Source organism: Pseudarthrobacter sp. YAF2 (genome assembly GCF_052113345.1).
Lineage (GTDB): Bacteria > Actinomycetota > Actinomycetes > Actinomycetales > Micrococcaceae > Arthrobacter.
This window is the reverse complement of sequence record NZ_JBFRDA010000019.1, coordinates 1-57671: the sequence shown is the minus strand read 5'-3', so window position 1 is coordinate 57671 and position 57671 is coordinate 1. Positions and strand designations below refer to the sequence as shown.

The following is a 57671-nucleotide window of genomic DNA, read 5'->3' as shown; positions in this document are numbered from 1 at the left end:
ATCGTGGCCACGTTGGCCCTGGCAGTCTTCCTCGTGGGCTACCGGCTGCTGTTCGTCGGCCTGGCACGCTTTCGTCGCAGCTAAAGGATCTGCCACATCCCGGACGTATCCCGGCCGTGGAACGCATCCGGAAGATGGCCGCCCGTGTAATAGGCTGGCAGCAGAGAAACGGCTGCCGGGCTTTGCTGCGGCGGAACTGATTGAAAGGGCTCAAACGTGGTCACCGCATTTGTTCTGATCAAGACTGACGCCGCACGCATTCCAGAGACGGCCGAGGAAATATCGGCCATTGAAGGCATTAGTGAGGTGTACTCCGTCACCGGGGAATGGGACCTGATCGCCGTGGCAAGGGTGCCCCGGCACGAGGACCTGGCAGACGTCATCGCCGACAAGCTCTCCAAGGTGCCCGCGGTGGTCCACACAACCACCCATATTGCCTTCCGCGCTTACTCGCAGCACGACCTGGACGCCGCCTTCTCGCTCGGCTTCGAACAGTAAGCAGACCTACGCGCGGGACAGCGAGACCCAGCGGTCCAGCACCGCAGCGGCTGCACCCGAATCAATCGAGTCGGCCGCCCGGACGAAAGCCCTCTGCATCCGCGTCAGGAACGGCCCCTCGGCGTCGATGTCAAAGGCGACGAGGCCGGCGGCGGCATTGACCAGGACAGCATCCCGGGCCGGCCCTTGCTTCCCGGCGAGCACATCGCGCACAACACCGGCGTTTACGGTGGCGTCTCCCCCCCGGAGCTGTTCCACCGTGGCCAGGTTGATGCCAAGGTCCTCGGGTGAGAAATGAAGTTCGCTGACAGCGCCGTCGCGGATTTCCCATACGGTCGAGGGGCCCGTCGTGGTCAGCTCATCGAGCCCGTCGTTGCCCCGGAACACCAATCCTCTGCTCCCCCGGCGCGCCAGGACGCCTGCCACCAGCGGCGCCATCCGGGCATTCGCAACGCCGACGGCCGACGCCTGCACGTTGGCGGGATTCGTCAGGGGCCCCAGGAAGTTGAACGCGGTGGGAATGGCCAGCTCACGCCGGGGAACTGCGGTGTGGCGGAATGACGGGTGAAAAACCTGGGCAAAGCAGAAGGTGATGCCAGCTTCCTCGGCGTTGCGCGCCACACGGTCAATAGACAGGTCAAGCCGGACCCCCAGCGCCTCCAGCACGTCCGCAGATCCGGACGACGACGACGCCGCCCGGTTGCCGTGCTTTACCACTTTGGCGCCGGCGCCGGCCGCGACCAAGGCAGCCATCGTCGAGATGTTCACAGTGTTAAGTTGGTCACCACCGGTGCCGACAATGTCGAGCTTTTCCCCGGAGATCGCCACCGGGTTGGCGTGGGCCAGCATTGCCTCTACAAGGCCGGACAGCTCGTCCACCGTCTCGCCCTTGGCGCTGAGTGCCACGAGGAAACCGGCGATCTGGGTCGGCGTCGCTTCGCCGGACATGATGGTGTCCATGGCCCAGGACGTGTTGTCTGCCGTAAGATCGGCGCCCTTGATCAGCGCCGAGATGAGCCGGGGCCAGGTGTTGCCGGACGCTGCAGATGCCTGTGAAGTCACCTGCTGATGCTATCGAGCGATGGTACGCGCTGACCAATGTGAACGTCGGCGGGAACTTTTCGGGGCGAATTCGCGTCTTTGTAGAAAAAGTCCCCCGAAAAGGCGGTTTGCGTTGGGCAGCACGGACTTTTGCAGACATAATGTCTATGTGACATCTGCGACCCATGCCCCCAGTACCCCGGCGCACCCCACGCTGAACCGCCCGAATATGGTTTCCGTTGGAACCGTAGTGTGGCTGTCCAGCGAGTTGATGTTCTTCGCCGGTCTCTTTGCCATGTACTTCACCCTGCGCTCCACGAGCGGTCAGATGTGGGCGGAAGAGACAGCCAAGCTCAACTTCCCCTTTGCGCTCGTAAACACGATCGTCCTCGTGGCCAGTTCCTTCACTTGCCAGATGGGCGTGTTCGCCGCTGAGCGGCTGCAACCCCGCCGTGCCGGTGGAGCCCTGCAGTTCGCCCGCTGGGGAATGAACGAATGGTTCACCCTGACGTTCCTTATGGGCGCGTTCTTCGTTGCCGGCCAGACCACCGAGTACGCGATGCTGGTTTCCGAGCACGTCTCGCTCTCCTCCAACGCCTATGGCTCGGCCTTCTACATGACTACAGGCTTCCACGGCCTGCACGTCATCGGCGGCCTGATTGCCTTCCTGCTCATCATGGGCCGGTCCTTCGCCGCGAAGAAGTTCGGACATTTCGAAGCAACGTCCGCAATCGTCACCTCTTATTACTGGCACTTCGTTGACGTCGTGTGGATCGGCCTCTTCCTGGTCATCTACGTACTCAAGTAGCCAGCTTTGATTCTTTTTCTACAAGAGGCAGAATTTCAGGTAGCGGCTCCCGGAGCCGGCGCAGGATCGAATAAAGGAACCACCACGTGAAGGCACTCTCACAAAAGCGGCGTCACCCACTTGCAGCAATAGCGCTGCTCCTGATGGGGCTCCTCATCACTGGTGGGCTGTACGCAGTGGCAACCACCATGAATGAGGCCAAGGCGAGCACCAGCACGGCAAGCGCAAGCGACGTCGAAGAGGGCGGCAAGCTCTTTGCAGCGAACTGCGCCACCTGCCACGGCATGGGTGCCAGCGGTTCCAAGGACGGCCCCTCACTGGTGGGTGTCGGCGCAGCTGCCGTTGACTTCCAGGTGGGCACCGGACGCATGCCGATGCAGATGAACGGCCCCCAGGCCATGAAGAAGCCCGCTCAGTTCAATGAAGAGCAGACCTCACAGCTTGCAGCCTACGTCGCTTCCCTGGGAGCCGGCCCGGCAATTCCTGCAGACGACCTGACAAATGGTGGCGGCGACGCCGCAGCCGGTGGAGAGCTGTTCCGTACCAACTGCGCCATGTGCCACAACGCCGCCGCTGCCGGTGGCGCCCTGACACGCGGCAAGTTCGCTCCCGCTCTGGCCGATGTAACCGGCAAGCACATCTACGAGGCCATGGTCACGGGCCCGCAGAACATGCCGGTGTTCAACGACGCCAACATCACCCCCGAAGGCAAGAAGGACATCATTACCTTCCTGAAGCAGATCGAGTCCACCGGTTCCCCGGGCGGCGCCGACCTGGGTTCCCTTGGCCCGGTTGCGGAAGGCCTGTTCGTGTGGGTTGCCGGTCTGGGCGTCATCATCGCCTTCACCATCTGGCTGACCTCCAGGACTTCCTGACTTCCTGCAGGACCTACAAAACTTCTGCTGCCCTGTCAGCAGCTTGAAATTAGAAACTAACCCGGCGCTTGCCGGGACGAGAGAAGGATGAGGCGAATTATGGGCAACCATAGTGACGGCAGTCCGAACCACTCGGGCACCGTAGCTACGGCTGGTCAGAATGAGGTGGAGAAGTTCCAGGATCCTGGAATTCCCCCGCATCGTTTGCGCCTGGCTGACACGGACCCGAGAGCCGCAAAGCGGGCAGAACGGCAGGTCGCCTTACTGTTTGGCATTTCTGTTGTTGGCACCCTGATCTTCCTGGTGGCGTACTTTGCCATCGATCTGGGTGACGACTCCAGCATCGCCACCATCCGGCTCCAGAACGCCCTGCTTGGCGTCGGCACGGCCTTTGCCATGCTGGGTATCGGAACCGGCATCGTGCACTGGGCCAAGGCCCTGATGCCCGACCACGAAGTCTCCGAAGAGCGCCACGCGATCCGTTACGAAGAGGACCGGCAGGCTGCCGTCCGCATCGTTGACGACATCGTTGAAGAGACCGGCATCAAGCGCCGCCCGCTGATCCGCAACACCCTCCTGGGTGCCGTGGCTCTCGCTCCGCTTCCCGCCATCGCCATCTTCGGCGACCTCGGACCCCGTCCTGACGAGAAGCTCGCACACACCATGTGGGCGCCCCAGGACGGCAAGCGCAAGCGCCTGACCCGCGACCCCGACGGAACCCCCATCAAGGCCTCGGATGTCACCATCGGCTCGGCGTTCCACGTCATCCCCGAGGGACTCAACGAACTCAGCGAAGGCAAACTCAACGAGAAGGCCAAGTCCGTTGTGCTCCTGATGCGCCTCGATCCCGCATCGCTGAACCCCTCCAAGGGCCGCGAAGAGTGGGGTTACAACGGCATCGTTGCCTACTCGAAGATCTGCACCCACGTCGGCTGCCCTGTTGCCCTCTACGAGCAGCAGACGCACCACCTGCTGTGCCCGTGCCACCAGTCCACCTTCGACCTCACCCAAGAGTGCAAGGTGATCTTCGGCCCCGCCAGCCGTCCTCTCCCCCAGCTGCCCATCGCAGTTGATGACGAGGGCTACCTCGTCGCTACCAGCGACTTCCATGAACCCGTAGGACCAAGTTACTGGGAGCGTGATTCGCATGAGCGCAGCATCAACAGCTGAGCCGGCTTTCGTCGCCAAAACCAAGACAGGCCGGATCACCGACTTCGTCGACTCGCGCGTCGGCGGTTCCGGGATCCTCCGCGAGTTTGGCCGCAAGGTCTTCCCCGATCACTGGTCATTCATGTTCGGCGAAGTGGCGTTGTACTCCTTCGTCATCCTGCTGCTGTCCGGAACCTTCCTGACGTTCTTCTTCGACCCGTCCATGGCGGAGACCCACTACGACGGTTCCTACGTGCCCCTGAAGGGCGTGGAAATGTCCGTGGCGTACAGCTCGTCATTGAACATCTCCTTCGATGTCCGCGGCGGCCTCTTCATGCGCCAGGTCCACCACTGGGCAGCCCTGCTGTTCGTGGCGTCCGTGGCTGTGCACATGCTGAGGGTCTTCTTCACCGGCGCGTTCCGCCGCCCGCGTGAAATGAACTGGGTTGTCGGCTGCGTCCTGCTCATCCTGGCCATGGCCGCAGGCTTCACCGGTTACTCACTTCCCGACGACCTGCTCTCCGGCAACGGCCTGCGGATCATCGATGGCGTGATCAAGTCCATCCCGGTAATCGGCACGTACATCTCGTTCTTCCTCTTCGGTGGAGAGTTCCCGGGTACGGCCATCATCAGCCGCCTGTACATGCTGCACATCCTGCTGGTGCCGGCACTGATCCTGCTGATGATCGTCATGCACCTCTTCATGGTTGTCGTCCACAAGCACACCCAGTACCCGGGCCCCGGCCGCAACGACAACAACGTCGTCGGCTACCCGCTGGGTCCTGTCTACGCCGCCAAGGCCGGTGGATTCTTCTTCATCGTCTTCGGCGTGATCGCGCTGATGGCGGCGTTCTTCACCATCAACCCCATCTGGAACTACGGTCCTTACGATCCCTCCCCCGTATCCGCAGGCACTCAGCCTGACTGGTACATCGGGTTCGTTGACGGCGCCCTCCGGCTCATGCCCGGAACGCTCGGCAACTGGCACGTTGAGCAGATCTTCTTCGGTCACGTCTTCACCTTCAACGTCCTGTTGCCTGCACTGGTACCGGCCGGAATCCTGTTCACCGTGATGTTCACCTACCCGTGGATCGAACGCTGGGTGACCAAGGACGACCGCGAGCACCACGTCCTGGACCGTCCGAGGAACGCTCCGACCCGTACCGCCATCGGCATGGCCGGTTTCGTCTGGTACTGCGTCATGTGGGCAGCTGCAGGTTCCGACCTCATCGCAACCCACTTCGGTGTCTCCCTGAACGACGTCACTTACTGGTTGCGCGCGTTGTTCTTCGTCGGCCCGATCATCGCGTTCGTTGTTACCAAGCGCGTGGCCCTTGCCTTGCAGCGGAAGGACCGCGAAATCGCCCTCCACGGCCGCGAAACCGGCCGGATCGTACGGCTTCCGCACGGTGAGTTCATTGAGGTGCATGCACCGCTGGACGAATACAAGCGCTACAAGCTGGTTGGCTTCGAATCACCCCAGGTCCAGGCGGCTGTGCCCAACGAGCACGGCGTGGTAACCCGCAAGGAAAAGCGGCGCGCCATGCTGTCCCGGTGGTTCTTCGAGGACCGCGTTGCGCCGGCAACCCCTGCAGAGCTGGAAGCAGCACACGGCCACGGCCACGAGGCTGTTGAAGCTGCAGAGGGAACAAAGAGCTTGACGCACTAGTCACCGTGAGCTGACAGGAAGGGCCCGATCCAACATGGATCGGGCCCTACCTGCGTTTGCAGCTTTCACGCCCCGTGGTAGTGCCGGAGGTTAGGTGCGGCCTGCCGAATGCTTCAGTGGTTGCGTGCTCTACGGGCACCAGGGCGCTGCAGGGGAACCCATAGCTTGTAACGGTCCGCGCGGTAATAAGAGACGGAGTAGTCCACCATTGCGCGGGCTACGAAAGCGTGCCGCTGGATCTTCAGCAACGGCGCCCCAACCTCGACGTTCAGCAACCGCGCTGTGGAGGGTGATGCAGCCGTGGCCTCGATCATGTCCTCGCCCCACTCCATCACCAGGCCGAACTGCTCGCTGAGGACGTTGTACAGCGATGTGGGGGGTTCGTGGTCAAGAAGGCCCGGGACCCGATGCGCCGGAATGAAGTTCTCGTCCACGCTCATTGGCTCACCGTCGGCCAGAAGCAGACGGCGGAAGCGGACCAGGGGGGTTCCCTCGTCCAACTGCAGTTCGCGGGCCAGGAAGGCGCTGGCTCCTATCTGTTCGAAGCTGAGCACCTTTGCCGCCGGGACCATGCCGCGGCGTTGCATCTCTTCGCTGTAGGACGTCAGCTTGACCTGCAGGTCAAGCTTCGGCCGGCGAACGAAGGTTCCCAATCCCACAACGCGTTCGATCACCTCCTCCCCCACCAGGGCATCAATGGCCTGCCGGACAGTCATCCTCGCAAGCCCGAAACGCTCGGCCAGGTCACGCTCGGACGGAAGTGCCGAACCTGGAAGGCAGGATTCTGCAATGTAGGCCCGAAGGATCTCACGAAGCTGAACATAGATCGCGGTGCCGTTGGTGCGGTCTATTTCGCCGGTGATGGCGGTGGCGCCAGCTGCCATGGTTCCTCTTCCTGCCGTTTGTTGTCCTCTTCAATTTTAGGACGGTCTAGACCAGCGGGTGACCGTTGCTCGTTTTAGTGCCCAGGCGCGCGGGCCCGATATATTTGGTCTGGAAATTTTGCCCAAAGACGGATGGGGCCGTCGTGACGAAGGAGTCTCCTTTGCCAACACTGAAGGCCGTGGTGACAGCGCCTCAGGGCCTGCACGCACGCTCTGCCGCTCTATTCGTCCGAGCTGTTACGGACACGGGGCTTCCCCTGACCATCAGGAAGGCCCAAACGCGTTTAGAGGAAATAACGACGTCGGGCCCCACCTTAGGTGGGGCCCGACGTCGTTATTGCTCTAGTTTCTTAGTGCGCGTGGTCACCGCGGCTGTACTCGTAGACCCAGCCGACGAGTGCCACAACGGCGATGCCTCCGGCGATGAAGACGATCCAGAATCCCATTGCCAAGCCCAGGAATCCGGTAGCGCAGGCAATGCCGAGAACCAGGGGCCACCAGCTCCAGGGACTGAAGTGTCCCTGCTCGCCGGCGCCTTCATGGATTTCGGCGTCGCTGCGGTCTTCAGGCCGCAGTCCGACCCGCTTGCCGGTGAATCCGAGGTAGGCGCCGATCATGCCTGCCAGGCCGCCGACGAGCAGAATGCCCAGGATGCCTACCCACTCGCTCCAGTGGGTCAGGAAACCGTAGACCAGGGCGACGGGAACGAAGAAGAAGACTCCAGAGCCAAAGATCCAGGATTCGATTTTCACTGTGCGGTGTCCTTCTGGTCAGCGTTGCCGAGCACTGCGGCTGCGGGGGCAGGCGAATCAACGGTGTGTACCTGGCGGAGTTCCGGGTGGTGCAGGTCCAGCGCAGGACGTTCCGAACGGATCCGGGGCAGGGACGTGAAGTTGTGGCGCGGCGGCGGGCAGGACGTGGCCCACTCCAGCGAAGCACCGAAGCCCCACGGGTCATCCACCTGGACCCTTTCAGCACTCCGCCACGTGATGTAGACGTTCCAGAAGAACGGAATGAGCGAGGCGCCGAGCACAAACGAGGCCACGGTGGAGAACTGGTTCATCCAGGTGAAATTGTCCTCGGGCAGGTAGTCGGCGTAGCGGCGGGGCATACCCATAACGCCGAGCCAGTGCTGGATCAGGAATGTTCCGTGGAAGCCCAGGAACAGCAGCCAGAAGTGGATCTTGCCCAGGCGTTCGTTGAGCATCTTGCCGGTCCACTTGGGCCACCAGAAGTAGAATCCGGCAAACATTGCAAACACGACAGTGCCGAACACCACGTAGTGGAAGTGCGCCACCACGAAGTACGAGTCCGAAACGTGGAAGTCCAGCGGCGGGGAGGCCAGGATGATGCCGGTCAGGCCGCCGAAGAGGAACGTGATGAGGAAGCCGATGCTCCACAACATGGGGGTTTCGAATGTCAGCGAACCCCGCCACATGGTGCCGATCCAGTTGAAGAACTTCACACCGGTGGGCACCGCGATGAGCATCGTCATGAACGAGAAGAACGGAAGCAGGACAGCGCCCGTGACGTACATGTGGTGGGCCCAGACGGTCACCGAGAGGGCCGCAATGGCGATGGTGGCGTAAACCAGTCCCTTGTAACCGAAGATCGGCTTGCGGCTGAAGACCGGGAAGATCTCCGAGACGATGCCGAAGAACGGCAGCGCGATGATGTAAACCTCAGGGTGGCCGAAGAACCAGAACAAGTGCTGCCAGAGGACGGCGCCGCCGTTCGCGGGATCGAAGATGTGGGCACCGAACTTCCGGTCCGCGCCCAGGGCGAAGAGGGCTGCCGCCAGCGGCGGGAAGGCCATGAGTACCAGGATCGCCGTGATCAGCGTGTTCCAGGTGAAGATCGGCATCCGCCACATGGTCATGCCCGGGGCACGCATGCAGATGATGGTGGTGATGAAGTTGACCGCACCGAGGATGGTGCCGAAGCCGGACAGTGCCAGGCCGAAGACCCACAGGTCACCGCCGATGCCCGGGGTAAACGTGGTGTCCGAGAGCGGCGCGTAGGCGAACCAGCCAAACGAAGCAGCGCCCTGCGGGGTGATGAAGCCCGACACCGCGATGGTGGAGCCGAAAAGGAAGAACCAGAACGCCAGGGCGTTCAAGCGAGGGAACGCGACGTCAGGGGCACCGATCTGCAGCGGCATGATCACGTTGGCAAACCCGGCGAAGAGCGGGGTGGCGAACATCAGGAGCATGACGGTTCCGTGCATGGTGAACAGCTGGTTGTACTGTTCCTTGGTCTGCAGGATCTGCATGCCGGGCTCGAACAGCTCGGCGCGGATCAGCAGCGCCATCACGCCGCCGAGGCAGAAGAACACAAACGATGCAATCAGGTACATGTACCCGATGGTTTTGTGGTCTGTGGAGGTGATCCAGTTGACGACAATGCGCCCCTTGGACTTTGGTACCACAGGAGCCGACAGGGCTCCCGCGGGTGCGGATTGGGTGTACGTAGCCACGTCGCTCCCCTTACTTGGTTTCGTTCAGGTTCGGGTTGCGGTCGTACTCAGCACCAAGCAGGCCGGTGTTGCCTTCAGCCTTGAGCTGGTCCATGTGTGCCCGGAATTCGGATTCCGACACCACCTTGACGCGGAACAGCATTTCGGAGTGGTACTCGCCGCAGAGTTCGGCACACTTGCCGTCGTAGGTGCCCTCTTTAGTGGGGGTGAACCGGATGTAGTTGGTCTTGCCCGGGATCATGTCGCGCTTCTGCAGGAAGGCGGGAACCCAGAAGGAGTGGATGACATCACGGGAATTGAGCTCGAGGTCAACAGACTTGTTGACCGGCAGGTACAGCGTGGGGAGTTTTTCCATGTCGATGTTGTTGCCGGTCAGGTGGGCCTGGACGCCGGCCTCGTGGAGGTCTTCCTGGATCACGTCGCCGGACTTGTAGTTGAAGTCCCACGCCCACTGCTTGCCGCGGACGTCAACGACGACGTCGGCAGGCTGCGAACGGTCATCGATCGCCTGCTGGTCTCGGTCGGTGAAGTAGAAGAACACCAGGACCATAAAGATCGGGATGGTGAGGTAGAAGACCTCGAGGGGAAGGTTGAAGCTGGTCTGCCGCGGGAAGCCAACGGTCCCCTTGCGGCGGCGGTAGGCCACCAGGCACCAGATGATCAGGCCCCAGGTAATGGTGCCCACCACGAGCGCAGCAATCCATGAGTTGACCCAGAGGTCCATGATGCGGTCGGTGTTGCTGGTGGTGCCACGTTCAGTGGGCATCCACCCTTTCTCTACCTCTGGCGAACATCCGGTCAAAACCAACGCGCCGGCAATAGCCAAGCTTGAGATCGTTGTGATCGTTTTGCGTCGGCTGCCGGTTCGGTTCTGCGAACTCACAGACGGCCCTTCCTACTTGTTGCTGTTGTCCGGGCTGCCATGGGCGCTCCGGGCACACTAAAAGTTTTACTACTCGGTGTAGAGCTTACCGCTCTGCCGGGCGTTTCGCCCACATGTCGGCGCCGAGCCTCCGTGCCGTTCTGGACGGCGGGAAACTCGGCGCGGACATCGGGCGAAATAACCGGGTTAGTGGAACGAATCACCGCAGGCGCAGGAGCCTCCGGCGTTCGGATTGTCGATGGTGAACCCCTGCTTCGAGATGGTGTCCTCGAAGTCGATGCTGGCGCCGCTGAGGTACGGAACGCTCATCTTGTCCACGACGACCTCGACTCCGTCGAAGTCGCGCACGGCGTCGCCGTCGAGGAGCCGCTCGTCGAAGTAGAGCTGGTAAATCAGCCCTGAGCAGCCGCCGGGCTGCACAGCCACGCGGAGCCGCAAGTCCGTGCGGCCTTCCTGCTCGAGGAGGCTGCGTACCTTGCCTGCAGCGACGTCGGTCAGGTCAACCTCGTGAACGGGCAGTTCATCACTGGCCGCAGCGGGGGTCGCGGTGCTGTTTTCGTTGGTTGCGGTGCTCATTGGCCTACCTTCTTAGGACGGTCTGGCGGCGCCGCCTAACGACGCCTGCCCCTACGGATACGGTATGGGCTATAGCTACATGCTACGCGCGGCAGTCCTGTAGCTCTAACTCCTGGCGTAACCGTCAAAACCTGCCGGTTGTTCCCCGGGAGCGTCTTCCTGCGCCAGGCCGTCGCTGTTGAGCCTGGCCAGCATCAGCGATTCGGCCAGGATGGCATTGCGGAAGTCCCCGATATGCAGGGATTCATTCGCGCTGTGGGCGCGGGAATCGGGGTCCTCTACCCCGGTCACCAGGATCTGCACGTCGGGATATACCTCTGTCAGGTCGGCGATGAACGGGATCGAACCGCCGATTCCGGTTTCGACGGCCGGAACACCCCAGGCCTCCCCCAGGGCCCACATGGCCAACGAGGCAGCGGCGGAAGAGGTGTCGGTCCGGAAGGGATTCCCGGCCTCCCCCGGCGTGAAGACCACCTTCGCGCCGAACGGGGCGTTCGCTTCGACGTGCCGGCGTACCGCTTCCATGGCTTCTGCCGGCACCTGCCCTGGCGCCAGACGCAGGCTGAACTTGGCCCGCGCGCGTGGAAGAAGGGTGTTTGAGGCAACATCCACGGCCGGGGCGTCGAACCCGATAATCGACAATGCGGGCTTGGTCCACAGCCGTGAGGCGATGCTGCCGGTGCCGGCCAGGCGAACGCCGTCCAGAACCGATGCATCGGCCCGGTAGTCGGCCTCCGGCATTTCGACGGCGGCGGTGTCGGTGGCGACGAGCCCTTCGATGGCGACGTTCCCGTCGTCGTCGTGGAGGGTTGCAATCAGGCGGGACAGCAGGGTGGGTGCGTCGAGCACGGGGCCGCCGAACATGCCCGAATGCACCGCGTGCTCGAGGACCTGTACCTCGATGACGCCGTCAACCAGTCCGCGCAGGCTGGTGGTCAGGGCCGGGGTCCCGACTTTCCAGTTGCTGGAGTCCGCAACGACGATGACGTCAGCGCGCAGCAGTTCGCGGTTTGCCTCGAGGAAGGAACGGAACGTTGGTGAACCGGCTTCCTCTTCGCCCTCGATGAAGAAGGTCACGCCGAGCCCGAGGGAGTCGGAAAGGACCTCGGAGACGGCGGCATAGGCTGCAACGTGCGCCATGATGCCGGCCTTGTCATCGGCGGCGCCGCGCCCGTAGAGCCGGCCGTCCTTCTCGACGGCGATAAACGGCGCGGTCTCCCACAGGGATTCGTCGCCGACAGGCTGGACGTCGTGGTGGGCGTAGAGCAGGATGGTCGGCTTGCCTGCCGCGGCAGGGCGGCGGCCCACGACGGCGGGTCCGCCGGGCGTGCCGTCCTCCTTGTTGACGGCCAGGACCCGGACCTCGGGCAGTCCTGCTCCGCGGAGGAGTTCGGCGACGGCGTCCGCGCTGCGTTCGAGCGGGGTTCGATCAAAGCTCGGCCACGCAATGCCCGGGATGGCCACCAGATCCTTGAGCCGGGCCAGCGTCTGGTCGAAGGAACGGTCTACCGCCGAACGGAGATCTTCCGTCCCGGCGGCAATGTCAGGGCCCTGACCTGGTGTACCTGTAGTGGTGTGCGGGGTCGCCGCAGGTGATGAAGTCATGGCCAAAACATTACCCCCGTCACATTCGCCCGCCGGCCGCCGGCGGCCACCCCGGCAGGCAGCGGGCTGCCTCCCGCAAGGTATTCTGGTCAGGTGTTCGGACGTAGAAAAGAAGCGCCCTCGGCGCAGGAAACAGTAGACCAGCAGGCAGCGGAAGCAGAGGCCCGGCAGAACAGCGCGGTGGGCAAGGGTGCCCCTACCCCCACCCGGAAGGCCCAGGAAGCTGCCCGTAAGCGTCCGCTGGTGCCTGAGGACCGCAAGGCATCCAAGGCCGCCGAACGCCAGGCGGTGCAGGACCAGCGGTTGAAGATGCGCCGGGCGCTGGACACCGGCGACGAGAAGTTCCTGCCGCTGCGTGACAAGGGACCGCAAAAGCGCTTTGCGCGGGACTATGTGGACGCACGCTTCAATCTCGGCGAATACCTGATGTTCGGCGCGCTGCTGTTTGTCCTCGTGTCCTTGATGGTTCCGGCCTCCAGCGACATGATGATCTACGTGCTCGGCGCGTTCTGGGTGATGTTCCTGGCCGTCTTCGTTGACGTCTTCATCCTCTCCCGCAAACTCCGCAAGGGCCTGGCACAGAAGTTCGGCGAAGTGGAGGGCGGGACCGTTTGGTACGGCTCCATGCGCTCCCTGCAGTTCCGCAAACTGCGGCTGCCCAAACCCCAGGTTGGCCGCGGACAGTATCCCTCCTGACACGCAGAGACCATTTTGAAAGCAGGAACCCCGGCGGGATGACCGCCGGGGTTCCTGCTTTAAGTGCAGGTCAGCGGCGGCGGTTCTTCGCCAGCTGCTTGTTGATCCGCGCGGCCCAGAACGGACCCTCGTACAGGAACGCGGTGTAGCCCTGCACCAGGGTGGCCCCGGCGTCGAGCCTGTCCTGTACGTCCCTGGCGGACTCCACACCACCGACTGACACCAGGGTCAGCGCATCACCTGTGGCCTGTTTGAGCCGCTTCAAGACCTCCAGTGAGCGTTGCTTCAGGGGAGCTCCGGACAGTCCGCCGGCTCCGCACTTTTCCACATCGCCGGCAGCCGAGGAGAGCCCCGTCCTGGCGATCGTTGTATTGGTGGCGATAATGCCGTCCAGCTTCAGGTCCAACGCCAGCCGCGCAACGTCGTCGATGTCCTCATCGCTCAGGTCAGGGGCGATCTTCACCAGCAGCGGCACATGCCGTCCGGCGGACCGGTCGGCTTCCTGCCCCACGGCAACCAGGAGCGGGCGGAGCGTCTCGACGTCCTGGAGCAGCCGAAGCCCCGGAGTATTGGGGGAACTGACGTTCACCACCAGATAGTCAGCGGCAGGGGCCAGGCTCCGGGCGCTGACCAGGTAGTCGTCCGCGGCGTCGGCCAGCTCCACCACCTTGGTCTTGCCGATGTTGACGCCGATGACCGGCCGGACTTCCGGGTACCGGCGCTGAAGTGCTGCGCGGGCGGCCTTGAGCCGAGGCGCGACGGTTGCGGCGCCGTCGTTGTTGAAACCCATCCGGTTGATCACTGCCCTGTCCTGGACCAGGCGAAAAAGCCGCGGCTTGTCATTGCCGGGCTGGGCCTGGCCGGTGATGGTGCCCACCTCCACGTGGCCGAATCCAAGCTCGCTGAGGGCCTCGATGCCGAGCCCTTCTTTGTCGAAGCCCGCAGCCAGCCCAAAGGGCGAGGGAAAGGTAACGCCGAAGGCGGTGGTCCGCAGCGAGGGCGCCGGAGCGGTCAGCTTCTGCAGGATCCTCCCCGCGCCCGTGGCATGCGCGAGCCGGATCCCCTTGAATCCGATCTTGTGGGCGCGCTCGGCGTCCATCCATGAAAAGGCCAGCTTGAAGAAAGTGGGATAAACGCGCATGCCTCCAGTTTCCCGTCTGGTGGCGTCCCACACCAAAACGGAGAAGCGCCTTGATCGGGCAACATACCGGTGGCGCCCGGATTAGCATGAGGGCATGCAGTGGCAGCAGGACATCCTGGGCGGGGACTTTGAGTTCTGTTCCTTTGTGGCCACCGGGGCCGACGGCGTGGAGCGGACGGCAACCCTGGTCCGGCTCCGGCCGACCGGGGCTGTGAACGTTCCGGCCGGCCGCCGCCGTGCAGTGCTGTTCCTTCATGGCTGGAGCGACTACTTCTTCAACGCGGACCTGGCACGTTTCTGGGCAGGGGCCGGATACGACTTCTATGCGCTGGACATGCACAACCACGGGCGGAGCCTGCGGCCGGAGTTCCCTGGCGGCTACGTTGGCGACCTCGCCGCCTATGACGCGGAAATCCAGGAGGCGTGCCGCCTCATAGAACTTGCCGGCGCGCCAGGGCCGGTGGCTTTGATGGGGCACTCCACCGGCGGGCTGGTGGCAGCACTGTGGACCAGCCGCCATCCAGAGGCCGTGTCCCAACTGATCCTCAACAGCCCATGGCTGGAGATGCACGGGAGCGCACTGGTGCGCCGCGCCGCGTCAGGCATGGTTCGTCCGGTGGCCCGCTTCCGGCCCCAGGCGGTGCTCCGCCTTCCACAGCGGGGCCACTACTGGCGCACCATCAGCAGCGCCGCCGACGGCGAGTGGTCGCTTGACGAGCGGTACCGTCCACGCATGGCTTTCCCGGTACGTGCCGGCTGGCTGAGGGCCGTGCTCGCCGGCCACGCCCGGGTGGCCCGCGGCCTGGGGATCCAGGCGCCCATCCTGGTGCTGCTGTCCAAGGGCAGCGCGAACGGGCTCTTCTGGTCGGAGGACATGCGGCGGACCGATGCCGTCCTGGATGTGTCGATCATCGGCGCCCGCGCCCTGACTCTGGGGAGCACGGTGACCGTGGAACGGATTGATGGCGCCCTGCACGACGTCTTCCTCTCCCCCAAGGCAATCCGGACAGACGCCTACGCACGGCTGGCCCGCTGGCTGCGGGCTTACGGGTGAGGCTGCTCCGCCTTTGACTCCGCCGGTGCGGCGGCCGCATCCACAGCCCCGCCGTAGCGGCGGTCCCGGCTGGCATATTCCTCGACGGCGGCCCACAGGGTGCGCCGGTCCACGTCCGGCCAGAGCGTGTCCATGAAGACGAATTCGGCGTATGCGGACTGCCAGAGCAGGAAGTTGGACAGCCTCTGCTCGCCCGAACTGCGCAGGAAGAGGTCCACGTCGGGAAGGTCCGGCTCATCGAGGTACTTCTGGATGGTCCGTTCGGTGATGGCACCGGGCTTCAACCTGCCCGCGGCCACATCCGCGGCAATCGCCGAAACTGCGTCGGTGATCTCAGCCCGTCCGCCGTAATTAACACACATGGTCAAATTACAGGTGCTGTTGGCCGCTGTGAACTCCTCGGCTTCCTCCAATTCGCGGATCACCGAACCCCACAGCCGGGGCCTCCGTCCGGCCCACCGGATCCTCACGCCCCAGTCGTCCAGCTGGTTCCGTTGCCTTCGCAGCACATCCTTGTTAAATCCCATCAGGAAGCGGACTTCCTCCGGAGACCTGCGCCAGTTCTCCGTAGAGAACGCGTAAACGCTCACGTACTCGATCCCGAGTTCGATGGCACCCGCCATGACATCGAGGAGGGCCGGCTCCCCCGCTTTGTGCCCCTCAATCCGTGGGAGGCCCCGCTGGTTGGCCCAGCGGCCATTGCCATCCATCACAATAGCGACGTGCCGGGGAATGAACTCGGCCGGGATGGAGGGCGCCACCTCGCCGGAAGGATGCGGGTAGGGCGCCGCTACAGGATGGGTACGCCTGCGGGCTGCATTGTTCTTTTTACCCAGGGCCACTGTCAGGTACGCTCCACGTGTTTGAGGGATTTCAGGACTCGTTCCAAGTGCCACTGCAGGTACGCCGCCACCAGGCCCGCAGCTTCCTTGCGGTGCGGGGCCAACGATGCGTCCGCCGTCGTCCAGTCCCCGGTCAGCAGGGCGGCCAGGAGCCTGACGGTTTCGGGCGCCGGGGCAGGGGAACCGGGGGGCCTGCACTGGGCACAAACCATGCCGCCAAGGGGCGACGAAAATGCTGAATGCGGTCCCGTCGCGCCGCAGCGGGCACAGTCAGTGAAGCTCGGGGCCCATCCGCCGGTGGACAACGCTCGCAGGAGGTAGGAATCCAGGATCAGGCCGGCGGCATGTTCATCCCGGCTCAACGCGGCCAGGGCACCCACCAGCAGGTTGTACTGCGCCGTTCCGGCTTCGCCGTCGACGTCCGTCAGCTTTTCCGCCGTCTCCGTCATGGCGGCGGCTACCGTATACCGGCCGTAGTCCGCGGCGATGCTGCCGCCGTAGGCACCCTTTGCCACCGCCTGGGTGACGATATCCAGCGTCCGGCCGGACACCAGCTGGAGGTCGGCCACCATGAACGGTTCAAGCCGGGCACCGAACCGGCTGCTGGTGCGGCGTACGCCCTTTGCCACGGCGCGGACCTGGCCGTGATGCTTGGTCAGCAGCGTGATGATCCTGTCAGCCTCGCCCAGCTTGTGGGTGCGCAGCACTACGGCGTCGTCCCGGTACGCCCGGGAGGCAAAAGACTGTTGGACCACGCTCTATCTTCCCATCCTGCCCGGCGGTACGTCGCCAGGACGCGGTTGTGCCGCCGGCGGAACCGGCGGCACAACATCTCGGGTTTCAGGCCTGGGCGTCGCGGATAGCGCGGTTGACGGCCGAAATAACGGCCTTGAGCGATGACATGCTGGTGTTGGCGTCGATGCCGGCACCCCACAGGACCCGCTCCCCCACAGCACACTCAACGTATGCGGCGGCCATGGCGTTGCCGCCTTCGGACAGTGCGTGTTCGCTGTAGTCCAGCACCCGGACATCCACGCCGTCTTCATGCAGGATGTTCAACAGGGCGGCGATCGGACCGTTGCCGGTGCCGGTGCGCCGGACCTGGGAGCCATCAATGGTGAGCGAGGCGTGCAGCGTCATGCCGCCGTCGTCGCCTGTTTCTGTCTTGACGGCACCCAGCGAGTAGCGCCCCCACTGCCCCTCAGCCTGGCCGGAGGGCAGGTACTCGTCCTGGAAGATCTGCCAGAGCTGCGCACCGCTGACCTCGCCGCCGACGGTGTCGGTGCGGCGCTGGATGACGCCGGAGAACTCGATCTGGGCGCGGCGCGGCAAGTCCAGGCTGTGCTCATTCTTGAGCAGGTAGGCCACGCCGCCCTTGCCGGACTGGGAGTTGACGCGGATCACGGCTTCATAACTGCGGCCCAGGTCCTTGGGGTCCACCGGCAGGTACGGTACCTGCCAGGTGAAGTCGTCCACGGCTTTGCCGGCTGCAGCGGCATCCCGCTCGAGGGCTTCGAAGCCCTTCTTGATGGCATCCTGGTGGGACCCGGAGAACGCGGTGAAGACCAGATCGCCGCCGTAGGGCGAACGCTCCGGGACGGGCAACTGGTTGCAGTACTCCACGGTCCGGCGGACGTCGTCGATGTTGGAGAAATCAATCATGGGGTCGATTCCCTGGACGAACAGGTTCAGGCCCAGGGTAACCAGGTCCACGTTGCCGGTGCGTTCACCGTTGCCGAAGAGGCAGCCCTCGATACGGTCTGCGCCGGCCATGTACCCAAGCTCAGCGGCTGCAACACCGGTGCCGCGGTCGTTATGCGGATGCAGGGACAGGATGATGCCCTCGCGGGGGTGCAGGTGGCGGCTCATCCACTCGATGGAGTCGGCATAGACATTCGGCGTGGCCATTTCCACCGTGGCGGGGAGGTTGATGATCACCTGGCGGTCTGCGGAGGCTTCGAAGACATCGGCGACGGCGTTGCAAACCCGCACCGCGTACTCCAGTTCGGTCCCCGTGAAGGATTCCGGGGAGTACTCGTAGGTGACGTGCGTGTCCGCGAGCGTTTCCTCGTACTTCTTGCACAGCCGGGCGCCCTGGAGTGCGATGTCCAGGATGCCGTCCTCGTCCTGGTTGAAAACGACGCGGCGCTGCAGCACTGAGGTGGAGTTGTAGAGGTGGACGATCGCCTGCTTGGCGCCCACCAAGGATTCGTAGGTCCGTTCGATCAGGTGTTCCCGGGCCTGGGTCAGTACCTGGATGGTGACGTCGTCCGGAATATGGTTGCCCTCGATGAGCTGGCGGACGAAATCGAAGTCCGTCTGGGAGGCGGACGGGAAACCGACCTCGATTTCCTTGTAGCCCATGCGGACCAGCAGGTCGAACATCTTCATCTTGCGGGCCGGGCTCATGGGATCGATCAGGGCCTGGTTGCCATCGCGGAGATCGACTGCGCACCAGCGCGGGGCCTTGGTGATCACCTTGTCCGGCCAGGTGCGGTCCGGCAGTTCGACCTTGATCTGGTCCTGGAAAGGGGTGTACCGGTGGGCAGGCATTCCTGAGGGCTTTTGTGCGTTACGCATGACGTTCGTGGCCTTTTCTATCGATCTTCAGTGAAAGGGTGGCCGGGCAACACAAACTCCGCAGCGAGGGTGGGCCGTGCGCTAGATAGCGTCTGTGGCCTCGCCGCGGCAGCTAAGGAGAAGGAGCTCTGCACGCACTCTTTGAGGGTAACACGGGTGCGTAAGATGAAAGGGCACTACCGTCCGTAAAGTCCAGCATGCAGACGCCTCCGGTGTTCGCCCGGCAGCGGCGTCGCAGCAAAAAGGAGTTTCAGTGCCCATTTCGGGGATCGATCTGTCCACCATTGATCACACAGTCCGGCCGCAGGATGACCTTTACCAACACGTGAACGGTGCCTGGCTGAAAGCCACCGAGATTCCCGACGACCGGCCCCTGGAAGGTACGTTCACCGCCCTCCGCGACGGGTCAGAGATCGCCGTCCGGGACATCATCGAAGAAGCGGCAGCCAAAGGGGCGGACGCAACGGGAATCGAGCGGAAGATTGGCGACCTCTACAACAGCTTCATGGACGAGGCGACAGTTGATGGCAAGGGCATGGAACCGGTCAGGGGCCGGCTGGCTGAGGTTTTTGCCACCGGATCAGCCGAAGAATTCATTGCGCTGGCGGGCCGGCTTTTCCGCGCCGACGTCGGCGGGCTCTTCTACATCTACCCTGCACCGGATGCGGGAAATCCGGACCGGGTCCTGCTCTACACGGGCCAGGGCGGCCTGGGCCTGCCCGACGAGTCGTACTACCGCGAAGAAAAGTTCGCCCCCATCGTTTCGGCATACACGGGCCACGTGGAGAAGATCTTCGAGCTGGCCGGAGTGCCTGATCCGAACGGTGCCGCTGCCCGGGTGGTCCAGCTGGAAACGAAACTTGCGGCGCACCACTGGGACAACGTCACCCTCCGGGATCCGCAAAAGACCTACAACCTGAAGACGGCAGATGAAGCCGCTGCGCTCTTCCCGCTCCTGGCCACCTGGTTCGAGGCAGCCGGCATTGAGCCTGCCAAGCGCGCCGAGATCGTAGTGAGCACCCCTGACTTCTTTGCGGGGGCCGCTGCGCTCCTGGACGAAGTGCCGTTGTCCACGTGGCAGGAGTGGCTGGCGATGCGGGTCGTCAGCGCTGCCGCGCCGTACCTGTCCTCGGAGTTCGTGGACGCCAACTTCGCCTTTTACGGCACCACCATCAGCGGCACACCGCGCAACAAGGACCGCTGGAAGCGGGGCGTGGCCGTAGTGGAGTCCGGGCTGGGTGAGGCGGTGGGCCAGATCTACGTGGCGCGGCACTTCCCCGAAACCCATAAGGCCCGGATGCAGACCCTGGTGGCGAACCTCACCGAGGCCTACCGCCGGAGCATCAACGACGTTGACTGGATGGGCGAAGACACCAAAGCCGAGGCCCTCCGCAAGCTTGCTGCCTTCCGTGCCAAGATCGGCTACCCGGACGAGTGGATCGACTACTCTGCCGTGGAGATCAGGCCCGATGACCTGCTGGGCAACGTGGAGCGCGCCCATAACGCCGACGTCGACCGGCACCTGGACGAGGTGGGCAAACCGGTGGACCGCAACAAGTGGCTGATGACACCGCAGACGGTCAACGCCTACTACCACCCCATGATGAACGAAATTGTGTTCCCCGCAGCCATCCTGCAGCCGCCGTTCTTTACGGCCGACGCCAACGACGCCGTCAACTACGGCGGCATCGGTGCTGTGATCGGACACGAGATTGGCCACGGCTTCGATGACCAGGGCTCTCAGTTCGATGGCAGTGGGGCGCTCCGCAACTGGTGGACCGACCAGGACCGGCAGGCTTTCGAGGCCCTGACGGCCCGCCTCGTGGCGCAGTATGACGCCTTGTCACCCACCGCCGCGCCGGGGCACCACGTCAACGGCCGGCTCACGCTGGGCGAGAACATCGGCGACCTCGCAGGCCTCACCATCGCCTACAAGGCATACCTGATCAGCCTGGACGGCAAAGAACCCGAAGTCCTGGACGGCCTGACCGGGCAACAACGCTTCTTCGCGTCCTGGGCCGCCGGTTGGCGCCAGGTGATCCGGCAGGAGGAGGCCATCCGGCGCTTGGCAACGGACCCGCACTCCCCCAACGAGTTCCGCACCAACGCCATTGCGAAGAACCTTGATTCATTCCATGAGGCATTCGACGTGACGGAGGCGGACGGCATGTGGATGCCCGCCGCCGAACGCGTCAGCATCTGGTAGCGTCCAAGCAATAATTCGGGCAAAAAGCAGGCCCCGACGGTACCGGCGGGGCCTGCTTTGTCGTTACGGGCGCCTTGGCCGGGGCCGGGCAAGGCTTTGCCTGCTACTGCCGGACGATCAGCGCAGGGTTTGCCTGCTGGCAGACCTTGTCCCCTGCGGTCTGGTTGACGATGTCCGACGGCAGCGCGGGCGCCCCGGCCCCGAAGGCAGTACCGGTGGTGAAGTCGCTGCCCACGTAGACCTGCACGCCCTGGATTGCCGCAAGCGGGATCATCTGTTCGGCGGGAATTCCGAGCAGGGCCGCGACGTCTGTGGCGACATCCGCGAAATTGGGCCCGTAGTACACGGCAGTCTTTGCCACCGGTTGGGCCTGGAACTGCGATGTTCCGGCAAAGCCGCCGTTCACCAGGACCTGGACAAGCTCCTGGGCCCGGCCGGGGACGCCGCTGCCATTGGCCACGGTTACAGGCTGGACTGCCTTGTTGTATGGCGGGACCGGTGCCACTGTCCCGGTCGGCGAGGGCGTCGGCGTCGGCGACTCACCGGGCGGCGGCGTGGTGGTGGGTGCCGTCGGATCTGTCAGGTCAACATTCTTCCGGAGTGCGGAGAAAAGCTGGGCGCCCGCAGGTTCGGCGATGACCAGGCGGTTGGGGTCGGTGGGTGCGGGCGTGGTGGGCACGGCGACGAACGCCACCTTGCTGATGTCGATGTTCTTCAGCCGGTTGCCGATGGTGAGGAGGGCCGGGATGGAGGCCAGCCCATCATCGACGGTGAGGTTCTGGGTGACGACGTCGGCGATCTTGAGCATCTTGGCGGGGTCGGACAGCGTCCCCTCGTCCTTGATCTTGCGGGTCAGCGAGGACAGAAATCCCTGCTGGGCCTTGATCCGGCCCAGATCGCCGCCGTCGGCGAACGCGTGGCGGGTGCGGAGGTAGGAAAGTGCCATCTCACCTTGGACGGCGGAAGTCCCCGCGGGCAGGCGAAGCCCAGAGTCGGGGTCGAAGACGGCGTCGCTGATGCATACGTCCACGCCGCCAACGGCGTTGGAGAGTTCCTTGACGGCGTTGAAGTCCGCCATCATGAAGTGGTCCACCTGCATGCCGGTCAGCTTGTTGACGGTATCCACGGCGCAGCCGATGCCGGCTTCGCCCATGGCCTCATTGATCATCACGCCGCGGCGGGCGGGATAAACCTTGTTGGTTTTCCGGTCCGTGCACTGCGGGATGTCCACCAGGAGATCGCGGGGAAAGCTGATCACGTTGACGCGCTTGTTGTCCTCGGATATATCCATCAGCATCATGACGTCCGATTTGCCGTAGCCGGTGGAATCGTCCGTGGTTCCGTACTGGGAGTTCTTCCCGTCACGGGTGTCCGACCCGAGGATCAGGATCTGCATCCGGCCCGTGGCATCGTTGGCGGGCGACTCGGTGCCGCCGCCGCCGGCGTTCAACGGGGCCTTGGAAATGTTGCCCTGCAGCCGGAAGAACCAGAAGCCGGCGAAAGCGATCCCGGCTACCAGGACGACTGCCACCACGCTGGTGAGGACCTTCAGCCACAGAGGCATGGTGCTGAGCGGGCCCAGGTGGCGGGGCGCCCCTGCGGCACCGCCGGCCGCGTGGCGGGATACCGGTCCCGCTCCGGCTGCCAAGTCAGCCTCGTTGTCGCGTTTGTCGCGGCCTCGACCCACGTGGTGAACCTTCCTCTTAATACAAAATCCGGTCCATTTTAGTGGTCCAGTCTGGAGATATGGCGGGACGGCTCCGTTGGGCGCCCTGCTGTCGGGTCAGAAACCCAGTTTGACCAGCTGCTTCGGGTCGCGCTGCCAGTCCTTGGCAACCTTGACGTGGAGGTCCAGGTAGATGCGCGTCCCCAGGAGGGCTTCGATACCCTTGCGCGCGTTGGTTCCCACTTCACGCAAGCGGCTGCCGCCCTTGCCGATAATGATGGCCTTCTGGGAGGGACGCTCCACATAGAGGTTGACCCGGACATCCAGCAACGGGTTGTCGTCCGGACGATCCTCCCGGGGGACGATCTCTTCGACCACAACCGCCAAGGAGTGGGGAAGCTCGTCACGGACGCCTTCCAGCGCCGCCTCGCGGATCAGTTCGGCCACCATGACGGCCTCTGGCTCGTCCGTCAGCTCGCCGTCCGGGTACAGCGGCGGCGACGGCGGCATATGGCTGATCAGCACGTCGGCCACGGTTTCCACCTGGAAACCGTCGGTGGCAGATACGGGAACGATGTCTTTCCAGCCCTCCTCCCCCATCACCTCGCGGCCAAGGGCCGCGACGGCGAGGAGTTGCTCGGTCAGGGCCTGCTTGTCAACCAGGTCGGCTTTGGTGACGATGGCGATGACGGGTATACGCCCGACGGCGGCAAGCTGGTTGGCGATGAACTTGTCACCGGGGCCGATCTTCTCGTTGGCCGGCAGGCAGAACCCGATGGCGTCAACTTCGGCGAGGGTGTCGGCGACGAGGTCGTTAAGGCGTTTGCCGAGCAGGGTGCGGGGCCGGTGCAGTCCAGGGGTGTCCACGAGGATCAGCTGGGCGTCCTCACGGTGCACGATGCCCCTGATGGTATGCCGCGTGGTCTGGGGTTTGGCCGACGTGATGGCCACTTTCTTACCCACCAGCGCGTTGGTCAGCGTGGACTTGCCGGCATTCGGCCTGCCGACGAGGACCGAAAACCCCGCGCGGAAGCCGCCGAAATCGTCCGCGGCCGCATCCTTATTTTTCTTGCTCACGTGGAACTCCCTGCTGGGTTGATTCGGCCTCTTCCAGGAGGCCTTCAAAGTCAGTCTCTACTCTTGGTACGGGCGCCGCAATGATGTGGCTGACCCTGTTGCGCCGGCCTTCCAGCCTTTCTGCGCGCAGGGACACTCCCTGCACTTCCACGCTGCTGCCTACGATCGGGACCCGGCCAAGTGCTTTGGCCAGCAAGCCACCGACGGTGTCCACTTCGTCGTCGTCGAGCTCCAGGTCGAAAAGTTCGCCGAGGTCGTCGATGCCCATCCTGGCGCTGACGCGGTAGGAGCCATCACCCAGCGCCACGGCTTCGGCACTCTCGGTGTCGTATTCGTCCACGATCTCGCCCACGATTTCCTCGATCAGGTCCTCCAGCGTGACCAGGCCGGCGGTGCCGCCGTACTCGTCGATCACGATCGCAACGTGGGTGGATTCCTTCTGCAGTTCGCGCAGGAGGTCGCTGACGGGTTTTGACTCCGGCACGTACCGCACTTCCCGGGCCAGCGCCTCAACCAGGGGTGGTTCGTCACCGGCGTCCAGCTGATGGATGACGGCTGCAACGTCCTTGAGGTAGATGATGCCCAGGATGTGGTCAGTGTTTTCGCTGATCACCGGAATGCGTGAGTAGCCGGAACGGAGGAACAGTGACATCGCCTGGTGGAGGCTGGAGCCGGCGTCGATGCTGACGATGTCTGTCCGCGGCACCATTACGGCCCGGACCAGGGTGTCTCCGAAGTCGAAGACCGACTGGATCATCTCCGCCTCGGTGTCCTCGATCATGTCGGATTCGCTGGCCCGGTCCAACAGCTCACGGAATTCCTGCTCACTGAAGAAGGCGTCGTCCCCGCCCGGCGCTCCGGGGGCAGCCGAGCTGCCCAGAGCCACGAGCCAGCCGGGAATGGGTCCCAGCACACTGGTGAGGAACCGGACCATGGGGGCAGTGAAGCGCACCACGGTTGTGGAGTGCAGCCTGCCCAGCTGCCGGGGTGAGACACCAACGATCACGAAGCCAAGCACGGCCATGATGCCGGTGGCCACCAGGCCGGCCAGCCATACGTTGTCCAAAAGGCTGACAACCAGGACGGCGACAGCCACGGCGGAGGCCATCTCGAACCAGACCCGCCAAAACCGAAGGGCCCGGGTGTGGGCCACCGGCTCGGCGAGGATACGGCGCATGGCTGTGCCACGGCTCCTGTGCAGTGCCGATTCCGCATCGTGCCGGGGAAGGAAACTGAAGGCGGCCTCGGCCGCTGTCAGCACGGCCGCGACGGCAAGGAATACCAGTGCCACCGCGACCAGGAGCAGTTGCGTCACTGGGTTGTCTCGGCGGGTGCTTCTTTGCCGGTGAAACCGGTCAGGAGTTCGCGCTGCAGGCCGAACATCTCGGCCTTTTCCTCCGGTTCCGCATGGTCGTAGCCCAGCAGGTGCAGGATTCCGTGGGTGGTCAGGAGCAGCATTTCGTCCTGGAGTGAATGCCCGGCATTCTTGGCCTGGACCTTTGCCACCTGCGGGCAGATTGCGATGTCCCCCAGCATGCCCTGGGGCGTGGGGCGGCCCGGGGTTCCCGGCGTGAGTTCGTCCATGGGAACGGAGAGGACGTCCGTGGCACCGGGCTCGTCCATCAGCTCGATGTGCAGCTTTTCCATGGCCGGTTCATCCACCAGGAGGATGGACAGCTCGGCTTGGGGATGGATGTAGAGCTGTTCAAAGATGTACCGCGACAACGCAATGAGTTCGGCTTCCCCGACGTCGACGCCGGACTCGTTGTTCACCTCGATGCTCACGCGTGTTCCCCCCGCTTGTCCCTGTTGACTGAGTGTTTGACACGGTTCCGCTGGACTTCGTCCCAGATGCTGTAGGCGTTGACGATGTCCCCCACCAGCCGGTGCCGCACGACGTCGGCGGCGTCCAGGACCGAGAAGTTCACGTCCTCAATGCCCTGCAGGATCTCCTCCACGATCCGCAGCCCTGAACGCGTCCCGAACGGCAGGTCCACCTGGGTGACGTCTCCGGTGACCACCATCTTGGACCCGAACCCGAGGCGGGTGAGGAACATCTTCATCTGTTCCGGCGTGGTGTTCTGGGCCTCATCGAGGATGATGAAGGCGTCATTGAGGGTCCGGCCGCGCATGTAGGCCAGTGGTGCCACCTCGATGGTGCCCGCGGCCATCAACCGCGGGATGGACTCGGGATCCATCATGTCGTGCAGGGCATCGTAGAGCGGGCGGAGGTAGGGATCGATCTTGTCGCTCAGCGTTCCGGGCAGGAACCCGAGGCGCTCCCCTGCCTCGACCGCGGGGCGGGTGAGGATGATCCGGCTGACCTCTTTTTGCTGCAGGGCCTGGACGGCTTTGGCCATAGCCAGGTAGGTCTTGCCGGTGCCGGCCGGCCCGATCCCGAAAATCACCGTGTTGGCGTCGATCGCGTCCACGTAGTTCTTCTGGTTCAGCGTTTTGGGCCGGATGGTCCTGCCGCGGCTCGAGAGGATGTCATGCGTGAGCACGTCCACGGGGTTCTGCAGTGACTGGGTGCGCAGGAGCGCCACCAGCTGCTGGAGCACCGCGGGGGTGATCACCGTGCCCCGGGCCACCAGGCCACGGACCTCCTGGAGGAGCCGCATGATCCGGGGGACGTCGCTGGCAGGCCCGCTGATGGAGAGCTCATTGCCGCGGACGTGGAAGTTGACGTCCGGGAACTGGACTTCGATGAACCGCAACGCCTCATCGTGGCTGCCAAGTGATTGAACCATCTGGTCCGAGTTCTCGAACAGGACAACTTCGGTCCGGATGCCCGGCAGGGAGTGGGGAAATTCCCCGGGGCTGCCGTCGCCTGTATTGAGCCGGCGCTTACCATTTGCTGATTCAGTCATGGTGCTGGCCCGCAGGCCTGTGGTCCCCTCGAAATTCTTCATCCAGTTTTTCCGTGCCGGAAAGGGGCGCCCGTTGCACGGTGCTCCTTGCCCAGCGATCCCTTCATCTTACGCCAGCGGGAGCCGCCGACGGATACGCCGGGTCCCTGCCTATAGCCGCGGGTACGGCCGTTAGGTATCAACTTCATATCGGCCTCATATCGTTCCCGTTGCAGTTGGGCCGTGACGGCCAAAGAACGGCTGTGGGGCCGTACCCCTGTGTAATGCTGGAAATCCAGCAGCTGCTGGAACTCCAGGCCGCCAGGGGATCGGCCCGCCACGCCAGGAAAGGACTAGGGCAGGACAGTGCCGGAAACCTCTGTGCCCAAAAGGGCAGGCCGAACGAAGGGCCGCTTGCGCCCGGCTGTCCTGGCAGGAGTCCTGGTGCTTGTTCCCGTCCTTGCGGGCTGCACCGCCGAGGGCGGCCCGTCCCCCACCGGCACCCTCGCATCTGTCCCGGCGACTGGCGGGACCATGCCGGACGCACCTTCCACCAGCGCCCCGCTGGAAACCACGCAGTCCTCCAACAAGGCACCCGTGTACTGGATCGGCCGCAGCGGCGGCAACATCTTCCTGTACCGCGAATTCCGCGACGTCCCCGAGCAGGACAACCCGGTCACCCGCGCGTTGCGCGCCATGATGTCGGAGAAGCCGCTCGACCCCGACTTCTTCACGCCGTGGCAGAATCCGGACAAGCTGGCCACATCGATTTCAGGCAAAGACGTCATCACGGTGGACGTTTCGGCTGACGCCTTCAACAGCAACCTCGACGCCGACATGGCTGCGCGCGCCATCCAGCAACTGATTTACACGGCCACGGCCGCCGCCGCCAGTTCGGGGCTGATCGACACCAGCCAGCAGGTCCGGGTCCGGATCCTCGTGGACGGGCACACCGACTACGTCGCGTTCGGCAAGATCCAGTTGGGCGCCCTGATGACGCGCGCCGCCGGCCTGGTGGCACCGGTCTGGATCATCGATCCGCAGGAGAACACCGAGGTCCCCGGCGGCAGCGTGAAGATCACTGGCCGGAGCACCTCACCCGGAGCAAAACTTCACTGGCAAATCCTGCAGGTGGCGGACAACGGTGCCGGCAAGACACCCTTCCTGAGCGGCGAAACGACCGCAGCTGCGGAACAGGGCCAGGCAGGCGCCTTCACGCTGGCCCTGAACCTGCCGGCCGGTGACTACGAGCTCCATGTAGCGCAGGCCGGCTCCGGCGGAGAGCCGGACCGGAACGAGGACACACGGTCCTTCAAGGTGCGGTAGTCCAGCGCCCCAGGATGTCGCTGGCCAGCACGACGGCGGCCGGGCCGGCGGTGGAGGACCGCAGGACGTGGTGTCCCAGCAGGGCCGTCACGGCACCGTTATCGCAGAGTTTCGTCACCTCGCGGGGGCTGATGCCGCCTTCGGGGCCGACAATCAGCAGGACCTCGCGGGGCCCGGCACCCGTGCTCCCCTGCCACGCTTCAAGAACAGCCCGCAGGGGCCTTACGGCGTCTTCGTGCAGGATGACGGCCAGGTCCGCGGCCGCCACGGCGGCGCACAGCCCGGACGTTTCGACGGCGGCCCGGACCTCGGGGATCCAGGCGCGGCGCGCCTGCTTGGCGGCGGCGGCAACGGCCGACTGCCATTTGGCGTGGGCCCGGGCGGCCCGGTCCCCCTTCCAGCGGACAATGGAGCGTTCGGACTGCCAGGGTATGACCGCATCGATGCCCAGTTCCGTCGCTGTCTCAATGGCCAGTTCGTCCCGGTCGCCCTTGGCCAGTGCCTGTGCCAGCACCAGCCGGACCTCGGGCCTGTCTTCCGCCGCCACGGTCCCGCACTCCACCTCAAGCATAGAGGAGGACGCCGTTGCCACCTTGCCGGTCATGCGGATGCCGGCTCCGTCGACTATGTCCACTGCCTCCCCCGGCGACAAGCGCTTGACGGTGACGGCGTGCCGGGCTTCGGGGCCCTCCAGGACAAAGACCTGTCCGGCAGCCAGGCCGTCAAGTGAGCCGGGGCTGGTGAAAAATACGGGGTTGCTCACCGCTACAGGTTACCGAGCCGGTCCCGGAGCTTGGCGAACATGCCGCCGCTGGCAGCGAGCTTTCCCTCCGTGATCTGTTCCCCGCGGAGCTTGGCGAGCTGGCGCAGCAGGTCCTCCTGCGCGGCGTCGAGTTTGGCGGGAGTGTCGACCTGGAGGTGGACCTTCAGGTCACCGCGCCCGTAGCCCCGCAGATGAGTGACGCCCAGCCCGCGCAGGGTGATGATCTCCCCAGACTGGGTACCGGGTTTGACGTCGATTTCCTGGCTGCCGTCGAAGGTTTCCAGGCTGACGTCAGTGCCGAGGGCGGCCGCGGTCATGGGAATGTGCAGGGTGGCGTGCAGGTCGTCGCCTTCCCGGACGTACGTGGCGTCGTTGTTGACCCGGATCTCCACATAGAGGTCGCCGGCGGGTCCACCGGCGGGACCCGCTTCGCCCTGCCCGGAGAGCTGGATGCGTGTGCCGGTGGCAACGCCGGCCGGGACCTTAATGGTCAGCGACCGGCGGCTGCGGATGCGGCCCTGGCCGCTGCATTCGTTGCAGGGATCCTTGATCACCGTGCCGAACCCTTCGCAGGTGCCGCACGGGGCCGCCGTCATGACCTGGCCCAGGATGGAGCGGACGGCCCGCTGGACCTGGCCGCTGCCGCCGCAGATATCGCAACGCTCCGGGTGGGTGCCGGGGCGGCAGCATGATCCCTCGCACGTGGGACAGACAACGGCGGTGTCCACTTCGAGCTTCTTGTTGACGCCAAAGACGGCATCGCGAAGGTCGATCCGGACACTGATGAGTGCGTCCTGTCCCCTGCGCACCCGGGACGCCGGACCGGACGTGCCGCCGGCGCCGAAGAAGGTATCGAAAATGTCCTGGAACGCGAATCCCTGGCCTGCGTAGCCGGCGCCGCCGAAGCCGTTGTCCGTTCCGTTCTCGTTGCCGGTGGTGTCATAGATGCGGCGCTTTTGGGGGTCGGAAAGGACCTCATAGGCGTGAGTGACTGCCTTGAAGCGTTCCGACGCGTCCGCTCCCGGGTTTACGTCCGGGTGCAGGGTGCGGGCCAGCTTGCGGTAGGCCTTTTTGATCTCTTCGCCCGTAGCTTCGGGTGAGACTCCAAGGACGTCATAGTGGCTGCTCAAAGTTGTATCTCTTCCTTGTTGTACTGCGTGCAGTTGGGCCCGGTCTCCGGTCTTGCAGCCGAAGGTGCTCCGGCAGCGGAGGGTCAGGGCCCCAAAATCCTGGAAAGGTAGCGTGCCACGGCCCTGACGGCGGCCATGGTCGTGGGGTAATCCATCCGTGTGGGGCCAAGGATCCCTACCTTCGCGGCGCTGTCAGGGCCATAGGCGGTGGCCACAACGGAAGCCTCGGCGAGGCCGTCGTAAGGGTTCTCCCTTCCGATGCTAACTGCCACACCGCGGTGGTCCTGGGCCATTTCGCTCAACAGCCGCAGCATCACCACCTGCTCCTCGAGTGCTTCGAGCACCGGCCCGATGCTGAGTGGGAAGTCTACGTTGGATCGGGCCAGGTTGGCCGTTCCGGCCATGACCATCCTGTCTTCCCGGCTGCTCTGGGCCAAAACCTCGAGCCCGAGCGCCAGCGCGTGCGCGGCCTGGCGCTGAGGGTGCGGCGCAGCAGCCACGACGGCCGGCAGCGCCTGGGCGAGGTGGCTCAGTGCGGTGCCGCCCAGGGCTCCGAGGAACCTGGTCCGCAGCTCAGCGAGTCCTTCATCACCGAGGTCCTGGCCGACGTCGATAACCCGCTGCTCCACCTTGCCGCTGTTGGCAATAAGCACCACCAGGACTTTGCGCGGGGCCAACAGCACGAACTCGATGTGGCGGACAAGGGCCCTGCTCAGGTGCGGGTACTGGACCACGGCCACCTGGTTGGTCAGCTGCGACAGCAGCCGGACGGTGCGTTCCAGGACGTCGTCAAGGTCATCCGCGCCCTCCAGGAGCGACTGGATGGCACGGCGCTCGGCCGCCGACAGGGGCTTGACCGCTGAGATTTGGTCCACGAACAGGCGGTAGCCCTTGTCCGTGGGAATACGCCCTGCGCTGGTGTGCGGAGCGGTGATCAGGCCCTCATCTTCCAGCGCCGCCATGTCATTGCGGATGGTGGCGCTGGAAACGCCGAGATGATGCCGTTCCACCAGCGCCTTTGAACCAACGGGCTCGCGGGAGTGGACGTAGTCCTCCACGATCGCCCGCAGCACTTCCAGTTTGCGTGGCTCGCTCACTCTCCACCTCCATCCACGGTCCGGGGCGCGCACCCCGTCCGGCGCCGCCCCAGGGTTAGCACTCGACATGCCTCAGTGCTAACAGTCTATTATGCCTCGACCCGTTGTTAGCATTGGTACCGCTCCGGGCGAAACTCCGGAGGTGAGGACCTAACGCGAGGCGGATCGAATCCATGGACTACCAGAACTGGGGCCCCCGCGGGATCTCCGCCCCGGCCCGGACCGAACTGCCCGAGGTCCCCGTGGAGCGCGGCATGGTGCTTGAGGAAGTCCAATCCGGCTGGGTGGGAGCTGTCACCCGGGTGGAGAAATCGGGCGGCATGCACGTGGTGGCCCTGGAGGACCGCCGCGGAAAGTCGCGTTCCTTCCGGCTTGGCTTCGGGTTCCTCCTGGAGGGCCAGCCCATCCGGCTGATGCCGCCGGCACCGGCCCCGGCTGCTTCCGGCCCCGCCGCCGGACGGACCGCCTCCGGGTCGGTACGGGTCGCCGGGCAGCGGGCCCAGGTGGCAAAGGCCAGCCGGATCTGGGTGGAAGGCAAGCATGACGCCGAACTCGTGGAGAAGGTGTGGGGAGACGACCTTCGGGTCGAAGGCATCGTCGTCGAGCCCCTGCACGGAATCGACGACCTCACCGCCGCCGTGGCGGACTTCAGGCCAGGGCCGGGGAGGCGACTTGGGGTGCTGGTGGACCACCTCGTGCCCGATTCCAAGGAATCGCGCATCGCCGAGGCCGTGATGGCGTCCCCGGGCGCGGCCGGAAATGTCCTCATTGTCGGCCACCCCTACGTCGACGTGTGGCAGGCCATCCGGCCCGCGGTACTGGGCATCCCGCAGTGGCCGGCGATTCCCCGCGGGCAGGACTGGAAGACGGGCATCCTGAAAGCCTTTGGCTGGCCGCACGCAACAAAGGAGGATATTGGGCTGGGGTGGCAGAAACTCCTGGGAGCCGTGCGCACCTACGCCGACCTGGAACCATCGCTGCTGGGACGGGTTGAGGAAGTGATCGATTTTCTTACCGCGCCCTGACGGCCGCCCCCGGTCCGCGACCAAGTATTCTGGATAGTGCGATGCCTGATTTTGGCAGCGTTGCACCAAGTCCTTATTTGTAGTCAGCACCACTTGCACCCAGAAGGAAACAGACTGTGGCAGAAAACGCACGTGATCACAGGGACGGCCAAGGCCGTTCCGAGTACCATGGCGTCCCCGCCAATGCGCTGCCGCTCACGGCCAGCGAAGACCGCCAATGGGCCACGCTGGCCCACTTCGGCGGGATCCTGGGGTGCATTCCGTCCCTGCTGATCTACCTGATCTTCCGGGACCGCGGACCTTTTACCGCGCAGGAGTCAAAGGAAGCGCTGAACTTCAGCCTGCCGCCTACCATCGCCGCGGTGCTGGCCAACATCCTGGTGTTCATTCCGTACGTGGGAAACATCTTCGCCGTCATCGCCACGCTGATCTGGGTGGCGCTGACCTGCTTCTCGGTGGCCGCGGGGATCCACGTCAACCGGGGCCAGCCGCACCGCTACCCGTACAACCTGCGCTGGATCAAATAACGTTAGTCGGGCAGGATACGGCGGACCACGGCGTCAGCCAGGAGGCGGCCCTTCAGCGTGAGGACCAGCCGTCCGTGAAATGCCGGGGCCGGTTCCACCAGGCCATCCGCGATCAGGCCAGCCACTTGATGGCGTCCCAGGGCGCTCAGCGTCGAGACTTCAAGCCCGGACTGCAGGCGCGCCTCCAGCATCACCCGCTCCAGCCTCCTGGTATCCGGGTCCAGGGTTTCCCGGCCCGCCGCCGGGGAAAGGCCCTGCGACAGCCGGGTCGCGTACGCCGCAGGGTGCTTGACGTTCCACCAGCGCACCCCGCCGACATGTGAGTGTGCGCCGGGGCCAATCCCCCACCAGTCATCGCCCCGCCAATAGGCCAGGTTATGGCGGCAGGCCTGCTCCGGGGTCCGTGCCCAGTTGCTGACCTCGTACCAGCCGAGCCCGGCTGCGGTGATCAGCTGGTCGGCGAGCTCGTACTTGTCGGCGTGGTCGTCGTCGTCTATTCCGGGGACCTCGCCGCGCCGCATCTGCGCGGCGAGCTTGGTACCGTCCTCGACGATCAGCGCATAGGCGCTGATGTGGTCGGGCTCATAGGACAACGCTGTTTCGAGGGAATACCGCCAGTCCGCAAGCGATTCGCCGGGCGTGCCGTAGATCAGGTCCAGGCTGACGGCAAGTCCGGCCTCCCGCGCCCACTGGACAACCTGCGGAACCCGGCTCGGTGTGTGGGTTCGGTCAAGGACCTTCAACACGTGCGGGACGGCGGACTGCATGCCGAACGAGACCCGCGAGAAACCGGCATCCTTGAGGATGGCAAGGGATTCAGGCGTGACCGAGTCGGGATTGGCCTCGGTGGTGACTTCCGCGCCGTCTTCGATTCCCCACTGGTCGATGGAGGTACGCAGGATCAAGGCGAGGTCGTCGGCCGGCAGGAGCGTGGGGGTTCCGCCGCCGAAGAAGACGGTGCTGAGCTTGCGCGCCGGGATGCCGGAACGCTGCAGTACCTGCGCGGCCAGCGCCACTTCCGAGACCGCCGTGCCCGCGTAGGCATCCTGGGATGCGCCGCCGCCGAGTTCCGTGGCCGTATACGTGTTGAAGTCGCAGTACCCGCAGCGCACAGCACAGAACGGTATGTGGACGTACAAGCCGAACGCCCGGTCCGCCGCACCGTCTGCTGCCTGTGCGGGCAGCAGACCGTCCGACGGCGCCGGGTCGCCAAAGGGAAGAACGCTGGGCATCAGCGGGTCCCCCGCTGCGCGGTGGTCACTTCTTCTTGGCCTTGTCCTTTGATTCGTCCGTGGTGAGCGCGGCGATGAACGCTTCCTGCGGAACTTCCACAGTGCCCACCATCTTCATGCGCTTCTTGCCTTCTTTTTGCTTCTCCAGCAGCTTGCGCTTGCGCGAGATGTCGCCGCCGTAGCACTTCGCCAGCACGTCCTTGCGGATGGCGCGGATGCTTTCGCGGGCGATGATCCTGGAACCGATGGCTGCCTGGATGGGCACTTCGAACTGCTGCCGCGGGATGAGTTCGCGCAGCTTGCCGGTCATCATCACGCCGTAGGCGTAGGCCTTGTCCTTGTGCGTGATGGCGCTGAAGGCATCCACCTGTTCGCCCTGGAGCATGATGTCGACCTTCACCAGGTCGGCTGCCTGCTCGCCGTCGGCCTTCCAGTCCAGGGAACCGTAGCCCCGGGTCTTGGACTTGAGGATGTCGAAGAAGTCGAACACGATCTCTGCCAACGGGAGGCGATACCGGATTTCCACCCGGTCCTCGGACAGGTAGTCCATCCCGCCCAGGACGCCGCGCCGGGCCTGGCACAGTTCCATGATGGCGCCCACGAATTCGTTGGGAGCCAGGATGGTGGCGGACACCATGGGTTCACGCACCTCGGCGACCTTGCCGGTGGGGTACTCGCTGGGATTGGTGACCTGGACCACCTTCTTGTCCTCCAGGGTGACCTCGTACTCAACGTTCGGCGCGGTGGAAATGAGGGCCAGGTTGTATTCGCGTTCCAGGCGTTCGCGGGTGATCTCCAGGTGCAGGAGACCCAGGAAGCCGACGCGGAAACCGAAGCCCAGCGCCGCGGAGGTTTCCGGCTCGTACACCAGGGCGGCGTCGTTGAGCATGAGCTTTTCGAGGGCGTCACGGAGTACCGGATAATCGGCCCCGTCCAGTGGATACAGGCCGGAGAACACCATGGGCTTGGCGTCGGCGTAACCGGGCAGTGACACGGTGGCCGGCTTGGCCAGGTTGGTGACGGTGTCGCCCACCTTGGATTGACGCACATCCTTCACGCCGGTGATCAAGTAACCTACTTCACCGACGCCGAGGCCCTTTGACGGTGTGGGTTCCGGGGAGCTGACACCGATTTCCAGCAACTCGTGCGAGGCCCTGGTGGACATCATCTGGATGCGCTCACGGGGGTGGAGCATGCCGTCCACGACGCGAACATAGGTAACAACACCCCGGTAGGTGTCATAGACGGAGTCGAAAATCATGGCACGGGCCGGTGCGTCGGGGTCGCCCTTCGGGGCGGGCAGGTCGCGGACGATCTTGTCCAGGAGCGCCTCAACGCCGACGCCGGTCTTTCCGGATACACGCAGGACGTCCTCCGGGTCGCCACCGATGAGGTTGGCCAATTCGGCTGCATACTTCTCCGGCTGCGCTGCCGGAAGGTCGATCTTGTTCAGCACCGGGATGATGGTGAGGTTGTTCTCCATGGCCAGGTAGAGGTTGGCAAGCGTCTGCGCCTCGATACCCTGGGCCGCGTCCACCAGGAGGATCGCACCCTCGCAGGCGGCCAGGGACCTGGACACCTCGTAGGTGAAGTCCACGTGGCCCGGCGTGTCGATCATGTTCAGCGCATAGCTGACGCCGTCCACTTCCCACGGCATCCGCACGGCCTGGGACTTGATGGTGATGCCGCGCTCACGCTCGATGTCCATCCGGTCCAAGTACTGGGCCTTCATGTCGCGTGCCTGGACAACCCCGGTGGACTGCAGCATCCGGTCAGCCAGCGTGGACTTTCCGTGATCAATATGCGCGATGATGCAAAAGTTCCGAATGATTGCCGGATCTGTCGCGGCGGGCACCGGTGCGGTGCGGGCCATGGGAGACACGCAGGGTCCTTACTGTTGGCATTGTTTGCAGCCACCCGGCAGGCACCCCAAAGGTGCCAAGCGGTTTGACCGCACATCTTGAATATCCAGTGTCCCACGTCCCGGGCCGCGGTACCGCATCCCACCCGCCACAGCGGGGGCATCCCGCCGGCCGCGTACGGCGTTAGGGTTTCAGGATGGCTATCGATCTCCGCTCCCTGGGTGACGCCGTCCGCAGCGGCCTGCGCATGCTGAAATTGCGACGCACCCCCGAGTCCGTGTCCGGGTCCTCCTATCCGGGTGATTTCACCGGCCGGGCCGCCGTGCGCTACGCACCCCGGCCCGACGGCGACCCGGATCCTGGCGAGGTGGTGTGGACCTGGGTCCCCTACGAGGAGGACTACAGCAGGGGGAAAGACCGGCCCGTGCTGCTGGTGGGACACAACGGGAAGTACCTCCTGGGGCTGATGATGACCAGCCGGGACCGGGTGGCTCCGAGCTCGGCCTCCGACGTTTACGTGGACCTTGGATCCGGCGCCTGGGACAAGCAGGGCAGGGCAAGCGAGGTCCGGCTGGACAGGGTCCTGCAAATCCGGCCGGACAGTGTCCGGCGCGAGGGGGCCGTCCTGGACAAGGTGCGGTTCGAGAAGGTGGCATCGGGGCTTCGACGCCGGCACGGCTGGACATAGTCGCCGGAAATGGCCAGTCCCGGCCCTGACCTGCTATTCTTTATTGCTGTGTGTCCGTGCAGGTCGACGGTCACTGATGGCTGGCCGCCATAGGTATCCCCACGCCGCTCAGTCAAGGCCAGCCTGAAAGCCCTCTAGACCATTTCCGCATTACAAAGAGAGTTCACACGTGGCGAATATCAAGTCCCAGAAGAAGCGCATCCTGACCAATGAGAAGGCACGCCTGCGCAACAACGCAGTCAAGTCTGAGCTGAAGACGGCCATCCGCGCCGTCAACACCGCTGTTGAGTCCTCTGACAAGGACGCTGCTACTACTGCGCTCGTTACTGCCAGCCGTAAGCTGGACAAGGCTGTCAGCAAGGGTGTTCTGCACAAGAACAACGCAGCGAACCGCAAGTCGGCGATCTCCAAGAAGGTCAACGCACTCTAAGGTTTCCAGTTCCCACGAACTGATGGTGTGGCCGGTACCGCAAGGTACCGGCCACACGCTTTTAAGCCGTGCCCAAAACAGCCGCCGGGAAAGCGGTACAGAGCCATCCGTATACTCGGGGGCCGGTTTGCCCTGGCCCCTGACCCGCGCCGGGTGTGCCGGGGCGTTACCTGCCCTGAACCGACATGGCGATCACTGTCACGGCGTGTTCCACGGCGTAGACCGGATCCCTGGAGAGGCCCTTGACTTGGGCGTCGGCCTCTGCCGTGGCCTGAATGGAGCGCACCAGGCCTTCGGGCGTCCAGCGACGGACGTCCCGCTGGGCCTGTTCAACGAGCCAGGGCTGCATTCCAAGTTCCGCCGCGATCTGCGCGGATGATCCGGACGCGCCGGCCACACGCGCAACGGTCCTCAGCTTTGCAGCAAGGGCGGCCACAAGGGGTACGGGATCCGCACCAGTGGCGAGGGCATGGCGCAGCGTGGAGAGCGCCAGGGGCGCATTTCCCGCCATGGCGGCATCGGCTACCTTGAAGGCGGTGGCCTCAATGCGCCCTCCGTAGTAGCGGTCCACTGTCTCCGCCGTGACCGTACTGGTGGCGTCAGCGATCAGCTGGCTGCAGGCGGCAGCGAGTTCGGACAGGTCTGCACCCACCGCGTTCACGAGGGCCTGCACGGCGTCCTGGTTGATCCGGCGGCCCGCGGCCTTGAATTCTGCGGTAACGAAGGAGATCTTGTCCGCATCTTTCTTCAATGGCTGGCAATCAACAACGGGCCAGCCGCCCTTCTTGACGGCGTCGAGCAACTTTTTGCCGCGGGCGCCCCCGGCGTGGCGAAGCACGACGACGGCATCCGGCTCAGGATGCTGCAAATAGTCGAGCGCGTCGGCGAGGAACGCTTCGTTCATGCCTTCCACTGACTCGACCTCGATGAGTTTGCTTTCGCCGAACAACGAGGGGCTGACCTGCATGGTCAGGGTGCCGGGCTCGTACCCGGCGGCGTTGATGCGGCTGAGCTCCACGTCCGGTGCCGCCGCCCGGACTTGCGACCGGACCCTGTCGATGGCCCTGATGCCCAGGTATTCTTCCGGTCCGCTGACCAGGACAACCTGCGCCGGGGTAACGTCCCGCCAGGAGGCAGCGTTCGACGCCGGAGAGCGGGTTTCGCGCTTTTGCGCAGCAGCCATCGAAGGTCCCTTCCGGAGGTCTTATTGCAATATCCCAGCCTGCCATGTCCGCGCCCGCGCTCCAAGCTGCAGGTACTGCTGACGCCCTCTACCAGAAACCCTTCCCGGTAACCCCGGGAAGGGCCTCTCTGATATGACTGGCCAACACCGCTGCCGATGGCCCGGCAGGGCGCATGCCTACCTACTAATAGTTGCTGAAGGTCAGCTTCACTTTGCCGTCCTCAAGCGAGACACTGGCACTCATGGAAACCGAGGTTGTATCAGTTGCCGGCTTCCATTCAGCTGTTCCAAAACCGTATGAGTTGTCCCGTTCATAGCTGACTGTCGCTTTCCCGGGAGTCTGTGTACGAATACGCCAAGGGGAAGACCCGTAGGGATCCTTGCTCATGCTGAACGTAGGTTTCGTTGTGAGTGTCCAGTGGAAGTTCCGTGAATAGCGCGAGGAACTGTAGTTGTCGAGCGGGCAATTGGCCGGCTCGGCCTCGGTGGACTTCACACACTCCGCAAGATATGCGTCGATCTGCGCCATGGCTTCGGACTTCAGGGCGTCAGAGGCGTCCACCTTGAGGCTGGCGGTCGGTGGCGCCTGAGCCGCGCCGATGGTCACTAGCGCGGTTGACTTCTGTGCGGTCAGATACTTTTCTGACGACGGCAATTCCACGGTGTACTCGCCAGGCAAAGCGGGGTAACTCAGGCTGGATGAACCGGAAACGCTGCCGGCAAGGTCGACGTCGAGTTCCTGGCCATTGACCAATACGGTCTTCACCGGGGTGTCCGACGTGATGCGCAGACTCTGAAGCGGGGACGACTCCATCTTCCAGTGATCGTCCAGAAGTTCAGGGTTCGACTTGCGGAGGCTGAAAGTGCTCTGCTGCTTGCGACCGTCCTGGCGCACGTCGGCAACCACGGTGGCGTTGTCCTCGGAGATCTTCGTCGAAACAATTTCGAAGCCGTCAATGCGCTTGCCGGCCTTGGCGTAAATCTGGTCCGAAAGGAGGACCCTTTGATCGTTGGCCAGACCTGGATCGGCCAGGGCCATCGCTTTCGAAGCCTCGCCGTTCTGAAGCGCCTGGAGGTAGCTGTTCACGGCTTTATCGGGCCCGCTGTTGCCCTTGATGACGTTGACGGTGACGATTGCACCGACACCCAGGACGACCACAAGGCCGACTGACCCCAGGATGAGTCCAAGCTTGCGTTTCGTGCGAGCGGACATCGGCTCCCGCGGCGCCAGCGCAGGCTGGCCGCCGGCGGCTGTATACCCGTTTGGGACAGCAGCCGGCCCAGTTGCAGCCTGCGCGGTCGCAGCCGGCTGACCGGGAGCGATCTTGTAGGCAACAGCCAAGGGGACGTACCTGCTCAGCTGTGGTGCTGCATAGCGCGCTGACGCCTCCGTCGCACCGCCCCAGAGCATCAAGAAGAACGGGGTCCACCACGCCAGCGCCATGCTGGCGGCGCCCGACGCGAGCGAACCTGCGTCAAACGTTCCGGTAACACTGCTGAGCCAGGTCATCAGCGTTCCGGCAACGAGGAATGCGGCCGGAAGCATCGCCCAGTCCGTGACCTTGTTGCCGACCAGCGGTCCGCGGCGCAAGTACCAGAACACGGAAGTTACCAGGATTGAAATCAGCGCCAAGAGCAGCAGCAACCAGCCGGCCCAGCCCGGGATGCCGTACTGGGCCAGGGCATTTCCGAAGCCGAAGCTGATGTCTGAACCTGAAGTGTTCGACTACGAAGCCACTGAGGAGCCGAAATCCCAGGTGCGGCTGACAGCACTGAGATGACCCAGGCCGAACATGAAGAAGCCCGCCGTCGGTGCCCACAGTGGAGCCGAGAGCGTGGCCTGCCAGCCGGACTTGACGCCCAGGACGACCACGACAACGGGGATGGCAATGGCCAGAAATACGCCGTAGTGCACGGCAACGGCTTCAAAAGCCCGGCGAACTGCTGCGCGTACCCCAACAACTGCAGCGGCACGGGGCCGGGCAGATGCCCGCCCTGCCGACGTTGCGAGCACTCCGATCACCAGCGCAAACAGGACCGAACCAAATGTCACTGCCCCGATCGGGCTGATCTTCACACTGGGTACAGGAAACGATATGGCGAAGACCGCCCCGCTGATATTGACCAGGAGAGTGAAGACCAGGCCCGTAACTGCTGCCTGGATCCAGGTTCCGGCTGCCGATTGGGCTGCGGACCGTTTCGCGGCGAACCGCCCACCCAGAAACAGCACCGCGATCGACACAGCCGTCAGCAGCAAGGGAAGAGCGAAGAAGGAAGCTGATCCGTGCACGTTCCCCATGAACGGGATGGTCGCATCGATGCTTGAACCGAGGGCGCCAAGCTGGCTCATGACGACCAGTTGGACAGCCAGCTGGCCCATCAAGGACCATGGCGACGGCGTTGAGCCACCACTGGGAAGCATGGAATTTGACGGTATGTCGGTGTTGCCACCGTGACTGGCGCTGATACCGATCAGCGCCAAAACCAGGAAAACGACTGCGGTGATCAGAACCGCTGTATAAGAAATGGCCCCGACCAGGGCCCCGGGAATCAAGGTTTTGTAGTCGAAAGACTTCAGAAATGTGGACGCCTGTCCAGTGCCTGTCCCAGGTCCTGGATGGCCAACGTTCGCCGGGCCGGCAGCGGGTGGCGTGTCAGGCGCCTCATTGATTGGGTCGGATGGCCCGGTCTGCGGATAATGCGGTTCAGTCACAACAATTTCCCCCTAATTGTGGTTGCGTTCTCATGGTGCCACAGCCTGAATATTGTTACGCCGGAATCCCGTACCTTGTGGATTTCCTCGGCGTCCGCCGTTCTGCCGTCGCAGACGTGATGCAGGCACCTGCGCGGTTTAGGGCCTGGGTGGTTCGAATCGCGTTGATGCCCCGTAGGCCTGGTTCCCGCGGCTCTGGGGTTACGTCCCGCCAGGGGGAAACGTTGAACGCCGGAGCGCGGGTTTAGCGCTTTTGCGCAGCCGGCATTGAGGATCACCCCGAGCGGTTTGGTACGGTACCCGGGCCGGCTGTGTCCGTGCCTGGGTTCCACGCTGCAGTTGTGGCGGACCCGCTGCATCCGCGTTGCGAGCAGTTCGATCACCGCTTCCGCCACCGAATGTGCCTCCTTGATCCTTCGGATGAGCCGGCGCGGCCGCGCGGCAGCCCAGACCAAGGTGAACGTGAGAACCGACAGCAGCAGCATGGACAGCAGGCCTGGTACTCCTTCCGGCCAGGGCAACGCGGATCCCGGCAGCCGGGCCGCAAACCTTGCCGTTGCGGCAACGCCCGAACTGAAGGTCCCCGCCACGGCAATCAGCACCGTGGCGGCCCAGGGCAGCAAGGCGACCAGGGGCACCGCCGCGGTCCCCAGCAGGGTTACCGGAGCCACCAGGGGCGAGGCCACCACATTGGCCAGCAGGGCATACGTAGCGAACTGGGGCTGCAACAGGACAATGACCGGCCCGCACAGCAACTGGGCGGACAGCGGAACGGCAACCGAGGCGGCCAGCCACCGCGGCACCACGGGAATCCAGTCGATGATCCGCCGGCCCAGGAGAATAATTCCCAGCGTCGCCAGCACCGACAGCAGGAAGCCGACGCTGGTTCCAAGTGCGGGGTCGAACAGCAGGAGCCCGATGACAGCCAGGCAGAGGAAGCTCAAACCTCGTCCCGAGCGTCCGCCGGCCAGGGAGGCCACCCCGATGGCACCCATCAGTGCTGCGCGCAGCACGCTGGCGTCAGGACCCACAAGCACCACGAACAGTGCCAGTCCGGAAAGGGCCACTCCTGCGGCGGGGGCACGGGACAACCGGAACCGCCGGCACAGCACCAGCAATGCCCCCAGCACCAGGCTGCAGTTGGCCCCGCTCACAGCGGTCAGGTGAGTCATGCCCACCAACTTCATGGCGTTGGCCAATCCTTGATCCAAAGCACTGGTGTCTCCGGTGACCATTCCCGGCAGGAGCCCGCGGGCGTCCGGTTCCAGGAAGGATGCGGCCGATACCAAGCGGCCGCGGAGCTCCCGTGCAGACTCCTGCAGGATTGGACCGGCCGTGGACCGTGCGGGAGCAGTGGAGGCCGCCAGGTTCCCCGCCTCCGTACGTCCGGGCTCCGCGGGCCGCAACTTGCCCGCGGCACGCAGGGTTTGTCCGGGCACCACCGAACCCCAGTCCTGTCCGCCCATGACGACAAGCGGTGCCCGGGTCCGGATTCGCACCCCGCCTGTCGAGACTTCCTGGGTCACCACCGGCACCGACCACCGTTCCGCCGCTCCCCCGGGCCCCGTCACAGCACGCGGGCTCCCGGCCACCTCGACGATGGCAACGACCGACCTGCCTGCCGTGATCGCCTCGGCCAACGGCCCGTCAAAGCGCTGGGCGGAGCCTGCCGCCGAATGCGCGGCGGCGGCGGCCGCAAGTATCAGGGAGACGCCGACGGCGGCTGCGAAGCTCCGTCCCCGGGCCTTCCGGCGCGGTGTTGCCCGGACCCCGCGCACGATGCCACGCTTGCGCCAGCGGCCACCACCGGCGGCGCGTGAGACGAAGACAGCCGCCGCTGAGGCCAGGGCGGCGCACAGCAGTGCCAAGGACGCGGGTGGCAACCAGATCCCGGCCACCGCGCCTCCCCACACCAGGGCTGCCGGGAGGGCGAGGCGGAGATCGGTGCGGCGCCGGGCTCCGGTGGAACCGGAATCCGTTTCTGCCGGGGCTTCGGCCGCGGGCGCTGTTTGCTTCCGCATGAAATCGGCGCACCGGGTCCAGTACCCGTGGAGGGCCCGCCGTTGGCGTGTGCGGAGCGTGGCCTTTCGTGAGGAGCCCGAGGTTGCTGGGGGCGCCGGGGCCTGCATCCGCCCTGGGGGCGGCGCTGCTTCTCCCCGGACGGCCGATTCCACGAACCTGCTCCAAGGGCTGCCCTGCCGGCCCCCGGCATGGCGGTCCTCCGGCGTTCCGGGCCCGGTTTCGCTGCCACGCACCCCCATGTCAGACCGTCACCAGGGGCAGCAGTGATTCAAGCATTTTGGGCCCGACGCCATCCACCGCGTCCAGCTCCTCAGCACTCTTGAACGGGCCATGTTCCTTTCGCCAGTCCACGATCCGCTGGGCGAGCACGGGGCCGACCTTGGGCAGCGTGTCCAGTTCGGCCACACCGGCGGTGTTGAGGTTGATCTTCCCGCCGGACTGGCCGGGCGCGGCGGCCCCGCCGGTGGTGTCCGAACCCTCGGCGCCTGCTGTCCCCGAGGGGGTAGATAGTGGCTCCCCTATCCGGGGGACATGGATCTTTTGTCCATCTTCAATGACAAGTGCGAGGTTGAGCCGGTTCACGTCGGCATCGGCTGTGGGACCGCCCGCAGCAGCGATGGCGTCGTTAACGCGGCTGCCCTGCCGCAAACGGATTACCCCGGGGTTGCCCACAGCCCCGGCCACATGCACCACCACCAGGCCACCGGATACGGCCCCGCCGGAATCCGGGGACAATTCCTGCCGGCCCTCCGCAGCACCCGCGTCGGTGTCCTCCGGCGTTGCGTGGCTCCCACCGGAGGCCACTCCGCTCAGCGGCAGAATTTCGGGGGCAGCGGCTCCCGCCTGCCACCAGAACCAGGCTCCCGCAGCCACGGCCGCAGCGGCCAGCAGGGCAGCAACGCGCAGTCCAACCCGCCACCTGACCCGTGGGGACGCACCCTTCCCGCCGTCGGAACCGGGCTCCGCGCCGGTCCCGTCGGGCAGCCCCGTGCCCCGGTACTCAAAACCATCCAGGCCCGGACCGTCCACGAGAAGACCTGGGCGTCCCCCACCCAGCGCGGACTGCAGCCTGTCCCTCGCATGCCGCGCCTGCTGACCTGCTGCTCCAGCATCCCGGCGTGACATAGCTCCACCCTAGGGAGCCTTGCCGCCGGGTGGCACACAGCAAAGCTCCTATGTGGAAAGTTTCCCGCCGCCGGTTCCCCTGCCAACAATGACGGCAAGCACACCGAGTCCGGCGTGCGCTGCAAGGACCGCTGGGAGGGAACTGATCTGGGCAGGAGGGCAGTCGGGCAAGGCCGCCGCCAGCCTGGCGGCGAGGCCGTCCGCTTCCGCCTGGTTTCCAAAGTGATGGACTGCCAGGCGTAAGGATTCACCAGGCCGGGGTACCGCTTCCGCCGCGACGATTTCCTCCAGCCGGGCGACGGCACGCGCGGCTGAACGCACCCTTTCCAACGGGACGATCCTGCCGCCGTCGACCGCCAGGATGGGTTTGATGGCAAGCATGGTGCCAACCAGCGACGCCGCGGCGCCGATGCGTCCGCCACGCCGCAACTGTTCCAGGCTGGGAACGTAGAAGAAAACCCTGGTTCGGGCTGCCTGTGCGCGAGCCGCCGCTGCCACGTCGGCACACCCTGCGCCGGCTGCCGCAGCTTCCACCGCAGCCTGAACGGCCATGCCTTGGGCCATGCCGACAGTCTCCGTGTCCACCACGTCAACCGGGATGTCTACCCTTGCCGCAGCCAGCCTGGCGGCGTCCGCGGTACCGGAAAGTTCACCGGAGATGTGGACTGACACCACGGCTTCAAATCCCCGGTGTTCAGCTGCCCGGTAAGCCTGCTCGAACTGGCCGGGTGATGGCCGGGAAGTTTTGACCGCGGTACCCGAGGCCAGGGCCACGGCGATGGTCTCCAGGATGTCGTCTTCGCCTTCGCCGTAGATCTCCGCCCCCACCATGACCGGCATTGGTACGACAGTAAGGATTCCGTCGTGGGCAAGCCCGGCCAGATAGGCGGCCGGCAGGGCGGCCGCGGAATCCGTGACGACGGCGGTGCGGACCGCGGCGCCCGAACCCGGACGCGCGGGCCCGGGACGGGCAGAGGGCCTCAGTGCCGAGAGCCGGGAGCGGACCCAAGGCCAGGCGGCGGCATTACTGTCGGGCAAGGGGCCTCCTGATCACGGTGCCCGGCTCAGGCAGCACCGGCCGCCGGAAAATCTCCGGCGGCCGGTGGGTACTGCGGGTGCAGCGGTTAGGCCGGAACGATGTTGACCAGCTTAGGCGCACGGACGATGACAGTCCGGATGCCCCGGCCGTCGAGAGCACGCTGGACATTCACGGACGCCAGGGCAAGCTCGCGCAGCTGGTCCTCGGAAATGTCCGGGGACACCTCCAGCCGGTCGCGCACCTTACCCTGCACCTGGACGACAGCGGTGACCGTGTCCTGGACCAGGAGGGCAGGATCGTGGGACGGCCAACCTGCATTGGCTACCGACGCCGGGTGGCCCAGCAGGTTCCACATGTCCTCGGCCGTGTACGGCGCGAACAGGCTGAGGATTACAGCCACAGCCTCAGCAGCCTCCCGCACGGCAGGGTCCGCCGCACCCGACCCGGAGTCGATTGTCTTCCGGGTGACGTTGACCAGCTCCATCAGCTTGGCCACCACCACGTTGAACTTGTTGGCGTCCAGCAGTTCGCCGGCGTCGGCGATGGTGCGGTGCGTCACCGAACGCAGGGCGCGGTCACCGGCCGCGGCGTCCACGCCGGGGACGCTGGTGACGTCCTGGGCCAGGCGCCAGGCGCGGGCCAGGAACTTGGCCGAACCCGACGGCGACACGTCAGCCCAGTCCACGTCGTCCTCGGGCGGGGAGGCGAACACCATGGTCAGCCGGACAGCGTCCACGCCGTACTTGTCGAGCTGCTCGCCGAGGTCCACACCGTTGCCAAGGGACTTGCTCATGGCCTTGCCGCCGTTGAGCACCTGCCCCTGGTTGAGGAGGGCACTGAACGGTTCGTCGGCGTCGATCATGCCGAGGTCGTGGATGACCTTGGTGAAGAAGCGGGCGTACAGCAGGTGGAGGATGGCGTGCTCCACGCCGCCGACGTACTGGCCGACGGGCATCCAGTCGTTTATCTTCTGTGGATCAAAGGGACCCTCGGTGTACTGCGGGGAGACGAAGCGCAGGAAGTACCAGGATGAGTCCACGAACGTGTCCATGGTGTCCGTATCGCGCTTGGCCGGGCCGTGGCAGGAGGGGCACTCGACGTTGACCCATGCTTCGGCGGCGGCCAGGGGCGACGTGCCCTTCGGGGCCAGGTCCTCGCCGCGGAGGTCCGACGGCAATGTCACCGGCAGCTGTTCGTCGGGGACGGGAACTTCGCCGCAGGACGGGCAGTGGATGATCGGGATCGGGGTGCCCCAGAACCGCTGGCGGCTCAGCAGCCAGTCGCGGAGCCGGAAGTTCACGAACTTCTCACCCGTGCCCTGGCGCTCCAGGATGGCGATGGCGGCCGGAATCGCATCGGCCTTGGCCAGCCCGTCCAGCTCACCGGAGTTGATCAGGGTCCCCTCCCCCGCCGTCGCCGTGCCGGACACGGCAGGATCCTCTTCGCCGGTGTCCAGGACGGCCCGGACCGGCAGGTCGAAGGCGCGGGCAAAGTCGAGGTCGCGCTGGTCGTGGGCAGGCACGGCCATGATGGCGCCCGTGCCGTAGTCGGCCAGGACGTAGTCGGCGGCCCAGACGGGCAGCTTTTCCCCGTTGAGCGGGTTGATGGCGTACCTGCCGGTGAAGACGCCGGTCTTCTCCCGTTCCGTGGACTGGCGTTCGATCTCAGAGAGGGCTTTGACCTTCTCACGGTAGTCGTCCAGGGCGGCGGCGTGCTCTTCCGTGACGAGTTCGACGGCGAGTGGCGCGTCAGCGGCCACCACGAAGAAGGTTGCCCCGTACAGGGTGTCCGGGCGGGTGGTGAAGACCGTGACGTCCTTGGCGGGCTTGCCGCCGTCGGCCTCGATGACGAAGTTGACGTGGGCGCCCTCGGACCGGCCGATCCAGTTCTTCTGCATGGCCAGCACGCGCTCGGGCCAGTGGCCACGGAGCTCATCCATGTCGTCCAGCAGCCGGTCTGCATAGTCGGTGATCTTGAAGTACCACTGGTTCAGGGACTTCTTGGTGACCGTGGTACCGCAACGCTCGCAGGCGCCGTTGACCACCTGCTCGTTGGCCAGGACGGTCTGGTCCTTGGGGCACCAGTTGACCGGGGAGTCCTTCCGGTAGGCCAGGCCGCGCTCGTAGAAGCGCTTGAACAGCCACTGCGTCCACCGGTAGTACTCGGGGTCGGACGTGTGCAGGCGCCGGGACCAGTCAGCGGAGATCGCGTACCGCTTGAACGAGGCTGCCTGGGTGTCAATGTTGGCGTAGGTCCACTCACTGGGGTGGGCGTTGCGCTTGATGGCGGCGTTTTCCGCGGGCAGGCCAAAGGAGTCCCACCCGATCGGGTGCAGGACGTCGTAGCCCTTCTGGCGGAGGTACCGGGCCACGACGTCGCCCATGGCGAACGCCTCGGCGTGTCCCATGTGCAGGTCGCCGGACGGGTACGGGAACATGTCCAGCACGTAGCGGCGTTCCCGGGACCCGTCGTCCACCGGGGTGAAGACCTTGAGGTCTTCCCATACCTGGGGCCATTTGGCCTCCATGGCGGTGAAACTGTAGGTGCCCTCTTCAGGCTCTGCCGATACTGTTGTTCCGGTCTCTGTCTCCGGCTGAACGCCCACTGCTGCCCTTTTCTGTTCTGTTACGGCATCGGTGCTGCCATAACGGCCTGATCCTCCTGCTGACGGCCCGGCGGCATGCCCCGGACACACAAAAGCCCCTCACCATGGAGGGGCTGCCGCTCAGCTGTCACGTCTGGGACAGCCGGCGGCTAACTAAGCAGAAGGATCGCACGCATGGATCTACTTTAGCGCACCCGTACGCCGCGTGCCGCAGCCGGGAGCCGGGGCTCGTTGCATTACCCGGGCCAAGCGCGCATGATCATCCCAAAACGTTGGGAGGTGCTACACGGTGCCAGATGCAACCACCGCCGGCTCCGCCCAAGGGGCGCCCCTCTCCCTATGGTTGGCAAGCGCCGGCACAACCGGCTTCCCTGAACTGCGCGGCACAGTTGAAGTGGACGTGGCAGTAATCGGGGGCGGCGTCGCAGGACTGACGGCAGCGCTGGCCCTCAAACGTTCGGGCCGCTCGGTAGCCGTTCTTGAAGCCGCCCGGATCGGCACAGGGGTCACTGGGCATACCACCGGCAAGGTGACGTCCCTTCACCGCCTGGCGTATACAGCATTGGAACGCAGTCACGGCGCAGTCGCCGCAGGGGTCTACGGGAAGGCGAACCAGGCTGCCGTGGAACACGTCGCCCACCTGGTGGCGGCGGAGGACATCTCCTGCGGCTTCCGCAGGGTTGCCAACTTCACCTTCGCCGGGAGCAAGGACACCCTGCCGCAGGTGCGCGCCGAAGCCGAACTGGCCGCCAGGCTCGGCCTTCCCGCCTCATTCACGGCCGAGGTACCCCTGCCGTTCCCTGTGGCGGGCGCCGTCCGGTTTGACGGCCAGGCCCAAATTCACGCCGTGAAGTACCTCCAGCAGCTGGCCGCCAGAGTGGCCGGAGACGGCAGCTTCGTCTTCGAAGGAACCCGTGCGGTTGGCCTGCAGGACGGCCCACGGGTGAACGTCACCGCCGGGAAGGGCACGGTGCTGGCCGCTGACGCGATTGTGGCCACGAATGTCCCGTTCGGAGACCATGGCAGGTTGGAAGCACTGTGCCCGCCGCACCGCTCCTACATCGTTGCCGCGGTGGTGGACGGCCCTCCCTTGGACGCTACGTTTATCAGCGCTGATGAGCCCATGCGGTCGTTGCTCACGGTCCAGCTGGACGGGGTGACCTACCTGCTGACCGGCGGCGAGGGCCACCCGGCCGCCGAACACGTGGATGCGGTGCAGCGGTACGCGAGCCTCGCCGGCTACGCCCACAGCCGTTTCGGCGCCGGACCCGTTGCATACCGCTGGTCCACCCAGGACGCCGTGCCCCGGGACGGCTTGCCCTACGTCGGGCCGCTGAATCCGGACAGCCGGCATTCCTTCGTCATCACAGGCCTGCGCAAATGGGGGCTGACGAACGGTACCGCCGCCGCCCTGATGCTCACGGACCTGCTCAATGGCACACCCAACGAATGGGCTCCGCTGTTTGACAGCAACCGTGCACCGTCGCAGCCCGGGACCAGGGCGGCAGCGGACGGCCAACCGACGGCGGACGGAAGCTCGGACGGGCAGGAGACCGGCCCGGACGACGTTGCACGGCAGGTGGCTGACCTTGCCCCCGGGGGTGGCAAGGTGATTGACGCCGCCGGGACCAGTACGGCCTACTACCGGGGCCAGGCCGGTGAGATTCACGCCGTGTCCGCGATCTGCACCCATCTGGGCTGCACTGTCGGCTTCAACCGGGAGGACCGTACCTGGGATTGCCCTTGCCACGGTTCCCGGTTCAACGTGGACGGCAAGGTCGTGCAGGGACCGGCCACCGAGGACTTGCCGCCGCGCCCCACACCCTGAAAGCGCCTCCCGTCGCCCACCCTGACTGGCGGCCGACGTGAAAGGGCCGCCCCGCCGGATATCGGCAGGGCGGCCCCAGGAGCAAAGAACGCTACCGCACGTCCTCATCAACCCAGTCCATGGACTTGGTGACGGCCTTCTTCCAGAGCCGCATCTGGCGGTCCTGTTCGGCCTTGTCCATCTGCGGCTCCCAGCGCTTGTCCTCGGACCAGTTGGCGGACAGTTCGCCGAGGTCCTTCCAGAAGCCGACGGCGAGGCCCGCGGCGTAGGCAGCGCCCAGCGCCGTCGTTTCCACGACCCTGGGCCGGATTACCGGGACGCCCAGGATGTCTGCCTGGAACTGCATGAGGGCGTCGTTGGCAACCATGCCGCCGTCGACCTTCAGTTCACTCAGCGGGACGCCGGAGTCCGCGTTGACGGCGTCAAGCACCTCGCGGGTCTGGAACGCGGTGGCTTCCAGGGCCGCCCGGGCAATGTGGTTCTTGTTGACGAAGCGGGTCAGGCCGACGATCGCGCCGCGGGCGTCCGAGCGCCAGTACGGAGCGAAGAGGCCGGAGAACGCAGGCACGATGTATACGCCGCCGTTGTCCTTCACCGCGGCGGCCAGGGTCTCCACCTCGGGGGCGCTGCTGATCATGCCCAGGTTGTCACGCAGCCACTGGACGAGTGAGCCGGTGACGGCGATGGACCCTTCCAGGGCGTAGTGCGGCTTGGCGTCGCCCAGCTTGTAGCCCACCGTGGTGAGCAGCCCGTTCTTAGAGTGGACGATTTCCTCGCCCGTATTGAAGATCAGGAAGCAGCCCGTGCCGTAGGTGTTCTTGGCTTCGCCGGTGTCGAACGCGGCCTGGCCGAACGTGGCGGCCTGCTGGTCACCAAGGATGCCCGCCACCGGCGTTTCCCGCAGCAACTGCGAGCTGTGGACGGTGCCGTAAACCTCGGACGAGGACTTGATCTCCGGCATCATGCTGCGCGGCACGCCGAAGATGCCCAGGATTTCGTCGTCCCATTGCAGGGTTTCGAGGTCCATGAACAGTGTGCGGGATGCGTTGGTGACGTCCGTGACGTGGACACCGCCGTCCACGCCGCCCGTCAGGTTCCACAGGACCCAGGCGTCGGTGTTGCCGAAGACCAGATCCCCGGCTTCAGCCTTTTCACGGGCGCCGTCGACGTTGTCCAGGATCCATTTGATCTTGGTACCGGAGAAGTAGGTTGCCAGTGGCAGCCCCACCTTTTGCTTGAAGCGGTCCCCGCCGCCGTCCTCGGACAGTTCATCAACGATGTCCTGTGTGCGGGTGTCCTGCCACACGATCGCGTTGTAGACCGGCTTGCCGGTGGTCTTGTCCCACACCACAGCAGTTTCGCGCTGGTTGGTGATGCCGACGGCGGCAATGTCGTGCCGCGTCAGGTTCGCCTTGGAGAGGGCGGAACCAATGACCTCACGGGTGTTGTTCCAGATTTCCGTGGCGTCGTGCTCCACCCAGCCGGCCTGCGGGAAGATTTGCTCGTGTTCCATCTGGCCGGAGGAGACAATGGCGCCGCTGTGGTCGAAGATGATGGCGCGGGTGCTGGTGGTGCCCTGGTCGACGGCGATTACGTACTGGTTCATGATGACGTCCTTGTCCGGTTTGTTGATCTGTCGTGTGGGTTCAGGATGCTGCGGTGACAATGATGGGGACTACGCGGGCCACGAGGCCACCGAGTGCGCCGCCCATCAACGGTCCGACGACGGGCACCCAGGAGTAGGGCCAGTCGCTGGAACCCTTGTCCTTGATGGGAAGTACTGCGTGGGCGATGCGGGGCCCGAGGTCACGGGCCGGGTTGATGGCGTAGCCGGTGGGGCCGCCGAGGGATACGCCGATGCCCACCACGAGCAGCGCGACGGCGAGCGGGCCGAGGCCGGAGGGGGTGCCGCCCAAAGTCAGGATGACGAAAACCAGAACGAAAGTTCCGATGATCTCGGTGATCAGGTTCCAGGGAGTAGAGCGGATGGCGGGGCCGGTAGAAAAGGTTCCCAGTTTGCCGGCGGCCTCGGGTTCGTCATCGAAGTGCTGCTTGTATGCCAGCCAGCAGACCACTGCGCCGAGGAATGCACCCACCATCTCGCCCCCGAAGTAGGTGAGGGTGGAGGCAAAATCCACGGCAACGCCGGGAGCGTATTCGGCCTTGCCGTTGAGGAGCAGGCCGAGGGTAACTGCGGGGTTCAGGTGCGCACCCGACTGGGCGGCGACGAAGACACCGCAGAACACGGCGATACCCCATCCCCAGGTAACCATCAGGAAACCGCCGCTATTGCCTTTTGTCCCCCGCAAGGCCACGTTGGCAACGACGCCGCAACCCAACAGGGTCAGCATGCCCGTGCCAAAGACTTCGGAGAGGAAGACTAATCCAAGAGACATCTTTGACTCCTTCCTTTTAGTTGGCGGTCCTCCGCAGGTGAAGGACCGCTGGGGCCGGACGCTTGCGCGCCCCGGCCGACGGCCTGGCTCCTTAGGAAACCAGGCTGTGCGTTTCCACGCGGTGGAAACGCTGCAGCACGTCCTGGGCGTGCTTGATCTCTGCGGTACGCGTTACGGCGTCCCACTTGAGCGGGCCGGCCAGCACCTCGGCCACCTCATTGAGCAGTTCGCCGGTGACGAGTCCACGGAAAGCCAGGGAAGTGCGCCGGATCAGGACATCCACCAGGTGGCCCACCTGTTCGTGTGCCGCCATGAATTCCAGTTCCCTGACGCTGAGCTCACGGGTGGAACGCAGCGGCCGGTCAGGGGCGGCGTCGAGGTACCCGATCACTTCTTCGGCCCGCGTTCCGTAGCGGGTAAGCAGCCCGGCGGTGCGGTCCGCGTCCCGGCCGGCAGCCATGTGCGCCTTGATCCATTTCTGGACACCCGCTTCATCGGCCGGGAAGCCTGCGCCGCCGCCGATGGGGAGTTGCGCCGTGGAAACCTTGCGCTGGACGCCGAGCTCGGCCAGGACATCGTTGGTCAGGTGCTCCGCAAGGGCCCGGAACGTGGTCCACTTGCCGCCCACCAGGCTGAGTACGACGGCGCCGCTTCCGTTCGTGCCGGAAGTGCGGCGTTCGATCCGGTAGTCGCGGGAGACGAAGCCCGGCTGCGTGGCGTCATGGCTGGGCAGCGGGCGTACCCCGGAGAACGTGTAGACGATGTGTTCCGGTGTCACGTCGATCGAGGGGAAGACGTGCCCGATCAGGTCAAAGAAGTAACGGATTTCATCGTCGGTGCAGACGGCGTCCTCCGCCATGTCCGCGTCAACGTCCGTGGTGCCCACCAGGACCCGGTCTCCCATGGGATAGATGAGGACAATCCGGCCATCGGTGTGCTCAAAGAAGATTTCCCGGCCGCGGCAGGCAGCGAGGAGCCCCGGGTGGTCCAGCACGACGTGGGAGCCCTTGGTCCCGCCCATAAAGGACGAGGCCGCGCCCATCGCCTGGTTGGTGAGGTCCACCCATGCGCCGGTGGTGTTCACGATGACGTCCGCGGTGAAATCGAATTCCTCCCCGGTGAGCTCGTCCCGGAGGCGAACCGTGCTTCCGCGGCCGGTTCCCGGGTTGGGGGCCGGCGACATGGACTGAAGCGACAGGTAGTTGCTGGCACGGGCCGTGTCACCCTGTGCGCTGGTGCCTGTCGCGTTGCCGGCGCGGCCGGCCTTTTCGCCGTCCTGGAGCACGTCGAGAGTGAGGCGCTCCGGGTTGTGGACGGAGGCGTCGAAGTAGGTGGCGGTGTACTTCACGTCCGGCCGCAGGTCGGGCAGTTCCTGGAGCGCTGCCTTGTGGGTGCGGAACTGGTGCCGCGGCACGGTTCCACCGTCCCTGGAAAACGAATCGTAGAGGCTCAGGCCGGCCTTGATCAGGAAGGCGCCGCGTTCCTTGGGCTTGCCCTGCTGCTTGTGGGTGAGGAACCGCAGGGGCGCAGACAGGATGCCGGAAAAGGTGCTGAATATCGGGATGGTGGTCTGCAGCGGCTTGACGTAGTGCGGGGCGATCTTCAGGAGGCGGTTCCGCTCCACCACTGACTCACGGACCAGGCGGAACTCGCCGTTCTCCAGGTAACGGATACCGCCGTGGATCATGTGCGACGACGCGCCGCTGGCGCCTTGGCAGTAGTCTCCGCGTTCCACGAGCGCGACATCGACGCCCTGGAGTGCCAGATCACGGAAGGTGCCTACTCCGTTGATGCCACCGCCCACCACCAGTACTTTGGCGTGTGGCCGTCGCCGGAGGTTGTGCACCGATGAACGTTCGGCCCCGGCTTTGGGGGCGCGGACAGACGGTTGGACAGTTGGTTCCTTGGGTCCCAAAACAAACTCCCTTGGGGCTTTGAATGATGCGGGCGCCGTGGCGCGCCGCCGTTCTGCTCTATTCTTTGGAGATATGGAAAATGGAGTCAAGGACTATGCACAAACGTGCAGGGCGGAAGTGAGATGACACTTTCACGGGACGCAGATGCCCTCCGAGCTGCACAAATGTACTACCTGCAGGACCTCACCATGGATGCGATAGCCCGGGAATTGCGCACCTCCCGGTCCACGGTTTCGCGCCTGTTGTCCGCCGCCAGGGAGTCCGGCCTGGTGCAGATCCAGATCCGGAATCCGCTGGACACGGGGCCCGAACTGGAGGGGATGATCCGCCGCCGCTACAACCTGGATGTCCATGTTGTCCCCATCCTTGGGACGCTCAACGAGGCTGAAACCCTGGACCGCGTGGCCATGCAGGCCGCACGGACCATCGGCCCCCTGGTGGACTCCAACGCCATCATCGGCGTGGCCTGGGGATCCACCCTCAGTGCAGTCAGCCGGCACCTCACCAGGAAGATCACCCACGACAGCGTCATCGTCCAGCTCAACGGCGCGGGAAACATGCACACCACGGGTATTACGTATGCCAGCGACATCATGCGCAGGTTCGGCAGCGCCTACGGGGCACGGGTGGAGCCGTTCCCCGTCCCCGCCTTCTTCGACCACGCCGCCACCAAGACAGCTATGTGGAATGAACGCAGCGTGCAGCGCGTCCTGGAACTGCAGGCCAAGATGAGCATCGCCATCTTTGGTGTGGGCTCAGTACATGCCGACTATCCCAGCCACGTCTACGCCGGCGGATACCTCGACGAAGAGGACCTGAATGCCCTGGCCAACTCGGACGTGGTGGGGGACGTGGCCACCGTGTTCTTCCGGGCCGACGGGTCCTCCGACGGGATCGTCCTCAACGAGCGGTCCACCGGCCCGGCACTTGCAGAGCTCCGCCAGGTGCGCCGCAGGATCTGCGTGGTCTCAGGTGTCTCCAAGATCAACGGCCTGCGCGGAGCCCTGGCAGCCAGGCTGGCCACCGACCTGATCCTGGACGAAGCCACCGCACGCCGCCTTGTCGATTACGAGGGCCTGACCAGCTGAAGTGGGTAGAGTCGTTTCCATGAGAACCTCACCCCGGCTCAGCCTGAACAACGGCGTGCTGATCGACCAGCTTGGCTTTGGGCTGTACAAGGTGCCGGCGGCAGACGCCGAGGGCCTGGTGGCCACGGCTCTCGCCGCCGGCTACCGCCACTTCGACACCGCCGCCATGTACGGGAATGAGACCGGAGTTGCGCGTGGGATCAGTTCCCAGCTTGGCGACGGCACCGGCAGCGGCGGCTCCGGGGAGTTGTCCCCGTCCATGGCCCGCGAAGCCGTGTTCATCACCACCAAGGTGTGGAACGACCATCACGGCTACGACTCCACATTGCGGGCGTTCGACGATTCCATGGTCAACCTGGGCCTGGACTACGTGGACATGTACCTGATCCATTGGCCCTGCCCCCGCCGCGGACTGTTCCCGGAAACATACCGCGCGCTGGAGACGCTCTACCGTGAAGGCCGCGTCCGTGCCATCGGCGTCAGCAATTTCCAGCCCGCCCATCTTGACCGGCTGCTGCAAAGCGCCGAAGTGGTTCCCGCCGTCAACCAGATCGAACTGCACCCCTGGCTGCAGCAGGAGGAGTTGCGCAGCAAGCACGCGGACCTGGGTATCCGGACTGAGGCGTGGAGCCCGCTTGGCCGCGGACAAGTGCTCGACGATCCGGTCATCGAGGCCTGCGCTGCGGAGCACGGCAAGACCCCGGCACAGGTGGTCCTCCGCTGGCACATGCAGCTGGGGAATATTGCGATCCCCAAGGCCAGTTCGGAGGCCCGCATCCGGGAAAACCTGGACGTCTTCGGTTTTGAACTTTCCGAACGGGACCTGGCTGCAATCAACGCGTTGGACCGCGGGCAGCGTACTGGTTCCCATCCGGACAACGTCAACTAGGCGCGGGCATGGATACCGTGAACCCGGGGCCCTCCCCTGCGCCCGCATACCTGAGTGCCGGACTGGCAGGACGAACCTCAGCCGGCACCGTAAGCCTCAACGGCGGCACGGTCGCCTTCTGGACCTACGAGCCGCTGGAAGAGACGCCGGAGACCCGCACCATCCTGGTGGTCCACGGTTTCCGGGGTGACCACCATGGACTCCTGCGCGTGGCGGACCAACTGCCGGACATGCGAATCATCATGCCGGACCTGCCGGGTTTCGGCAGTTCGGACGCCTTCGCCCGGGACGAGCATTCGGTGGAGCGCTACGGGCAGTTCATCAGCGACTTCATGGCCACCCGGGGGCTGGGACCGGACACCGTGCTGCTGGGCCACTCTTTCGGCTCGATCGTGGCAGCGCACTTTGTAGCCGGCAACCCCGGCGCAGTCCGCCCCCTGATCCTCATCAACCCCATCGCCGCCCCGGCATTGGAGGGACCCAAAGGCGTGATGACGCGGCTGGCCGTCCTGTATTACCGGCTGGCGGCAAAACTCCCCCGCAAGCCCGGGCTGGCCCTGCTGCGCAACCGGCTGATTGTGCGTGTCATGAGCGAGACCATGGCCAAGACACGTGACAAGGACCTGCGGGCGTTCATCCACGGCCAGCACCACGCGTACTTCAGTTCCTTCGCCGACCGCGACAGCCTGCTGGAGTCCTTCACGGCGTCGGTCAGCAACCACGTGTCCCAGGTGGCCGGGCAGCTGGACCTCCCCGTGCTGCTGGTGGCCGGCGAAAAGGACGAAATTGCCACGCTTCCCAGCCAGCACAGACTCCTGGCGCTGCTGCCGGACGGGGAACTGAAGGTGATTCCCGGCGTCGGACACCTGATCCACTATGAAACGCCGGAGCCGGCCGCCCGCTCTATCCGCAGCTTCCTGAAGGATCACCCCGCGTGAAGATTGTCATCGATGCCCGTTTTACCCGAACCGACCACCATGACGGCATCAGCCGCTACGGGGCCAGCCTGATCGCTGCGACGGCGAAAATCGCCGACGTCTCGATGCTGGTCTCGGACATCCGTCAGCTCGCCCTCCTGCCGGATGTGCCCTACACACTGATCAGCAGCCCGCTCTCACCTCTGGAGCTATTCGTTGCCCGCAAGATCAACCGTCTCGGGGCCGACGTGGTGGTGTGCCCCATGCAGACCATGGGCACGTGGGGCAGGAAGTACGGCCTGATCCTGACCCTGCACGACCTTATCTACTATGAGCACCCCGCTCCCCCGGGATTCCTGCCGGCACCCGTCAGGCTGCTCTGGCGCCTCTACCACAAAGCGTTCTGGCCCCAGCGGCTGCTGCTGAACCGGGCCGACACCGTGGCCACTATCAGCCGGACCACGGAAGCGCTCATGGCCAAGTACAGCCTGACCCGACGGCCGGTACGCATCATCGCCAACGCCCCCCAGCCGGCCCAGGTCCACCGCACCCCGGGGGACGGCGCGGACAAGACGATCATCTACATGGGCTCATTCATGCCCTACAAGAACGTGGAAACGATGGTGGCCGGCATGTCCGGATTGCCCGGCTACACCCTGCACCTGCTCAGCCGGATCAGCCCCCAACGCCGGGCGGAACTCGAAGGCCTGGTGCCGCCGGGCGCCTCCGTGGTGTTCCACAACGGCGTCACTGACGAGGAATATGACGGGCTGCTGCGGCGGGCCACCGCGCTGGTGAGCCTGTCCAGGGCCGAGGGGTACGGTCTTCCCCTCGTGGAAGCCATGGCCGTTGGGACACCCGTCATCGCCAGCGACATCCCGATCTTCCGCGAGGTGGGTGCGGACGCAGTCCTGTACGTGGACCCGGGCTCCCCCGAAGAGTTTGCCCGAGCCGTGGCGCGACTGCAGGATGACGGGCACTGGCAGGACATGTCGCGGCGTTCGATGGCGCGGGCCGCCGAATTCAGCTGGGATGAATCAGCGCGGCAGTTGGTGGACGCGGCACACGAAGTCGTTGCCAACAGGCGGCGCTAACGGGCGTGGAGGCTGCCGCAGACGGCCCCGAAGCAGGCACCGAGGCTGCGTGAGCGCTGATATGTAGGCTCTGTTGTCAAGAGTGCATGGATGAGCGACTCCTGGGTTTATTTTCAGGGGTCGCTCATCGTGTACCGGCCGGTCGTGATGCTGTGGGGGGTAGCTGGTCGTTTTTCGGCTGGCAGTGTCAGGCTGATATTC

The 57671-nt window shown here is 65.0% G+C and carries 50 protein-coding genes and 1 pseudogene (1 of these 51 running past the window's edge); 20 read left to right on the top strand and 31 right to left on the bottom strand.

Going from position 1 to position 57671, the window contains the following annotated elements:
- Positions 1-84, top strand: the 3' portion of a protein-coding gene (locus tag AB4Y79_RS18185; protein ID WP_441864787.1) for a DUF3054 domain-containing protein. 318 nt of this gene lie to the left of the window's left edge; only the last 84 of its 402 coding nucleotides appear in the window; its start codon lies off the left edge, out of view; it ends in the stop codon at positions 82-84.
- A 132-nt stretch (positions 85-216) separates the two neighbouring features.
- Positions 217-498, top strand: coding sequence for an Lrp/AsnC family transcriptional regulator (locus AB4Y79_RS18180; protein WP_018761366.1), 282 nt, complete (start codon positions 217-219; stop codon positions 496-498).
- A 6-nt stretch (positions 499-504) separates the two neighbouring features.
- Here AB4Y79_RS18180 and trpD read toward each other — a convergent pair whose 3' ends face one another.
- On the bottom strand, positions 505-1560 hold the full coding sequence (trpD, locus tag AB4Y79_RS18175) for an anthranilate phosphoribosyltransferase (RefSeq protein ID WP_441864783.1): 1056 nt from the start codon (positions 1558-1560) through the stop codon (positions 505-507).
- A 148-nt stretch (positions 1561-1708) separates the two neighbouring features.
- On the opposite strand from trpD, the gene ctaE reads away from it, so the two are divergent.
- The 4 genes from ctaE to qcrB all read left to right on the top strand — a co-directional run bounded on the left by ctaE (position 1709) and on the right by qcrB (position 6040).
- Positions 1709-2347: an aa3-type cytochrome oxidase subunit III gene (gene ctaE, locus AB4Y79_RS18170; RefSeq protein WP_196803315.1), complete on the top strand. Its 639-nt coding sequence runs from the start codon at positions 1709-1711 to the stop codon at positions 2345-2347.
- A gap of 86 nt (positions 2348-2433) precedes the next feature.
- On the top strand, positions 2434-3222 hold the full coding sequence (gene qcrC / locus AB4Y79_RS18165; protein ID WP_441864781.1) for a cytochrome bc1 complex diheme cytochrome c subunit: 789 nt from the start codon (positions 2434-2436) through the stop codon (positions 3220-3222).
- Positions 3223-3321: 99 nt separating this feature from the next.
- Complete coding sequence (qcrA, locus tag AB4Y79_RS18160; RefSeq protein ID WP_441864778.1) at positions 3322-4392, top strand: cytochrome bc1 complex Rieske iron-sulfur subunit; 1071 nt, start codon at positions 3322-3324, stop codon at positions 4390-4392.
- Positions 4370-6040 (top strand): cytochrome bc1 complex cytochrome b subunit, encoded by a 1671-nt coding sequence (gene qcrB, locus AB4Y79_RS18155; protein ID WP_441864776.1) that lies wholly within the window; start codon positions 4370-4372, stop codon positions 6038-6040. Before qcrA ends, qcrB begins: the two co-directional genes overlap by 23 nt.
- 113 nt (positions 6041-6153) lie before the next feature.
- Here the strand turns inward: qcrB and AB4Y79_RS18150 are convergent, their stop codons facing one another.
- A complete protein-coding gene (locus AB4Y79_RS18150; protein WP_441864774.1) occupies positions 6154-6924 on the bottom strand; it encodes a GntR family transcriptional regulator in 771 nt (256 codons plus the stop codon).
- Between the two features lie 161 nt (positions 6925-7085).
- Between AB4Y79_RS18150 and AB4Y79_RS18145 the strand changes: the two are divergent.
- Positions 7086-7196, top strand: a pseudogene (locus AB4Y79_RS18145) (HPr family phosphocarrier protein); the annotation flags it as partial.
- A 78-nt stretch (positions 7197-7274) separates the two neighbouring features.
- Here AB4Y79_RS18145 and AB4Y79_RS18140 read toward each other — a convergent pair.
- The 5 genes from AB4Y79_RS18140 to AB4Y79_RS18120 form a co-directional block, all read right to left on the bottom strand.
- Positions 7275-7676, bottom strand: coding sequence for a cytochrome c oxidase subunit 4 (locus tag AB4Y79_RS18140; protein ID WP_441864772.1), 402 nt, complete (start codon positions 7674-7676; stop codon positions 7275-7277).
- Complete coding sequence (gene ctaD, locus AB4Y79_RS18135) at positions 7673-9400, bottom strand: aa3-type cytochrome oxidase subunit I (RefSeq protein WP_441864769.1); 1728 nt, start codon at positions 9398-9400, stop codon at positions 7673-7675. Before ctaD ends, AB4Y79_RS18140 begins: the two co-directional genes overlap by 4 nt.
- A 10-nt stretch (positions 9401-9410) precedes the next feature.
- Entirely contained in the window at positions 9411-10283 is an 873-nt protein-coding gene (ctaC, locus tag AB4Y79_RS18130) for an aa3-type cytochrome oxidase subunit II (RefSeq protein ID WP_441864766.1), read from the bottom strand.
- Positions 10284-10469: 186 nt separating this feature from the next.
- Positions 10470-10859: a HesB/IscA family protein gene (locus tag AB4Y79_RS18125; protein ID WP_308930919.1), complete on the bottom strand. Its 390-nt coding sequence runs from the start codon at positions 10857-10859 to the stop codon at positions 10470-10472.
- A 105-nt stretch (positions 10860-10964) separates the two neighbouring features.
- Entirely contained in the window at positions 10965-12464 is a 1500-nt protein-coding gene (locus AB4Y79_RS18120; protein ID WP_441864763.1) for a dipeptidase, read from the bottom strand.
- A 93-nt stretch (positions 12465-12557) separates the two neighbouring features.
- Between AB4Y79_RS18120 and AB4Y79_RS18115 the strand changes: the two genes are divergently transcribed.
- The gene (locus AB4Y79_RS18115; protein WP_441864760.1) at positions 12558-13160 is read left to right on the top strand and encodes a DUF3043 domain-containing protein; all 603 of its coding nucleotides are present in this window, start codon (positions 12558-12560) and stop codon (positions 13158-13160) included.
- Between the two features lie 70 nt (positions 13161-13230).
- On the opposite strand, the gene AB4Y79_RS18110 is transcribed toward AB4Y79_RS18115, so the two are convergent.
- The gene (locus AB4Y79_RS18110) at positions 13231-14301 is read right to left on the bottom strand and encodes a quinone-dependent dihydroorotate dehydrogenase (RefSeq protein WP_441864757.1); all 1071 of its coding nucleotides are present in this window, start codon (positions 14299-14301) and stop codon (positions 13231-13233) included.
- Positions 14302-14395: 94 nt separating this feature from the next.
- On the opposite strand from AB4Y79_RS18110, the gene AB4Y79_RS18105 reads away from it, so the two are divergent.
- Positions 14396-15355, top strand: a complete 960-nt coding sequence (locus tag AB4Y79_RS18105) for an alpha/beta hydrolase (protein ID WP_441864754.1) — start codon at positions 14396-14398, stop codon at positions 15353-15355.
- Here the strand turns inward: AB4Y79_RS18105 and AB4Y79_RS18100 are convergent.
- The 3 genes from AB4Y79_RS18100 to leuA all read right to left on the bottom strand — a co-directional run bounded on the left by AB4Y79_RS18100 (position 15346) and on the right by leuA (position 18777).
- Positions 15346-16197: an isoprenyl transferase gene (locus AB4Y79_RS18100; RefSeq protein WP_441864751.1), complete on the bottom strand. Its 852-nt coding sequence runs from the start codon at positions 16195-16197 to the stop codon at positions 15346-15348. The two genes, AB4Y79_RS18105 and AB4Y79_RS18100, sit on opposite strands and share 10 nt — an antisense overlap.
- 2 nt (positions 16198-16199) lie before the next feature.
- Positions 16200-16952, bottom strand: a complete 753-nt coding sequence (gene recO / locus AB4Y79_RS18095; protein WP_441864749.1) for a DNA repair protein RecO — start codon at positions 16950-16952, stop codon at positions 16200-16202.
- A gap of 85 nt (positions 16953-17037) precedes the next feature.
- On the bottom strand, positions 17038-18777 hold the full coding sequence (leuA, locus tag AB4Y79_RS18090) for a 2-isopropylmalate synthase (RefSeq protein ID WP_441864746.1): 1740 nt from the start codon (positions 18775-18777) through the stop codon (positions 17038-17040).
- Between the two features lie 253 nt (positions 18778-19030).
- Here leuA and AB4Y79_RS18085 point away from each other — a divergent pair, with 253 nt between their 5' ends.
- A complete protein-coding gene (locus AB4Y79_RS18085; RefSeq protein ID WP_441864743.1) occupies positions 19031-20983 on the top strand; it encodes a M13 family metallopeptidase in 1953 nt (650 codons plus the stop codon).
- 103 nt (positions 20984-21086) lie between these two features.
- Here AB4Y79_RS18085 and AB4Y79_RS18080 read toward each other — a convergent pair whose 3' ends face one another.
- From AB4Y79_RS18080 to AB4Y79_RS18060, 5 genes are all read right to left on the bottom strand, one after another.
- Complete coding sequence (locus tag AB4Y79_RS18080; RefSeq protein ID WP_441864741.1) at positions 21087-22670, bottom strand: LCP family protein; 1584 nt, start codon at positions 22668-22670, stop codon at positions 21087-21089.
- 96 nt (positions 22671-22766) lie between these two features.
- A complete protein-coding gene (gene era / locus AB4Y79_RS18075) occupies positions 22767-23726 on the bottom strand; it encodes a GTPase Era (RefSeq protein WP_308930910.1) in 960 nt (319 codons plus the stop codon).
- The gene (locus tag AB4Y79_RS18070) at positions 23710-25041 is read right to left on the bottom strand and encodes a hemolysin family protein (protein ID WP_441864738.1); all 1332 of its coding nucleotides are present in this window, start codon (positions 25039-25041) and stop codon (positions 23710-23712) included. The genes era and AB4Y79_RS18070 overlap by 17 nt, the downstream gene beginning before the upstream one ends.
- On the bottom strand, positions 25038-25511 hold the full coding sequence (ybeY, locus tag AB4Y79_RS18065) for an rRNA maturation RNase YbeY (protein WP_308930908.1): 474 nt from the start codon (positions 25509-25511) through the stop codon (positions 25038-25040). Before ybeY ends, AB4Y79_RS18070 begins: the two co-directional genes overlap by 4 nt.
- Entirely contained in the window at positions 25508-26596 is a 1089-nt protein-coding gene (locus AB4Y79_RS18060; RefSeq protein ID WP_441864945.1) for a PhoH family protein, read from the bottom strand. The genes ybeY and AB4Y79_RS18060 overlap by 4 nt, the downstream gene beginning before the upstream one ends.
- Before the next feature lie 345 nt (positions 26597-26941).
- Between AB4Y79_RS18060 and AB4Y79_RS18055 the strand changes: the two genes are divergently transcribed.
- Positions 26942-27901 carry a GerMN domain-containing protein gene (locus tag AB4Y79_RS18055; RefSeq protein WP_441864735.1) on the top strand — a complete coding sequence of 320 codons (960 nt, stop codon included), beginning with the start codon at positions 26942-26944 and terminating at the stop codon, positions 27899-27901.
- Here AB4Y79_RS18055 and AB4Y79_RS18050 read toward each other — a convergent pair.
- From AB4Y79_RS18050 to hrcA, 3 genes are all read right to left on the bottom strand, one after another.
- The gene (locus tag AB4Y79_RS18050; RefSeq protein ID WP_441864732.1) at positions 27888-28664 is read right to left on the bottom strand and encodes a 16S rRNA (uracil(1498)-N(3))-methyltransferase; all 777 of its coding nucleotides are present in this window, start codon (positions 28662-28664) and stop codon (positions 27888-27890) included. The two genes, AB4Y79_RS18055 and AB4Y79_RS18050, sit on opposite strands and share 14 nt — an antisense overlap.
- Before the next feature lie 2 nt (positions 28665-28666).
- The gene (gene dnaJ / locus AB4Y79_RS18045; RefSeq protein ID WP_441864729.1) at positions 28667-29794 is read right to left on the bottom strand and encodes a molecular chaperone DnaJ; all 1128 of its coding nucleotides are present in this window, start codon (positions 29792-29794) and stop codon (positions 28667-28669) included.
- An 83-nt stretch (positions 29795-29877) separates the two neighbouring features.
- A complete protein-coding gene (hrcA, locus tag AB4Y79_RS18040) occupies positions 29878-30891 on the bottom strand; it encodes a heat-inducible transcriptional repressor HrcA (RefSeq protein ID WP_441864726.1) in 1014 nt (337 codons plus the stop codon).
- Between the two features lie 173 nt (positions 30892-31064).
- On the opposite strand from hrcA, the gene AB4Y79_RS18035 reads away from it, so the two are divergent.
- Both AB4Y79_RS18035 and AB4Y79_RS18030 read left to right on the top strand, forming a co-directional pair.
- Positions 31065-31916 (top strand): DUF3097 domain-containing protein, encoded by an 852-nt coding sequence (locus AB4Y79_RS18035; protein ID WP_441864723.1) that lies wholly within the window; start codon positions 31065-31067, stop codon positions 31914-31916.
- A 116-nt stretch (positions 31917-32032) separates the two neighbouring features.
- Positions 32033-32443, top strand: a complete 411-nt coding sequence (locus AB4Y79_RS18030) for a DUF4870 domain-containing protein (protein WP_018761396.1) — start codon at positions 32033-32035, stop codon at positions 32441-32443.
- Between the two features lie 2 nt (positions 32444-32445).
- Here the strand turns inward: AB4Y79_RS18030 and hemW are convergent, their stop codons facing one another.
- Both hemW and lepA read right to left on the bottom strand, forming a co-directional pair.
- On the bottom strand, positions 32446-33675 hold the full coding sequence (gene hemW / locus AB4Y79_RS18025; RefSeq protein ID WP_441864719.1) for a radical SAM family heme chaperone HemW: 1230 nt from the start codon (positions 33673-33675) through the stop codon (positions 32446-32448).
- Positions 33676-33700: 25 nt separating this feature from the next.
- Entirely contained in the window at positions 33701-35557 is a 1857-nt protein-coding gene (lepA, locus tag AB4Y79_RS18020) for a translation elongation factor 4 (protein WP_441864716.1), read from the bottom strand.
- 176 nt (positions 35558-35733) lie between these two features.
- Between lepA and AB4Y79_RS18015 the strand changes: the two genes are divergently transcribed.
- Complete coding sequence (locus AB4Y79_RS18015; protein ID WP_441864713.1) at positions 35734-36225, top strand: type II toxin-antitoxin system PemK/MazF family toxin; 492 nt, start codon at positions 35734-35736, stop codon at positions 36223-36225.
- Between the two features lie 169 nt (positions 36226-36394).
- Positions 36395-36655 carry a 30S ribosomal protein S20 gene (gene rpsT, locus AB4Y79_RS18010; protein ID WP_308930898.1) on the top strand — a complete coding sequence of 87 codons (261 nt, stop codon included), beginning with the start codon at positions 36395-36397 and terminating at the stop codon, positions 36653-36655.
- Positions 36656-36821: 166 nt separating this feature from the next.
- Here rpsT and holA read toward each other — a convergent pair whose 3' ends face one another.
- The 7 genes from holA to leuS all read right to left on the bottom strand — a co-directional run bounded on the left by holA (position 36822) and on the right by leuS (position 47342).
- Complete coding sequence (gene holA, locus AB4Y79_RS18005) at positions 36822-37838, bottom strand: DNA polymerase III subunit delta (RefSeq protein WP_441864709.1); 1017 nt, start codon at positions 37836-37838, stop codon at positions 36822-36824.
- A gap of 184 nt (positions 37839-38022) precedes the next feature.
- Positions 38023-39483 (bottom strand): hypothetical protein, encoded by a 1461-nt coding sequence (locus tag AB4Y79_RS18000; protein ID WP_441864706.1) that lies wholly within the window; start codon positions 39481-39483, stop codon positions 38023-38025.
- An 81-nt stretch (positions 39484-39564) separates the two neighbouring features.
- Positions 39565-40260, bottom strand: a complete 696-nt coding sequence (locus AB4Y79_RS17995) for a hypothetical protein (protein ID WP_441864704.1) — start codon at positions 40258-40260, stop codon at positions 39565-39567.
- A gap of 287 nt (positions 40261-40547) precedes the next feature.
- Positions 40548-42572: a ComEC/Rec2 family competence protein gene (locus AB4Y79_RS17990; protein ID WP_441864701.1), complete on the bottom strand. Its 2025-nt coding sequence runs from the start codon at positions 42570-42572 to the stop codon at positions 40548-40550.
- 241 nt (positions 42573-42813) lie between these two features.
- The gene (locus AB4Y79_RS17985; RefSeq protein WP_441864699.1) at positions 42814-43698 is read right to left on the bottom strand and encodes a helix-hairpin-helix domain-containing protein; all 885 of its coding nucleotides are present in this window, start codon (positions 43696-43698) and stop codon (positions 42814-42816) included.
- Positions 43699-43746: 48 nt separating this feature from the next.
- Positions 43747-44736, bottom strand: coding sequence for a DegV family protein (locus AB4Y79_RS17980; RefSeq protein ID WP_441864696.1), 990 nt, complete (start codon positions 44734-44736; stop codon positions 43747-43749).
- Positions 44737-44822: 86 nt separating this feature from the next.
- The gene (gene leuS, locus AB4Y79_RS17975) at positions 44823-47342 is read right to left on the bottom strand and encodes a leucine--tRNA ligase (protein WP_441864693.1); all 2520 of its coding nucleotides are present in this window, start codon (positions 47340-47342) and stop codon (positions 44823-44825) included.
- Between the two features lie 289 nt (positions 47343-47631).
- Here leuS and AB4Y79_RS17970 point away from each other — a divergent pair, with 289 nt between their 5' ends.
- A complete protein-coding gene (locus AB4Y79_RS17970; RefSeq protein WP_441864690.1) occupies positions 47632-49170 on the top strand; it encodes an FAD-dependent oxidoreductase in 1539 nt (512 codons plus the stop codon).
- Between the two features lie 91 nt (positions 49171-49261).
- On the opposite strand, the gene glpK is transcribed toward AB4Y79_RS17970, so the two are convergent.
- The 3 genes from glpK to AB4Y79_RS17955 form a co-directional block, all read right to left on the bottom strand.
- Positions 49262-50776, bottom strand: a complete 1515-nt coding sequence (gene glpK, locus AB4Y79_RS17965; RefSeq protein ID WP_441864687.1) for a glycerol kinase GlpK — start codon at positions 50774-50776, stop codon at positions 49262-49264.
- A 40-nt stretch (positions 50777-50816) separates the two neighbouring features.
- Positions 50817-51566: an MIP/aquaporin family protein gene (locus AB4Y79_RS17960; RefSeq protein ID WP_441864684.1), complete on the bottom strand. Its 750-nt coding sequence runs from the start codon at positions 51564-51566 to the stop codon at positions 50817-50819.
- 91 nt (positions 51567-51657) lie between these two features.
- The gene (locus tag AB4Y79_RS17955; protein WP_441864681.1) at positions 51658-53481 is read right to left on the bottom strand and encodes a glycerol-3-phosphate dehydrogenase/oxidase; all 1824 of its coding nucleotides are present in this window, start codon (positions 53479-53481) and stop codon (positions 51658-51660) included.
- A gap of 123 nt (positions 53482-53604) precedes the next feature.
- Between AB4Y79_RS17955 and AB4Y79_RS17950 the strand changes: the two genes are divergently transcribed.
- Genes AB4Y79_RS17950 through AB4Y79_RS17935 form a run of 4 tightly spaced genes read left to right on the top strand, consistent with a single transcriptional unit; the run spans position 53605 to position 57470 of the window.
- Positions 53605-54570 (top strand): sugar-binding transcriptional regulator, encoded by a 966-nt coding sequence (locus tag AB4Y79_RS17950; protein WP_441864678.1) that lies wholly within the window; start codon positions 53605-53607, stop codon positions 54568-54570.
- 19 nt (positions 54571-54589) lie between these two features.
- On the top strand, positions 54590-55459 hold the full coding sequence (locus AB4Y79_RS17945; protein ID WP_441864675.1) for an aldo/keto reductase: 870 nt from the start codon (positions 54590-54592) through the stop codon (positions 55457-55459).
- An 8-nt stretch (positions 55460-55467) separates the two neighbouring features.
- Positions 55468-56397, top strand: coding sequence for an alpha/beta fold hydrolase (locus AB4Y79_RS17940; protein ID WP_441864672.1), 930 nt, complete (start codon positions 55468-55470; stop codon positions 56395-56397).
- Complete coding sequence (locus AB4Y79_RS17935; RefSeq protein WP_441864669.1) at positions 56394-57470, top strand: glycosyltransferase family 4 protein; 1077 nt, start codon at positions 56394-56396, stop codon at positions 57468-57470. The genes AB4Y79_RS17940 and AB4Y79_RS17935 overlap by 4 nt, the downstream gene beginning before the upstream one ends.
- Positions 57471-57671 lie beyond the last annotated feature (201 nt).

Bases quoted from the DNA above. Each gene is read 5' to 3' on its own strand.
- AB4Y79_RS17995 (WP_441864704.1), bottom strand. From the start codon at position 40,260: ATGCTTCCCAGTGGTGGCTCAACGCCGTCGCCATGGTCCTTGATGGGC.
- AB4Y79_RS17960 (WP_441864684.1), bottom strand. From the start codon at position 51,566: ATGTCTCTTGGATTAGTCTTCCTCTCCGAAGTCTTTGGCACGGGCATG.
- AB4Y79_RS17990 (WP_441864701.1), bottom strand. From the start codon at position 42,572: ATGCGGAAGCAAACAGCGCCCGCGGCCGAAGCCCCGGCAGAAACGGAT.
- AB4Y79_RS17945 (WP_441864675.1), top strand. From the start codon at position 54,590: ATGAGAACCTCACCCCGGCTCAGCCTGAACAACGGCGTGCTGATCGAC.
- holA (WP_441864709.1), bottom strand. From the start codon at position 37,838: ATGGCTGCTGCGCAAAAGCGCGAAACCCGCTCTCCGGCGTCGAACGCT.
- AB4Y79_RS18035 (WP_441864723.1), top strand. From the start codon at position 31,065: ATGGACTACCAGAACTGGGGCCCCCGCGGGATCTCCGCCCCGGCCCGG.
- qcrA (WP_441864778.1), top strand. From the start codon at position 3,322: ATGGGCAACCATAGTGACGGCAGTCCGAACCACTCGGGCACCGTAGCT.
- AB4Y79_RS18120 (WP_441864763.1), bottom strand. From the start codon at position 12,464: ATGACTTCATCACCTGCGGCGACCCCGCACACCACTACAGGTACACCA.
- glpK (WP_441864687.1), bottom strand. From the start codon at position 50,776: ATGAACCAGTACGTAATCGCCGTCGACCAGGGCACCACCAGCACCCGC.
- AB4Y79_RS18105 (WP_441864754.1), top strand. From the start codon at position 14,396: ATGCAGTGGCAGCAGGACATCCTGGGCGGGGACTTTGAGTTCTGTTCC.
- AB4Y79_RS17950 (WP_441864678.1), top strand. From the start codon at position 53,605: ATGACACTTTCACGGGACGCAGATGCCCTCCGAGCTGCACAAATGTAC.
- leuA (WP_441864746.1), bottom strand. From the start codon at position 18,777: ATGCGTAACGCACAAAAGCCCTCAGGAATGCCTGCCCACCGGTACACC.
- hemW (WP_441864719.1), bottom strand. From the start codon at position 33,675: ATGCCCAGCGTTCTTCCCTTTGGCGACCCGGCGCCGTCGGACGGTCTG.
- AB4Y79_RS18060 (WP_441864945.1), bottom strand. From the start codon at position 26,596: ATGACTGAATCAGCAAATGGTAAGCGCCGGCTCAATACAGGCGACGGC.
- AB4Y79_RS17985 (WP_441864699.1), bottom strand. From the start codon at position 43,698: ATGTCACGCCGGGATGCTGGAGCAGCAGGTCAGCAGGCGCGGCATGCG.
- qcrB (WP_441864776.1), top strand. From the start codon at position 4,370: ATGAGCGCAGCATCAACAGCTGAGCCGGCTTTCGTCGCCAAAACCAAG.
- AB4Y79_RS18015 (WP_441864713.1), top strand. From the start codon at position 35,734: ATGGCTATCGATCTCCGCTCCCTGGGTGACGCCGTCCGCAGCGGCCTG.
- AB4Y79_RS18110 (WP_441864757.1), bottom strand. From the start codon at position 14,301: ATGCGCGTTTATCCCACTTTCTTCAAGCTGGCCTTTTCATGGATGGAC.
- AB4Y79_RS18125 (WP_308930919.1), bottom strand. From the start codon at position 10,859: ATGAGCACCGCAACCAACGAAAACAGCACCGCGACCCCCGCTGCGGCC.
- AB4Y79_RS17940 (WP_441864672.1), top strand. From the start codon at position 55,468: ATGGATACCGTGAACCCGGGGCCCTCCCCTGCGCCCGCATACCTGAGT.
- AB4Y79_RS18150 (WP_441864774.1), bottom strand. From the start codon at position 6,924: ATGGCAGCTGGCGCCACCGCCATCACCGGCGAAATAGACCGCACCAAC.